The sequence below is a fragment of the Neptunomonas antarctica genome, assembly GCF_001305295.1.
Lineage (GTDB): Bacteria > Pseudomonadota > Gammaproteobacteria > Pseudomonadales > Balneatricaceae > Neptunomonas > Neptunomonas antarctica.
Window position 1 is genome coordinate 1 of the sequence record NZ_LJSI01000035.1, and the last position, 57,671, is coordinate 57,671.

The following is a 57,671-nucleotide window of genomic DNA, read 5'->3' on the forward strand; positions in this document are numbered from 1 at the left end:
AGCGGCTCAGGTTAGCCACGCTGACAATATAGTTGCCGTGGTTATGCATAGTTTTAGGAATAAACGCATTCGGCAGCTTAGTGGCTTTTTCACTGTTCTTTAACAGGTAAAGCTCATCGTCGGTGACCGGCGTATCCAGCGGCGCACCGCGCTCTTTCCAGTCAGGAAACAGCTCATCCAGGGCACGCGATTCCACCACGGCGCCGGAAAGAATATGCGCGCCCACTTCTGAGCCTTTCTCTACCACACACACGGTCAGTTCTTGTTCTTGCTCGTTTGCCATCTGCATCAGGCGACAGGCAGCGGATAATCCTGCTGGGCCTGCCCCTACGATAACAACATCAAATTCCATCGATTCGCGTTCTGACATTTTGTCATTCTCCTCAGAACTGTTCTTCATCAAGTGCCATAATCGCTGCACTTCCGGCTGTCATTGCATGCAAGTGCATCGCTACACGTGGCAAGAAGTGTTCGCAATAGAAGCGCGCACTGACTTGCTTGGCGGTTAAAAATGTCTGATCTGCATTTGGTTTCAAACTTAAGTCCAGTGCCTTGGCCGCGCTTTTAAGCATCAGCCAACCGCCGCATAAATATCCTAAAGACATCATCAGGTTAACACCCACGGCCGACGCTTCGTCAGCATGATTAAGTAACCAGTTTACGCCATCACGCACCTGCTGTTCAGCGTCCTGCGCACTTTTTAACGCAACTTGCAGTTCATTACTAACACGTAGCCTATTCAAGTCAACAGCCATCTCATCAAGCAAGCTAATCAGTGCGGCACCTTTATCCGTCAGAATTTTACGTCCAACCAGATCAAGCCCCTGAATACCGGTGGTTCCTTCATAAATAGGCAGAATACGCGCATCACAATAATGCTGCGCAGCACCGGTCTCTTCTATAAACCCCATTCCGCCATGCACTTGCACGCCTAACGAAGTTAACTCTTGCGCCAGCTCGGTCATCCAGCCTTTTACGATAGGTGTGTATAAATTAAGTCGCGCCTGATGATGAGCTATTTGGTCTCCTTCAGCGGCTTTCAACCTGTCACTTTCTGCTGCAGCAACATAGGTTAAAACACGCATAGCTTCAGTACCTGATTTCATTAGCATCAGCATGCGGCGTACATCAGGATGCTTAATAATGGCAATGCGGCTGCCGTCACGCTGCGTACCCTGTATACGGTCTTTGGCATAAGATAACGCTTGTTGATAAGCCCGTTCAGAAATCGCCAATCCCTGTAAACCCACACCCTGACGCGCATCGTTCATCATCGTAAACATGCACGCCAAACCGGTATGTGGTTCACCGACCAGATACCCGATTGCACCACCATTATCGCCATAGCTCATGACGCAGGTAGGGCTGCCATGAATACCCATTTTATGCTCAAGTGAAACGGCGCTGACATCATTACGCTCGCCTAAGAGCCCCTCTGAATTAACTAAAAACTTAGGCACTATAAATAATGAAATACCTTTAACGCCGATGGGCGCATCCGGTAAGCGCGCCAAAACAAGATGAACGATATTATCAGTCATCTGATGATCGCCCCAGGTAATGAAAATCTTTTGCCCAAAAATTCGGTAATGGCTTTCTTCAGGTATAGCCCGCGATTTTATCGCCGCCAAATCAGTGCCTGCATCAGACTCAGTCAGGTTCATGGTGGCAGTCCATTCACCGCTGATCATTTTTTCCAGATAGGTCTTTTTCAATTGAGGAGAAGCATGCTCAGTCAGTGCTTCTACAGCGCCCTGCGTAAGTAATGGGCATAACGAAAATGCCATATTAGCAGACTGCCATATTTCCATGACGGCAGTGGATAAGGTGCGCGGCAAGCCTTGACCGCCAAGTTCAGGATCACCCGCCAGCGAAGGCCAACCACTGTCGACAAACTGCTGATAAGCCTCTTTAAAACCGGCGGTTTCCTGTACCCCTGCATCGGTGATGACTGCACCTGACTGATTACCAATTTGGTTTAATGGTGCAAGAATTTCACTTCCCAGCCTGGCGGCTTCATTCAAAATGGCATCGATCAGACCAGAATTTAACTCGTCTTGACCGAGATTTTCACATACCCGGGAGAATTCAACGACATGATCCAGTACAAATTGGGCATCCTGACGGGGAAAATGGTAGTCGCTCATAATAATCACTCCTGCGCCCTGTTTATTTTACCGAGCTTTTATTGTTCTTTTTGAATGCTGAAATGATTACTCAGATACTAATAATCAACAATGACAATTACGCCCTATTGTTTTAACAATATGGGTCAGCGGCATTATAAACCCAGTCAATACAGTCAAAAAATCAACCAAAAATAACGATATACACACCTTCTATTTTCTATCAAATTGATGACAATAAACGTCACTCTTACGGTATTCACCGGGTGTCATATGCGTCCATTTTTTGAATGAACGGAAAAATGCGGAGGGTTCATCAAAGCCCATCAAACCTGCGACATCATTGATGGATAACTGTGGTGAATTCATATAATTGATGGCACCTTCTTTACGACAATCATCCTTAATTTTCTGGTAAGACGTACCTTCTTCAAGTAAGCGGCGGCGTAATGTGGAAACCGACATATGCAACACATGAGCAACCTCATCTGCGCTGGGCAGATCCCGGCTAAAGTCTTTACCAATAATCGCCATCACTTGAGATTTCAGACTTTTATCGTCATCCACCATCACATGTAATTGAAACGGTGCCGTCTTCAGGAAGCCCTTCATGGTATCTTCAGTCTGTATTACAGGGTAATCCAGATAGCGCGCCGGAAAAACCAACGCATTATCATGCTGATTAAACCTTATCTCAGAGCGAAACAAGGTTCGATAATAATCGGCGTCTTCGGGTTCTGGAAACGTAAAGTAGGCGGCTTTAAGCTCCAACCGCGTTCCGATTAGCCAGCTGGTAAAGTGCTGCCACACCGACAATGAGGTACGAATACTATCTGCAGGCTCGTTTTCCAGTAACGCCTTAAACTGCTCATCATTGAGTTCTTGAGTCGGAGCAAAGGATATTTTGGCATAACGACCGCGACGTAACAGCACCGGCTTGATGCTTGATCCTCTGCAAATCTCATAAAAATCACTGCATCGCCACATCACGCGCTCCAGTGTTTTACAGTGCAAAATAGCGTGGCACATCATCCGAAAAGTACCATTAGGCACCTTGCCGCTGCTAATCATACCAAACGATTCATCCTGCGTTATCCAGATAATACGCTGATAAAGTTGCCAGAATTTATGTGCGGGCAATTCGATTTGACCTTCAATTTCATCGGCGCTAATACCCACATGCTCAAGCAGACTTTTAACCTGATAACCCTGTGATTCTGCATGCCTAAGTAGATGTTTTACATAGCCATTTGGCACGGTGATTTTACGCTCCATGATACCCCCCTACGGATTCTATCCGCTTATTATTATCATTTTTGTCACTGTTTCCAGACAAAAGATAAACTACTAAGTTTATCTGCGCCCTCTTTTGTCAGTCAATCTGGCGTGAATTGTTATTGTTGTAATGAGTGACAGTGTAGATGATTCATCTGCAAACAATACTGTTGTAATGATTTTTTAAGTTCAACAAGTTAGCTTGAAAAAAATTTTAATTACACAGTATTTAGTGCTCATATTTCAATAAATGACTTCTATACTAATATATAAGATTTAGCATAACTAAGCCGCCGCTAAAACAATAACAATGCAAGGTGAACGAAATGGTAATAGAAACCAACGGAGTACCTAAAAGTACTCAGCTACTCCCACAAAGACTTAAACGTCAACTTCTACCCGCATTATTAGCGGCCACCATCGCAGGACAGGCTTATGGTGTTGAATTCCAATTAGGAGAAGTTGAAGGACGCTTTGACTCACAACTTTCAGTAGGAGCCAGCTGGCGTCTTAAGGACGCTGATTCAAACTTGATCTCGGAACCCAACGGCGGGACAGGGGCAGGTTCAGGGAGTTTTGACGACGGCAACCAGAACTTTGAGCAGGGTGAAGCTTTTTCTAAAATTTTTAAAGGCACCCATGAACTCAGGCTCACTTATGAAAACTTTGGCGCTTTCGTCCGGGGTAAGTACTGGGCTGATTTCGAACTGAAAAATGGTAAGCGATCCCACGGCCATACCGAAAACAGCTATGCCGCCGATGCAACACTAAACGATGATAGTTTTAACGACTATGCCAAATTTTCCGGCGCAGAAATTCTTGATGCCTATGTCTATGGATACTTTGATTTAGGCAATATGCCTCTTGATGTCCGCTTAGGTCGTCAGGTGGTCAACTGGGGTGAAAGCACCTTTATACAAGGTGGCATCAACGTGATTAATCCGTTTGATGTCAGCGCGTTTCGTCGACCGGGTTCAGAAATAAAAGAAGGGTTATTACCGGTTAATATGGCATTTGCTTCTCTGGGCGTAACCGACAACCTCAGCCTGGAAGCTTTTTATCAGCTCAGTTGGGAGCCTACGGTTGAAGATGGCTGCGGTACTTACTTTTCGGCAAATGATTTTGCCGCCGAAGGCTGTAATGGTATTCGCGTAAACCAAGGAGCACTCAATGGCATCGCAGACAGTACTTATTATAATAGTACCCCCTATGTTGTGCAGCGAAATGCGAACGGTAAACGTGATGCGAAGGATGGAGGGCAGTTTGGTTTTGCCTTACGCTACTTAGCTGAAGACCTTAATAACACTGAATTTGGTCTTTTCTTTGCCAAATATCATAGCCGGCTGCCCATTATCAGTGGTGTAAAAACGCCCGATGGTAACCCTTTTAATTCTGAGTATTTCGTTGAATACCCGGAAGATATAAAAATGCTGGGCGTCAGCTGGAATACCAATATTGGCGAACTCGCCTGGTCGGGTGAAGTCAGCCATAAACGTGACGTTCCGATTCAGCTGAACGGACCTATGCTGGTTGCATCTATGCTAACGCTCGGTACTCAAACAGGAAATCCGGCTAACGACAGAGTTAGTTCTGCAGCGCTCGGTGAAGATATTCAAGGGTATAATTCTTTTGATGTTACCCAGGCGCAGACTACCCTGATTAAAACCGTTAATCATGTGATGGGCGCTAGCCGTCTGGCTCTGATAGGTGAACTGGGGTGGACACACATCCACGATTTCGATGAAGGCACTACTGCCTTAAAATATGGCCGTAGCGGCGTGTTTGGCTACACCACGGCAGATGATGACGGTTTCGTTACACAAAACTCTGTCGGCTACGTTGCCAGAGCTTTACTGAGTTACCCGAACGCATTTTCTGGTGTAAATTTAACACCTCAAGTCAGCTTTAAGCACGGCATTAGTGGTTATGGTCCACAACCCGGTGCCGCCTTTAACGAAGGCCAAAAGTCTATAAATCTCAGCTTACAAGCTGACTATCTCGAACGTTACTCAGCTCAGGTGTCTTATACCAACTTCTTCGGCGGTGACTATAACGAGCTTCAAGACCGTGATTTCATCTCGTTAAGTACCTCTATCGCTTTCTAATTAATCAGCGTGAACATGGAGCAATAACATGACAATAAATCCAAAAACACTGCTGATAACATCGGCACTGGCATTTTCAATCAGCAGTATCGTTCATGCCGGTGTTTCAGTTGAAGAAGCCGCTCGGTTAGGTCAGGATTTGACACCGATCGGCGCTGAAAAGGCGGGTAACTCCGCAGGTACTATTCCAGCCTGGAGCGGTGGTTTAAGCACATCGGCTGATCGTTATACTGACCCGTATGCCGGAGAACAACCGCTGTTCACCATCACGGCAAAAAACGCTGATCAATATAAAGATCAGCTAACACCAGGCCAGTTAGCGATGCTATCAAAGTATGCTGACACATTTAAAATGAATGTGTATCCAACGCATCGCTCAGCAGCCTTGCCACAAAAAATGTATAGCGCGATTGCGACAAACGCAACCAACGCAGAATTGAAAGACGAAGGAAATGGCATTTCCGGCTTTACCGAAGTGGTTCCTTTCCCCATTCCAAATGATGGACTGGAAGTGATTTGGAACCACATGACCCGCTATCGCGGTGGTTCTCTGGAACGCGATTTTGTACAAGTGCCGGTACAGTCCAACGGGGCTTTCACGGCAGTAAAGATTAATGAAAAAATGGCATGGCCTACTTATCTGTCAGAGGCTTACGATCCAAAATCGGATAACAACATTTTGTTTTATTTCGTACAAAAAGTTGAAGCGCCTGCACGTTTAACCGGTAACGTACTTCTGGTTCACGAAACCATGAACCAGATTACTCAACCGCGTCAGGCCTGGACTTACAATGCAGGGCAACGCCGTGTACGGCGCGCACCGCAAATTGCCTATGATGCACCGGGTACAGCGACAGATGGCCAACGCACCACCGATAACCTTGATATGTTTAATGGTGCACCAGATCGCTACAACTGGAATCTGGTCGGCAAACAGGAACTCTATATTCCTTATAACAGCTTTAAACTAGCGGACAGAGGCTTGAAGTATGAGGATATTTTACAAGCAGGTCATTTAAACCCGGAACTCACACGTTACGAACTACACCGCGTATGGAAAGTGGAAGCCTCTTTAAAAGAAGGCTCACGCCATATTTATGCTAAACGTACTTTTTATATTGATGAAGATACGTGGCAAGCAGCTGTTGTAGATCATTATGATGGCCGTGGCGAACTCTGGCGCGTAGGAGAACAGCATGAGCTGCAATATAGAGACGCTAATGTTCCATGGACCGCTGCTGAAATGCTGTATGACCTTCAATCAGGTCGTTATTTAGCGGGAAGCCTGACCAATGAAGAAGGTATCGGTTTTGACTTCACTAAGCGCTTTAAACATAACGATTTCACACCTCAGGCAATACGCCGCATGGGTAAATAAAAAGTAAGTTAAAAGCCCTGACAATGTCAGGGCTTTTCGTTTCGCTATCACTGTCTAGGAGTTAACTGCGTTACAACATCCTTGAAAAAAAGGGCCATACTCTCACCGCCCTCCGCTGGTAATACTTTATGTTTTACTGGCAGCCAAATTGAAATCATCAACTTGTGATAGCTCTAACGGTTTAGCGTAAAAGTAACCCTGAATTTCATCGCATCCTCTGGATTTCAAAAAAGTCACCTGCTCTACAGACTCCGCACCTTCGGCAATAACCTTAATATCCAAAGCATGAGACATAGTAATTACCGTTTGAACAATCGCCTGATCATCAGGGTCGTTAACAATATCCTGTACAAAACTACGATCAATTTTTACATAATCAATCGGCATTTTTTTCAAGTAACTTAATGAAGAATATCCGATACCAAAATCATCAATAGCAATCGTTGCACCCAGGTGGCGTAAAGCCGAAAGCTGAACCAGTGTGTTTTCAAAAGAGTCAATCAGTGCCGTTTCAGTAACTTCAACTGTTATTAAAGCTACATTCAACTGACCGTTACCATCCATGTCGCGCAGGGTATTAACCCAGCTATCACTTTTAAACTGTTTTGCAGAAATATTAATCGCAACATTGGCGTGCCTGAGCTTGACTGATTGCTGCTTATCCTTTGTTACACACTTAATAACCCAATCTGTGATGTTTTCTATCTCCGTTGACTCCTCTGCAATAGGAATAAACTCCGCAGGTGAAACCATACCCAATCCTTTACTATCCCAGCGCAACAGTGCTTCATAACCCGTAATGACACCTTTATGTGGATCTACTTTCGGTTGATAGACAAGCCGGTACTCTGCATTATCAATGGCTGAACGCAGCGCATTTTTTACGGCAATCAATCGCTGGTTTTTTTCGTTAATACTAAAATTAAAAAATGAAAAGCGCCCACGGCCCAGTTCTTTCGCATGATACATAGCGGCATCGGCATGCTTGAGTAATAAATCAATATCGCTGCCATCCCTCGGAAAAACAGCAATCCCTATACTGCAGCCAATTACAAGGTCGGCACCTTCAATGCAATAAGGCTCACTTAATTTTTTAACAATCTGACAAGCCGATGCAGCCAACCCAGCATCGCTCACGTTACCCGGCATCAAAATAGTAAATTCATCACCACCTAAGCGACTCACGACATCCATAGCACGCGTGCCTTGCACTAGCCTATCAGCAACCATTTTCAGCAGAAGATCACCAAAATCATGCCCTTGGGAGTCATTCACTTCCTTGAAAAAATCAAGATCAATAAATAACACACCAAAAGATTTACCATACCTTTCAGTATACTCGGCGGCATCTATCAGATGATTTTTAAAAGACTCGCGATTGTGCAACCCAGTTAATGAATCCCTGAATGCCAACCTTGCCAGGTTCTGACGAGCCTCTTTTTCCTGGGTGATATCTTGAGAAATGCCGATGTATCCGGTTATTTCACCATCTCGATTATTAATTGAGTTGATAGAAAGGCGCTCAAAATATTCTTCACCATTCTTCCTGTGATTGATAATCTCTCCTATCCAATGCCCCTTATCAAATAATGACAGCCACATCTCCTGATAAGTCTCTGTGTTCGTTTCACATAACGTAATGAAATCAGAACCTTTACCGACAACCTCTTTTTTACTGTACCCGGTAACATTCTCAAATGACTGATTGACATCAATAATACGACGCTCTTCGTCCATAATAACAATAGTGTCGACCGCGTTTTCAAAAATGCTTTTCGATATATTAAGAAGATTTTCAGTTTGCTCCTGTTCCGACAAATCAGTTGCCATCGTGCAGATCGCATAAGCAAGTTTATCAGTGTCATAAAGAGGAAATTTCACCATAAACAGGTGACGTATTTCATTATGATAAGTAAATGACACCCGCTTACTCAGTGCTTCGCCCGTTTCCAGCACCTCTGCATCATATCGGGTAAACTTTTCAGCTTCATCACAAGGCAATATATTAAAAACCGTTTGATTAGTAGCGAGTTCAACCGAGGGAAAAGCTGCTTTAAAGCGATCATTGACCATTAAATATTGGCCATTTACATCTTTAATATAAACCATCGACGGGATATTTCTGAGAATACTGTCTAATTCCTTATGGCGGCTCACAAGCTCTTTATGATCTTCTTCAATCTTCCCTGCCATGAAGTCCATCGCGCCAGCAATTTCAGATAATTCATCCTTACCGGTAAAAGAGAGCCGTGTATGAAACTCACCCTCTGCTATTCTTTGCGCGGCAGTAATAATAATGGCAAGGCGTCGGTTAACCGATTTTTGAAAACCCAACCAAAATAATCCTCCCATTAATGCTAGTAAAAATGTGGCTTGCCAAAAAAACCAATCCATTTCACTAAGTAGTTCCGACTGCCGCACACTAAGATCGACTTCAATAACCAACAAGCCCCAACGGGAATCTCTTATCCCTTCACTGCCAAGAATATGTATCGGGGCAATTCCATAAAGAGAGTTCTCAACACTCCGACTTTCATAAAGTTTTCGCGTCCTCTTTACTAATACATCCTCCATCATATTTTTTGCTGCATGTAACGTGAGTTCTGAATAATGTCGTCCTTGATCAGCCAGTTGCGACGAAGCCACTGCTCTCAATTGATCATCAAATACAATCAGGTGCATAACCTCTTCCTTTACGCTGTTAGCTGCTACCTCGCGCTTCATACCATCCACATCATCGTTTCTGAGCATATACTCGATACTTCCCTGCAATCGATTCATTGTTGAAATAATATCAAGACGGGAATGCTCCAGCATGATCGACTCAAACTGAGGGCGCAGTACAAAATAATTAAATGAGACCAAGACGCACGATAGAGTCATGATGAGCAATAAAATGCTGCGTTGTAATGAAATACGAGTAAATAAAATCATTTCTTATCAACAAACTGGCTGTTAATGTGTTCTATCCCGAAAACAGGCTGAGCCACTAATCCGTTTGAAATCATGGTTTGTTGAGTTTTATTCGCGGTACTTATAATCGTTGCCTGCTTTCCACTTAATAGCTGCTGATTATCTGCCCTATCCAGTAACTTTAAACCACCCAGCGCACTGTCCAGTTCAGACACAGAAATGCTTAACCGTGGGGCCATTTTCTGCAACGCATCCGCTCTTTTCTGAGTAATCAAATCAAGGCTTTCAAACCAACCATTGACTAACATCTTAAGCTGCGGATGTTTTTTATTAATCACATCCTCACGAGTAACCAATACATCAATAATTTCGCCAGGGATTTGCTGACTGGAAAAGATGATATTCCCCCCATGCTTTACTAACTGAGTTTTGACCGGATCAAAAGTCACTACCGCGTCCACCTCATGTTGAATAAAGGCATTCGTATGCTGGTTAACTTCCATAAAAACAATCTGGATATCATGGGTAGTTAAGTGGTTAAGCTCCAATACCCGAGAAAGTACGTAAGCACCTAACGCCGTGCTTTCCACACCCACTTTCTTCCCTTTCAATTGTTGAATACTTTTAATGTCAGTCTGTGCGACAACAACATCACCACCTGCTGAAAAATCAGTTCCCAAAATAATACGAGTATCCGGCCTATCCGCAATTAATGAGATTGTCTCGTCCAGAGTCAACGCAGCTACATCCACTGAATGATTACGAAAAGCACTAAGTACTTCACTGGCTGAATTAAACTCAACCATTTTAATTCTACCCAAATCCAAGAATCCGGACGAACGAGCCAAGTAAAGAGGCTCATAACCCGGCCACACATTAGTACCTACTTTTAACGTACCTGTTTGTTCATGGGTACACGAAAACAATGGGAAAATAACTAAAAAGAGAAACAGAAGTGGTCTTGTTAATCTCAAAAACATAAATAGATCCATTCATCAATTACATTCTAGTGTAGCAGCAAATATACAAGCCACATTTTGGAATGTCTTAGAAATAAGGAGTATCGATTCAACTTAGGTTCATTTAATTTATCTTTTAATGTTAAAGCGGAAGGATATCGCAAACATATAATAAATTTGGAGAAATACCATGACTAAATTAGTCTCGCACCGCTTTATGCGTACCCTGATCATCACTTTTACGCTTTTGGGTTCGTCACAATCGATGGCTGCTTCAGTTTGTAAAGGACAACCGGATGCTGCCTGCGGTCAAAATGATTCATGCTATTGGGTTACAGGATATCAGCGCTCTGATGGCGCAAATGTAAAAAGTCACTGTCGGACGAAGCCACAAGCTTCATTGAAAGACTCAGCAAAAGAAACATCAGAAGTAACGGACACTAAAAAAATGGCCACTAAAGTGGATAAAAAATTATCTGAAACGCAGTAACCCCTATTCAGGAGGAGGGGCGGCACCCTAAAGGCTTATGTTTAGCATCCAGGGGCTTATTCAACCTCTCCTCTTTTTCTCTGCTCCCTCTCTATCTCTGCATCCTCAGGAAAGATCACTTAATGCATTACCTCTGTATAACTTATCGACAAATTCCCTGAATAAAGGCAGTGTAAAGCTGTGGATAACCTCTTAACGATTCATCCCAGCCGTCACAGGAAACACGTTCCATACAACTGTTGTTTTTTTGATCAATTGTCACTGTAATAACAAATTACTGGGTCTTACCGCTTTCCAGTATTTTGCAGACCAATACGAGTTGTCCAATCGGGACTGAGTCACGCCTTTGCTACTAGATACATGTATAAACTGCTCACTCCCCACATAGATACCTACGTGACGATTAAACATACTGGTTTTAAAAAGGACAAGATCACCTGGACGCACTGATTGGCGCGGTATTTCCGGGCCTGAGCGGGCTTGTGCTTTAGTTGTTCTGGGCAAATTTACATTAAATAGATCACGATAAGTCATCAAGACAAAAGCGGAGCAATCTACACCTTGACGAGACGCCCCGCCAAACTTATAAGGCGTGCCATTCCATTTAGAATAATGTGCCTGTAGCTGATTTTTCACTGGCACATAAGCTCTATCAACCAGTGGGTTATGATAGGGCTGGTTACTTACACACCCTGACAACAATCCACTCACAATGACGATAGAAAGCGAGCGATAGAAAAACAGGTTAGCGTTTTCGCATATATTTTGTATTTTCATAATTTATTACTAACGACAGTAAGATTAATTCAACTATTCTTCGTGTCATTCTCCCCTCATTACGGAAGTTCGCTGTTTTGTGTACTACACCTTTGCAGTATAGACCTACATTAACAGAAGAAACGCTGGACTTAGTCGCTAAAGAATTATCACAACACGGCTTTATTGTATTAAAAAGTGCATTATCTGCCGAATTAGTCCGCCATCTATTAACGATTGCCGCGGCGCACGTCACACAATTCCAGCCGGCAGGTATAGGCCGGGAAAAAAAACATCACTTAAACAACACAATAAGAACAGATAAAATACGTTGGATGGATCCATCCAACATTACGGAATCAGCCTATTTAGGGGAGATGGAAACATTACGTAAAGCCATGAACAAACGACTCTTTATGGGACTCTTTGATTATGAGGCTAATTTTGCTCACTACCCTCCCGGCGCATTTTATAAAAAGCATCTGGATGCTTTTAAAGGACAAACAAACCGCGTACTGACAACCGTCTTTTATCTGAATGAGAACTGGGATGAAACAGATGGTGGCGATCTTGTTGTATATAATTTAGACAATCAGATTATCCGTCATATTAAGCCCGATGCAGGAACGCTGGTTATTTTTCTAAGTGATGAGTTCCCCCACGAAGTCAGCAAAGTATTTAAAGATCGATACAGTATTGCCGGCTGGTTTCGAATCAACAACTCCTCCGCATATCGAGTGGATCCTGCGTCTTAGCTTATCGAAAGCGGTAAGCACACTGTATGCTGGTTTACTTGAATGCGCGGGCGGCGATACGGTTCTTAACCACTATCGCTGAAATAGCAAACTTATTGGTGTACCGTTTTTACTTTTCCTCTCTCCTACATAGCGCATTTCTGGTAGGATGCACTCTGACTAAGAATTTTCAGAGAGTAGCACACGGTGTTCACAGACTTCTCCCTTGATACGCGTTTGCTAAAAGCACTCGACGCACTATCCTTCACGACCCCAACTGACGTCCAGAAAGCGGCGATACCTCTCGCGATGGCAGGCAAAGACGTATTGGTTACAGCAGAAACAGGGAGCGGTAAAACCGCCGCCTTTGCTTTGCCCGTATTGCATGCCATGTTGGACTCACCCGCACCACAAAGTGGAGCACGCGTCCTGATTCTCACGCCTACAAGAGAATTAGCACAGCAACTGGCCAAACATATCGATGCTCTGGCGCAATTTACTTTTCTTAAAACCGATACTGTATGTGGTGGAGAAACCTTCAAACCACAAGCCGCGCGACTCAGAAAAAATCCTGAAATACTGATCGCCACGCCAGGACGCATGATCGACCATTTAGATAAGCGCACACTGTGCCTCGATGAAATTGAGTTTCTGATTCTGGATGAAGCAGACCGCATGCTGGATATGGGATTCCATGAAGATGTTGAACGCATCATCAACACCTGTCCTGAAAACCGTCAAACCATGCTATTTTCGGCGACGCTAGCGCATGCAAATATGCGTTCGGTCATCACTGCATCGATGAAAGATCCTATATCGGTAAAGCTAAATAGCCACCGGGAAGTACATTCAAACATACGTCAACAAATCGTTCTCGCCAATGATGTTGCACTGAAAGATAAGCAGCTGGTCTCGTTATTGAAAAATGACACCTTTGAAAAAGCGATTGTTTTTACAAACACAAAAATTAACGCCAACCGCTTAAACGGCTATTTGAGATATAATGATATCCGCGCGGGTGTCATCCATGGTGATTTGACGCAAGAACAACGCACCCATGCGATGGGGCTTCTTGCCAGCGGAAAAATCAATGTACTGGTAGCAACCGATGTCGTTGCCAGGGGTATTGATGTTAAAGGGATTGACCTGGTCATTAATGTTGAAATGTCCCGCAGTGGCGACGATCATACCCATCGCGTAGGCAGAACAGGTCGTGCAGGCGAACAAGGGGTAGCAATTTCATTGGTCGGTCCGACAGAATGGAATTTAATGTCCAGTATCGAACGCTACCTTAAAACACAGTTTGAAATACGCGTCATTAAAGGTCTTGAAGGTAGTTATGCCGGCCCTAAAAAATTAAAAGCCTCAGGCAAAGCCGCCGGAACTAAAAAGAAAAAGATTGATAAAAAAGCGACCGACAACAAACTCAAGACCAAGAAAAAGCAAGGAGCGCGCCCAAGCGAGCCTAAAAACCGAGTGATTGTAGATGGGTTTGCGCCGGTAAAAAGAAAGTAGAACGCAAAAAAAGGCAGGACGAAAGCGGTATTAAATAACGTAATCGTCCTGTTGGTTGATAGGCTCCAGGCACCTATCAATGATCTGCATAATAGGCTGAGGTCTGGACAACCAATACCCCTGAATATAATCACAATCAAATTGCTGCAACAAATCAAGCTGCCCCAACTCTTCCACACCTTCAGCAATTACCACAATATCCAATACCTGTCCCATTTTTATAATAACCTCAACCAACATTCGGTCCTGTTTACTAGTGAGCAGATCCTGAACAAAACTTTTATCTATCTTTAAATAATCTACAGGATAATTACGCAGATAATTGATCGCAGAATAACCCGTTCCAAAATCATCAATAGCGAACTGTACACCAATTTCATGCAAAGCAGATATCACATCAATATGCGCTGCATGCCGCCCCATAAATAAGGACTCTGTAATTTCAAAGATAAACCGATGGCTATCCACCTCGTTGTCTTTGAAAATATTTTTCCATGTTTCATAGGCTTTTATAGAATAAAACTCACTAGCTGAACGATTAACTGATATTTTTATATCTAAACCTGCCTCCAAAAAAACACGCATATCCTTGCATGCCTGCTGCAGCACCCAATTTCCAAGACCCACAATGGAGCCAGTGCGCTCAGCTACGGGAATAAAAAAATCTGGCATTACCAAGCCTTTTTCAGGATGATTCCAGCGGATTAACGCCTCACACTTATCAACCTGGCGCGTTTTAATATTAAGTATCGGTTGATAATAAAGCTCAAACTCATCGGCCGCTAATCCACGCAGGAGATCAGCGTTCACTAATAAATGGTGCTGAGCTTCTACCTGCATACTTTCATTAAAGAAAAAATGCGTGTTACGCCCAGCATGTTTTGCAGCGTACATCGCCTGATCCGAATGCAGAAGCAAACTTTCGATATCCTGTCCATCAAAAGGATACATAGCAATGCCTATACTGGCAGTTATCAAATAAGGGTGACTGTCTAATATAAAAGGCTGTTCAATCTTGGTCTGAAGTTTTTCAGCTAATAAATCGGCCTGAATAACGTCACTCACATTGCGAAAAACAATAACGAATTCATCGCCAGCCAAACGAGCGACTATATCGGTATCGCGTGCAGATTGCTGTAAACGTTGTGCAAAATCAGTCAGTAAATTATCGCCGACACTATGTCCAAGACTGTCGTTTACCTGTTTGAAATGATCGATATCAATAAAGAAAATAGCAAAACTCTGTTCCTCCCGCACCATCACTCTAATAAGACTGGCTAATCGCTGACCAAAATAATAGCGGTTAGGCAAGCCGGTTAATGCGTCATAATTTGCCCGATAATTCGCCGTATTAACAGCCAACGTTTTTTGTTGGTACACGAGTGCAAACAAAAAACCTGCCACTGACATTATCAGCATCAGAATACATGCCACGCCCCACAACATGTAGACTCTGAATGGCTGAACTGACCAACCATCTACAGGCCTCACTGCCAGCTGCCATTCACCATGCGGCAAATTAATATTACGCATGACAGCGCCTGCATCAAAAGCCTTCTCTGATCCAAAAAACAGTTCGCCCTTTGCCCCGGTTCCATCCCGTCCGCGCATACCTAACAACAATCCAGAATAATTTTCTGTTATTCCAGCCTCCGCCAACAGCGCGTCATAATCCAAAACTGCAGAAATAATACCCCACAATTGCTTGCCGTTATTATGCTCAATATAAACGGGAAGCCTGGCGATAAGCGCTATTCCACCCTGGACAAGTTCCAATGGTCCAGATAAAACAATGGTATTGAATTGAATAGCCTCTAACACGGAATCAACCTGCTGTTGATTTTCCGTGTAATTTAACCCTATTGCTTTTTCATTCCCCTCTAAAGGATAGATATAATTGACAATAAGATCGGGAGCGAAGGCCACATGGCTAATGTGTAATCCATCTGAGAGTAACTCTTTTAATAACCGCCCGAATCTGTTTTGGTCCATAGACGGGTTAATAGCTACCTCTGCCCGAAGCGCTTTCAACACGGCAAGATCGGCATTGATTTCGCCTTCCAATCTTGCGCGTAAAGTACCTATCTGGCTAACAGCACGGAACAACGCTTCGCCTTGCAGACGCTTGACTTCGCTATGAATTAACAATGAAGAAATAGAAAGTGTGAAAAGACCAGCAAGAATAGCCGACCAGATAGGCTTATGTATCAAGAGCTTCGCTAACAAAGAAGGAAGTTTCATTTTCCCTGAACTTTTAAATAATAATTAAAAAAGTGCATACTATAAAATAACCACTCACTGAATTAGCCCAATCCATTGGTAGCTATTAATGCTCAATAATATAATTCAGTATAGACACTTTTTTTAAGTTACCGCCATAAAATAACTAAAATATATTATTCAATATCAATAACCTTTCCGGGATTCATGAGGTTATCCGGATCCAGCGAGCCTTTTATTATTTTCATGATATCAACACCTGCAGGCAACTCCTCCTGCAAATACGATTTTTTCCCCTGACCGATTCCATGCTCACCCGTACAAGTGCCCCCCACACTTAACGCGCGACGAATTAACCGATCATGAAACGCATCAATTACTTTTAGCTCTTCGGCATTGCTTGGATCAACTGCCGCTACCACATGAAAATTACCATCCCCTACATGCCCGACAATGGGCATTGAAAACCCTGTTCCGGTAATATCCACAACCGTTTCAAGAATGCAGTCCGCTAAGCGAGAGAGAGGCACACACACATCTGTTGAATAAATACGGGCATTCGGGCGCCTTGCGCGCGCGGCATATGCCAAATCGTGGCGGGCTTGCCAGAGCGCATTCCGTTCTTCCGTATTAAAAGCCCATTGGAAATCACCTCCCTGATGTTCGCTCGATAACTCTTTCACTATTTCAGCCTGCTCAGCTACCCACTGTTGTGTCCCATGAAACTCTAAAAAAAGATGAGGCAATAACGGATAATCAGTGTGGCTGAATTGGTTAACCGCCTCTATAGCAACTGCATCTAACAGCTCTATCCGGGCAACGGGCACTCCCATCTGGATGGTCTCGATAACAGTATCTATAGCGTCTTTTAATGATGAAAATGAACACACAGCCGCGGAGATAGCTTCAGGAACAGCATGCAAACGCAATGTAATCTCACAAATAATGCACAACGTCCCCTCCGAACCTACAAAGAGCCGTGTCAAATCATAACCTGCCGCCGATTTTCGTGCCCGACTACTCGTCTTGACAATTTTCCCATCAGCCAGCACTACCGTTAACGATAGTACCGCTTCGCGCATCGTTCCATACCTGACCGCATTGGTACCTGAAGCACGCGTTGCAGCCATGCCTCCAATCGATGCATCAGCACCGGGATCAATAGGGAAAAATACGCCTCTGTCCCGAATATATTCATTCAGCTGTTTACGGGTTACGCCGGCTTGCACGACACAGTCCATATCCTCAGCGGAAACACTCAATATTTTATTCATCAGTGACATATCAATACTCAAACCACCGTGTATCGCATTGACCCCACCTTCCATGGCGGTTCCTGTGCCAAAAGGCAGCATTGGCATATGATGCCGCATACAGATATGAGCGATTTCTGATACTTCCGAGGTGCTCTTAGGAAACGCAACTGCCTCTGGCATGGCAGGCTGATGAAACGATTCATCATGCGCATGGTGCTGCCTGACACTAGGAGAGGTTTCCAGCCGATCGCCCAACAAATCCTTTAATTCCTTTAACGCTACGGTAAAATTTGCCATCATCAATGCTCTTTTCATCTATTAAATACTGCTTCATGCGACTGATGCCTTAAACTGACGACCACCATAGCCGATGTTTTTATCAAGCATACTTCATCGATTTTTTAAAACGACTCTGATATTCATCAGATTAAAAGGCTGTTTATATTTAACAGTAACACCTATTACCGGCATTAGCCCCTAAGCTAAATACCGGTAATATGAATGTTTAAACAGTCATTACTGAGCAAGGAAAGGGTAAAGGCAGTATTCCATTATTTGGCAAAGGCCAGGTCTCTGAGAAACAAGGCTATTTGCGGAAACTGAATCAGTAACACGGCCACCAGCGCCAGCATCAGAACAAAGGGTAGCAACCCTCTGACGACCTCAATGTAAGGCCGTTTAAAGATCGCCACCGCGGTAAAGATATTACAACCGAAAGGCGGTGTAACGGCCCCAACGGCAACCTGCAACGTAATGATGACGCCGACTAATACCTTATCCAGCCCGAGACGATCTATCTCTGGCATAAATATCGGTACCAGTATCAAAATAACGACGATGGAGTCAACGAACATACAGCCAACAAAAAACGCTATGGAAATAGCGATTAACAATTGCAGTTCATTGGCCTCATTCAGCCCAAAATTTTCCATGATCGCTTGGGGAATCATGGCAAAAGAGATCACCCATGAGAACGCCGCTCCCGCCGCCACCAGAATAAAGACAATGGCGGTGATCAGCCCCGTCGATTTGGCGATACCTATGACGGCTTTCATGTCCAACGACTTAAAAACGATTATTTCCAAAATCAGCGCATATAACACACAGGTCGATGCCGCTTCTGTGGGGCTGAATATGCCGCCATAGATACCAAACACGATAATACACGGAAAACCCAGAGGCCAAAGCGCCTCCTTAGTGACATCGAAACGCTCACGAAAAGGGGCTTTTTTGAGCGTAGGAACTTCATTTTTAATGGCAAAAAAAACTGAATACAAAGAGAATAAGATCAGCATCAGGATCCCTGGACCGATCCCCGCAATAAATAATTCTGAAATAGACGTCTGCGAGATGCCGCCGTATATAATCATACCAATGCTTGGCGGTATCAGCAGTGCTATGCCACTTGAAGAGATAATCAGCGACAGATTGAAAGAGTCGTTATAGCCATTCTCGAGTAGTTTGGGACGTAAGGTTGAACCAACGGCAACGACAGTCGCCTGAGTTGAACCCGACACCGCGCCAAAGAGTGCACAAGCGGTCGCCGTACTCACCGCCAACCCCCCTTTATAGTGGCCGATATACACCATAACCATATCAATCAGCTTGTTAGCTGAACGCCCCTTAGTCATGATATCAGCGGCCAGAATAAACATCGGGATGGCTATCAGTGAGGCTGGTGTAATACCTGCCAGCATCTGCTGGATCATAAACTGCGAGTTATCAAAACCCATAAATTGGTAATAAAAACCAATCAGCGTGGCGGCTAACAAAGGGATCATCATAGGAAACCCAAGCAGCAGCAGCGCTATCATGGTGGTCATCATAATAGAGGTCATATCCACAACACTACTCCTCTAAAGTTCATTAATATTATCATAGCCATCACCTGTGATCTGGCTGGACAGGTGCATATCTTTGCTAAAAAGATTTTTCATACCTGTCGCAAAATATTCCAGCCCGGTTAAAAATAAACTGACGGGCACCCAGATATAAGTTAAATACACGGGGATCTGCATAGCCGGTAAGACCTTGCCTTTCGGTGCAATCCAGCTGATGTACTCCACTGAGAAATAGCATATTGCGAAAATACAAATTGAAGTAATGAAAGCAATCAGGGTTATCAAGACCTTCTGATACAGCGAAGGTAAAACGTCAAAAATAGCGGTCATACGAATATGGCTTCCCAGCCTTGCCGCATAGCTTGTTCCCGCAAAGGTAATAAAAATAATCAGAATACTATTCAGCTCATCCGTAAAATAAAGGCTTTGGTTAAACACCACACGGCCAATAACATTCGAAACATTATTACACCCCATAATCAGCACACTGATGATAAGAATAGCGCCTTCAAGCTTATTAACTAACACGATAGATTTTTCATAACCTGATCTCATCAGGCGGGACGTTGAGCGCATAATCTGAAGCTCCTTAAGAGCCCGTAATACAGGCGTACTGCTGTATCACGGGCTTAGCCTTAGTTAGTTCGGGCGGATTCCAGGTCTGCTTCCAATTGATCAAGAATGGTTTGACCGGATTCGCCAGTCATCTCTATAAACTTTGCTCTGACATCTTTAGCAGCTAAGCGGAAGGGTGCTCGCTCAGCTTCAGTCAGGGTTACAAACTCGATACTCGGCTTGGCAGCCTTGATCTTCGCTTTAGATTCTTCAGCTAACCCTTCCTGATATTTGAGGATGTAATCCAGCGCTACTTCAGATCCCTGCTGAACTAATTGCTGATCCGTCTCAGACAAACCTTCATAGAAGTTTTTGTTTGCCATCACAGCCGTCGTGAAAATATTGTGTCCCGCTTCGGTGATCACTTCACTCACCTCGTACAATTTACCACTTTCAATATAGAACCACGGGTTCTCCTGACCCTGAATCAGATTGGTTTGCAACGCACCAAACACTTCCCCCCAAGGCAGAGGTGTCGGCACGGCACCGAACGCTTTATAGGTTTCTACTAAGAGTGGTGACGTCATCACCCGAATCTTCATCCCATCCAGGTCGGCAGGGCTGTGAAAGCTTTCCTGTGTAGTGATAGCCACGCTTCCCTCAGGGAACATTTGCAGCAGTTCCAAATCCTGCTCTGCATAAAGTACCTTGAAGTTTTCACTGATCACTTTCGCGTTTTTAAAAAAATAATTCACTTCACTGACACTTTCTGGCAGCACGTAAGGCATCAGGAAAACTTGTGCTTCCGGAATCAAACTACCCGTAAAACCAGGCGACTGATCGACAAACTGGAGGATACCCGCCTGAGCCTGTTCCATGATGTCATCCGATTCACCTAAGGTACCGAAAGGATAAATTTGCACACTATGTGCTGAGTTGGCTTCGATATATTCTTTAAACTGCGTCGCATAGACCCCCTGCACTTCATTCAGGTTCTCTTCAATCGCATACTTCCAGTTAGCTGCTCCCGCCTGCACCGAACTCAGCGTCACGGCCACCAGAGAAATAGTCTTAGTTGCATTCAATATTTTTCTAATCATTTGTGTAACCTCACTCATTATTTATCATTTCTAAATTTATTCAGCGTTATTAATTGCTTATAGCTATAATTTTCCGGGTTCTCTTTAAAAACTGCGAACAAGACCCAAATTTGTCAGCCATAAATCGAATAAATTTTCTATACACATACTCTAAAATTCAGAGTTTTTTTGTGTCTAATCCCTCAGGTGATAAATGATGCTGTATTTCACTTCACAACAGAAAATGCGTAGGGGGTGGAACCGAGTTAAGCATATCGGCCAGCAGCTTCAGACCATACTTGAAGCGATAGCGACTACTTTCCACGCCAAGACTAATCCTGACCCGATTCAACCTCAGCCCCTGATCCACAATAAAGGGTTGGTAACCGGTAATTAACACATTCGCTTTTTGCGCGGTTGCTACTAATTCATCGGCCCCCCAGCCTTCCGGCAGAGACAACCACAGATGCATGCCATTAGGATGGCAATCATACTCAAACCCGGCTAACAGCTCTTTCGCCAACCGCTGCCTGATGGCAAACTCCTTCTGTTCAAATTCAATCAGTCTTTTTAACGTGCCATCTTTAATCCAGAGAGCAGCGACCTCAAACAGTATGGGCGTTGCCATCCAACTGTAAGCCGCCATCCGACTGATGGTGTGTTGCAATAAATGTTTGGGCACCACCATAAAACCGACACGCAAGCCCGGCGCCACGGTTTTGGTAAGAGAGGTAACATAAAACGCCTGATCCGGAAGAAAGCTGGATAAAGGTGGCACTCGATCTGGTTCCAGTGCGCCATACACATCATCCTCAATTATCAAGACGTTATACCGGCGCGCGACATCAGCAATGGACTGGCGGCGTTCAAGACTCATATGAGAGCTGGTTGGGTTACTCATGCTGGGCGTACAGCAGAGGGCCTTTATGGTATTTTGCTGGCAGGCCATTTCAAAGGCCTCTGGAATGATCCCTTCTCTATCCGTAGGCAAACCACAGAGTTTAAAATTGAGAATTCTGGAGCGGGCAATGAGTCCATGATCAACAAGGTCTTCGCAGGCAACCAGATCACCCTGCCTTGTCACCGTTGCCAGTGCCAGCATTAAGCCCTGGGAGGCACCGTTGCACAGTACGATCCGATCCCTTTCTACCGGGATTTTTTGTATTCCCAGCCATTCTGCCGCCGCTTCAATATGATGTTTCTGGCCCTGTATAGACCTTGCTTCCCGAATTAAAACATTAGTATCACTCTGAGCAATTTTCATCAGTGCATTATTGAACAACTGCTTATGCTGAGTAGTGCAAACCGGATGGGCGATAGACAGATCGATAGGCCGTGCCTCCGTATCCCTATCCTCTATCAGCATAAACTCAGCTTCTTTTTCAATTTGATAGTTGCTGACGAAGGTTCCGCTACCCACCCAGGCATTCACAAGACCTTTCTTCTCAGCATGAGCGTAGGCATTACTCACCGTCTGCACACTGACATTGAGCTGATCGGCCAGCTCGCGATGCGTTGGGAGTCGGGCACCCGCCAGTAGATCACCGCAGTAAATTGCAGTTTCTATCGCATCTGAAATCGCCAGATACTTGGGAATGCCACTTTTAATCAGGTGCTTTAGATTAATTGTCATAGTTCAAAAAAAATATTGACCTTGGTAATTGTATTGAGGTGTACTGCAAATACTGGAAAATATACTAGGACAATATGTTCATTATATCCAGTGTTTCTTAAAGTCAGCACTCTGACAACAAGACTGAACAGGCAAGCAGAACGTAAATAATCCGGTAGCCGATCAGCGTTAAAACTCGACTCAAACGGCATACGATCCTAATGACAGCGCAGCCGTGTAATCCACATCATCAAGGGGTGTAACTAAAATGAATGACGTAACAGTGAATTTTTCCCGCGATGAGTACGCGATTAGGCTCGAAAAGGTTCGAGATGCCATGAATCGGCACGAGATCGATACGTTAATCGTGCACGACCCTTCCAATATGTTCTGGCTCACCGGCTATGATGGCTGGTCGTTTTATACGCCTCAGGTGGTGGTGGTGGGCCCTACAGGTGACCCTGTGTGGTGTGGTCGTCTGATGGATGCCAATGGCGCCAAGCGCACCGTTTATCTGGCCCCGGAAGATATTATCGGCTATCCGGAATACTACGTAATGAACCCGCCCGCTCACGCCATGGAATACGTGGCGAACCAGGTAATCAAGGAACGCGGTTGGGATAAGGGCAGCATAGGCGTTGAAATGGACAACTATTACTTCAGCCACACCGCCTTCATGGTGCTGCAGGAAAATCTGTTCAGTAATCCGCTAAAAGACGCCACCGGTCTGGTGAACTGGTGCCGCTCTATCAAGTCAGAGCAGGAAATCAGTTATATGCGTGTGGCGGCTCACATTGTTGAGAACATGCACCGTGCGGCCTTCGATATGATCGAACCCGGCCTGCCCAAAAACAGACTGGTCGGCGAAATTTATCGCGTAGCGATGGAAGGCTATGACGGCCATGCGGGCGATTACCCGTCCATTGCCCCTATGCTTCCCTCTGGAAAAGATGCCTCTGCCCCGCACCTGACCTGGGATGAAAGACCCTTCAAGAAAAACGAAGGCACCTTCTTCGAGATAGCCGGTTGTCACAAGCGCTATCACTGCCCGCTATCACGTACCATCTATCTGGGCAAACCCAGTGCAGAGTTCCGGCGCGGGGAGGAAGCCCTGAACGAAGCACTCGAAGCGGGCCTGGCGGTTGCCAAACCCGGTAATCGCTGCGCCGATATTGCCGATGCCCTCACCAGCACGCTGGCCAAGTTCGGCTTCGATCGCCATGGCGCTCGCTGCGGCTACCCTATTGGCTTGAGCTACCCTCCCGACTGGGGCGAGCGCACCATGAGCCTGCGCGGCACCGATGACACTATTCTGCAACCCGGTATGACATTCCACTTTATGCCAGGATTATGGTTGGATGACTGGGGTATGGAAACTACTGAAAGTATCCTGATCACAAATAGCGGCGTCGTCACACTCTGCCACTACCCTCGCGAACTATTTGTAAAAGGCGCATAACTAATGCTAAGCACGACGATGACACCCTCCGTTGACTTCGACCTGGACGGCAAACAGCACGGTTTTCTAAAGCTGCCTTACTCCCACGATGATTCAGCATGGGGCTGCATCATGATCCCGGTCACGGTGATCAAAAATGGCAACGGGCCAACAGCACTATTAACCGGCGGTAACCATGGCGATGAATACGAGGGCATTACCGGATTACTGAAGCTGGCCAATACGCTGCAGCCTGAGCAGGTCAAAGGTCGCGTCATTATCGTGCCGGCGATGAACTATCCGGCCGTACTGAACGGCAGCCGTACCTCGCCGATTGATCAGGGAAATATGAACCGCTCCTTTCCCGGCAATCCTGCCGGCAGTATTACCGAGCGCATCGCCGATTACTTCCAACGTTATCTGATACCGATGTGTGATTTCGCGCTGGATATCCACTCCGGCGGCAAGACCCTGGATATTATCCCTTTTGCGGCGGCTCATCGGTTGGATGACCCTGTTCAGGAAGCCGCTTGCATCGAAGGCGCCAGGCTATTTGGCGCACCGGACACTCTCATTATGTTTGAAATGGATGCCGCTGCCCTATACGACACAGCCGTGGAAGCGCAGGGTAAAGTATTTGTCACCACAGAACTCTGTGGCGGCGGAACCAGCACGCCGCAAACCATCGCTATGGCGGAACGCGGCATCCATAATTTCTTGATATTTGCCGGTATCACCGAGGGAAAATACGACCTGCCAGATAAACCCAGCCGAATGCTTGATATGCCAGATAGCAGCTGCTATCTGCAAAGCGAGCACAAGGGGCTGCTTGAAATGTGCAAATCGCTCGGCGACACTATTCACAAAGGCGATCTTATCGCACGCGTGTACAGCCTTGAACGTACCGGGCAGTTACCAGAGGAATATTTTTCACAACGTGATGGCATACTGGCAGCCCGTCGCCATCCGGCCTTGATCAGTATTGGCGATACCTTCGCCGTACTGGCGATAGAGGTTCAGGAGTAACAGATGCGTTTAGATCGGTATGACATACAAATTCTACAGATTCTGCATGAGCAGGGCCGTATCACCAAGTCGGCTCTGGCCGACACCATCAACCTATCGGTCAGCCCCTGCTGGGAAAGGGTTAAACGGCTGGAAGAAGCCGGCATCATTGAAGGCTACGGCGCACGTATCAACTCAGACCGGCTTTTTAAGCGCTCTCCGGTATTGCTCGAAGTCAGTCTTAAACAACACAGCGCAGAAGCGTTTAAGCGTTTTGAAATAGCGGCTCAGGAGTGTAAAGAAGTGGTCGAATGCTACGCAACAGGAGGGGGTGTTGATTACATACTCAAGGTAATGTGTGAGGACATCGACCAATATCAACGCCTGATTGACCGCTGGCTCGCTTCTGATCTGGGCATCGAAAAATATTACACCTATATAGTCACCAAAACTATCAAGCAACAGCAACAAGCACTGGCTATAACTTCTAACGCGGTGGAAGACACAGCTTGATCTTCACCACGGCGATAGCTGCATTGCATCAAGCAAAAACCACACATTTTTGCCTGATAAAAAGAAAAATATCGAAAAAACACACGATCAAACCAAAAATATCCTGACCCGTTATTAGGTAAAGTTGAAAGATGACGACATCAATAGCGAATTTAATCATGGGCGGGGAACTGATGAACTCTATAACTCAGCAGGTTAGTGACGGCAAAGTAACCGAAGCGATTATGCTTCACCTCAACGATCCGCGACTGGTACGCGAATTAGCCTATGTTAATGGCAAGTGGATTCACGGCAGCAGTGACGAAGCAGTGACCAATCCTGCTTCCAATGAGGTCATCGGCTACTGTACCCAGCTGGATTCACAGCAAGTTAGCGCCGCCATTGATGCAGCACAAAGCGCCTTCCCCGCCTGGCGCGCACTGCTGCCCGACGAACGCGCTGCCATCCTGTTGCGTTGGAACGATTTGATCCTGGAAAACAAGGAAGATCTGGCCCGTCTGATGGTACTCGAACAGGGTAAAACCCTGAATGACGCACGTGGCGAGATCGAATATGGTGCCTCTTTTGTGCGCTGGTTTGCCGAAGAGGCCCGCCGCGACTACGGTGAAACCATTCCAAGCCATATTCCGAATGCGCAATTGGCGACCCTGCGCGAACCGATAGGTGTGGCCGCACTGATCACGCCGTGGAATTTCCCCAGTGCAATGATCACCCGTAAAGCCGCCGCCGCTCTGGGTATCGGCTGTACCGTGATCGTCAAGCCTGCTGGCGAAACACCGTTCTCGGCACTGGCGCTGGCGGAGCTGGCGGAGCGCGCAGGATTTCCGGCCGGCGTATTCAATGTAATCACCGCCGATGCGCCGATGGCGAGCGAGGTACTCTGCGCGTCTGATAAGGTCAGGGCACTCTCCTTTACGGGTTCGACCCGGGTGGGCCGCATATTATTAGAAAAATCAGCGGCGACCGTAAAAAAATGTTCAATGGAACTCGGCGGCAATGCTCCCTTTATTGTCCTTCCTGATATGGATATCAAAGCCGCTGCCGAAGCCGCCTGTGACGCCAAATTTCAAACCTCAGGACAAGACTGCCTGGCAGCCAACCGTATCTTTGTGCCACGTGACAAATATGATGCTTTCCTGCAAGCCTTCCAACATTGCATGAGCAAGCTCAAGGTAGGTAACGGCCTCGAAGAAGGCGTAGACCTCGGCCCCCTGATCTTCGCCAAGGCGGTAGAAAAAGCCCGCGATATCGTCGAGGATGCAGTCGCCAAAGGCGCCCGACTACTCGTCGGAGACCAAGCGTTGGCACCAGGCTCAAATTTCTTTATGCCGACTTTACTGGCCGATGTCACTCCGGACATGAAGGTCTACCGCGAAGAGAATTTCTGTCCGGTCGCAGGCGTCCTGCCTTATGACAGCATAGATCAGGTCATTAGCATGGCGAACGATACCGAATACGGCCTGGCCGCCTATGTCTACGGGCACGATATCCGCAACATTTGGAAACTCATAAACGCGCTTGAATTTGGCATGGTAAGCGTCAATTCAATCAAGATGACGGGCCACCCGATCCCGTTCGGGGGCATGAAACAATCTGGACTGGGCCGTGAAGGCAGCCTCCACGGATTCGATGAATACAGCGAGATCAAATACTATTGCCTGGGTGCACTAATGCCCTAAGTGATCATTTAATAACCCTGACTCTACAAGCGCTACCTTTACCCAGGAGACATATCACATGACTATCGATACTAAAAAGCTACTTGAGATCGACCGCAAAAACGTATTTCATGCATCCACCCATCTGAAACAGTATGCGTCGGGTGAAATCCCAGGTCGTATCATTACCGGTGGTAAAGGCATGCGTATTACCGACTCTGAAGGCGTGGAGCTATTAGATGCGTTCGCCGGTCTGTACTGCGTTAACATCGGTTACGGCCGTACCGAAATGGCGGAAGCTATCTACGAACAGGCGAAAAAACTGGCCTACTACCACACCTATGCAGGCCACACTAACGAAGCACTGGTTGAATTGTCTGAGCGTATTATCACTATGGCCCCGGCAGGCATGAGTAAAGTGTATTACGGCATGTCCGGTAGCGATGCTAACGAAACCCAGTTAAAACTGGTGTGGTACTACAACAATGCCCGCGGCCTGCCCGCGAAGAAAAAAATCATCTCGCGTGACCGCGGCTATCACGGCTCCAGTATCGCGTCCGGTTCTATGACCGGCCTGCCGCTGTTTCACAGCCATTTCGACCTGCCTCTGGAACGCATCAAGCATACGATTGCGCCGTATTACTATCGCCGTGAAGATGACAACATGAGCGAGCTGGAATTTTCAAAATTCTGCGCGGGCAAACTGGAAGAGATGATCCTTGAAGAAGGGCCCGATACCGTCGCGGCCATGATCGGAGAGCCTGTTTTGGGCACGGGCGGCATCGTACCGCCACCCGAAGGCTACTGGGCAGAGATCCGCAAGGTGCTGGATAAATATGATGTACTGCTGATTGCCGATGAAGTCGTCACCGGTTTCGGTCGCCTGGGTTCCGACTTCGGTTCGCTCCACTATAATATGAAGCCCGATCTGATCACTATTGCTAAAGGGCTGACGTCCGCTTATCAACCACTTTCCGGCGTAATAGTCGGCGAAAAAGTATGGAGCGTTTTGGAAGATGGCACCGACCAATGGGGCGCTATCGGCCATGGCTACACATACTCAGGCCACCCTATCGGTGCCGCTGCAGCACTCTGTAACCTGGATATAATCGCGCGCGAAAAATTAGTGAGAAATGCCCGTGATACCGGTGCATACCTGCAGCAGCGCATGCGAGAAACCTTTGCTGATCACCCCATCATTGGTGACAGCCGTGGTGTTGGCCTGATGCACGCACTGGAGTTTTCCAGCAACAAGTCTAAGCGTGAACACTTCAACCCTAATCTGAAAGTCGGGCCGCAGATCGCCGCAGCCTGCCTCGAAGAAGGCCTGATCGCCCGTGCCATGCCACATGGTGACATTCTCGGTTTCGCTCCACCGCTGATCGCGACACCAGCCGACATCGACAGTATTGTCGAACGCACCGAACGGGCCGTTAACCGTGTCACCGACAAGCTCATCAGCAGCGGAGACTGGGTCGCCCCATAAACGCGGCTAACCATAGACATAACTCCGCCAGCCTTTAACTACGGTTAGGCGGAGTTTGTATTTAAAGGATTAAAGCAATGCTACACAGTAAGACCACTGTAACTTTGCACGATATCTACCGAGCCCGGCAGGCCATCCAGGGCCATGTTACCCGTACCCCGCTAATTCGCTCTGAATCACTGTCAAAACGTTTCGCTTGTGACGCCTGGTTAAAACTGGAAACGCTTCAGCCAACCGGCGCCTTTAAACTACGTGGTGCAACCTATGCTATGAGCAAGCTTACCGCTGAGCAACGCGCAGCGGGTGTCGTAACCTGCTCTACCGGCAACCACGGCCGGGCCATCGCCTTCGCTGGCAACAAACTCAACGTGCATACCATCATCTGTATGTCACGGCTGGTACCTGATAACAAGGTTAATGCGATACGTGAGCTGGGCGCTGAAGTCCGTATTATTGGAGAGTCTCAGGATGAAGCTGAAGTGGAAGTGCGACGCCTGGTGAACGAAGCAGGCATGATCTACCTGCCTCCCTTCGATCACCCGGATATTATGGCTGGCCAAGGCACCATAGGTATCGAAATTTTTGAAGATCTACCCGACGTAGGTATGATCTTTGCCGGGCTATCCGGCGGTGGCTTGCTGGGCGGTATTGGCATCGCAGCAAAAACTATCAACCCCAATGTCAAAATCATTGGCGCCAGCATGGAACGCGGAGCCGCCATGATTGCCAGTCTCGAAGCAGGCAAACCGGTGCAGGTTACGGAGTATGAATCCTTCGCCGACAGCCTCGGCGGTGGCATAGGGCTCGACAACCACGTCAGCATGGCCGCAGTTAAAACCGTGATGGATCAGGCCTATCTGGTCACAGAGGCCGCGATTGCCAGGGCTATGGTCCACTTTCTTGAAGAGGAAAAAATGTTGGTAGAAGGTGCTGCCGTCATCGGCGTTGCCGCGATTGAGCAGCACAACCTCGATGTCAGCGGAAAAAAAGTGGTATTTATCATCAGCGGCAAGAACGTTGCTATAGATACCTTTGATCGCGCCCGCACCCTACCCCAAAGCCAGATCTGAAAAAAAGAGAGGCCATATGAATATCTACGACAAGAATCAGATTAGCGCTGTTACATGCCTCGATCAGGATGCATTGGCCGCCGTTGAAGACGGATTCGCCGCGCTGGGCCGGGATGAAGTCACTATGCCGCCAATATTAAGCATGAATATTGTCGAAAGTAATGGAGAGGTTGATGTTAAGACCGCGCATATTCGTGGCAAAGAACGCTTTGCTATTAAAATCAGCCCCGGATTTTTTGATAACCCTAAATTAGGGCTGCCTAGCCTCAACGGCCTGATGGTATTGTTTTCAGCAAAAACGGGGATAGTGGATTCAATCCTTTTCGATGAAGGTTACCTGACTAATATTCGCACAGCACTGGCCGGCGCTATTGCAGCAAAACACCTGGCCCGCAAAGAAGCCACATCGGTCGCTGTCATAGGTTCCGGTATGCAAGCAGAACTGCAAGTAGCAGCACTTACGCTGGTCCGCGATATTCGTCAGGTGCATATCTTTGCCCGTAGCAACGACAAGATGCAAACCTATAAAGCAAGAATGGCAAAGATGTACGACCTGCCGGTGCAGATTCACAATAGTGCCCATAGCGCTTGCTCTGAGGCTGATATCGTCATCACAACCACACCCTCTACTACACCGGTACTGCACTGGAACGACCTGAAAGCAGGCACCCATGTTACCGCTATGGGTTCAGACAATAATCACAAACAGGAGCTGGAGTCTTCAATACTGAGCAATGCCGACTTGATGATTGTCGACCGACGCAGCCAGTCAGAAACCATAGGTGAACTTAACCACTATCCCGGAACGTTTCCTAACCCTATTTATGAACTTGGCAGCCTGATTGCTGAAGAAACTCAACTACGCAGCAATCCCTCGCAAATCACGATTTGTGACCTGACCGGAACCGGCGTTCAGGATACGGCGATCGCCAATTATACGGCGTCATTATTAGATCACTAGAGCGCTCTACTACAAGTGAGCGACTGCAGGCAGGAAAGCTCCTTCATTCTTTTCCTGCACCAAGCACTATTCATTGTCTAATTGACCAATACCCAGCAACGGCGCCGCATCAATATGCTGGGCATCCAGCATATAAGCAATCCGCTCTAAACTGGCCAGTACCGTAGATTGCTCCCAGCTTTGCATATCGTCAAAACGCCGCACAAACAGGTCCTGCTGGGTAGTAGGCGCCGCCTTCATCAACTCCAAGCCAGCATCTGTCAGATAAACCCACATTTTACGTTTGTCTTCTTTACCTCGCTCTCGGCCAATCATCTCTTTTTTCTCAAGCCTATCCAGAATGCTGGTCACCGTGGCTTGCGCAAGCCCCATCTCTTTTGCCAGTTCACCCGTTGTCAGGGATGAATGAATACGCAAGGTTTGCATCACCATCAACTGCGGCAAAGTTAAACCCGTACTGCGGCTGATGTGTTTTTCCTGAATATCCGTTGCTCGAATGATTTGTCTTAATAACACCAATACATCATGGATTTTATTCATAGCATCACTAAATATTTAAGATAATAAAAGGACATATTATACCTCAATAGACCGGACTTTTTAGAGAGATTTAGCGAGCACTTCCCTTATAGAGCACATGATAACTATCGATATACGAAATATAATACAGTGTAAATACTCATAAAATTATCTAAAAAACGCATAAAAGCCCCTAATAAAACTAATTTAAGCAGAGCCTAACGATTTATGTTAAGATAATTCCCATCGTATCACTAAATATTTGAAGAGCTATGTATTTAAATAATGTAAACCTTCGTACCTCGTCAGCCAAATACACCATGGCTATGAATTTAACTGATTTGAACTTCCGTTCTCCGTTAGCCGAAGACGGCATGGCTGTTAATGAACTGATCGGCCGTTGTCCGCCGCTCGACACTAACTCCGGCTATTGCAACTTATTACAATGTTCTGATTTTTCGGATACATCTATCGTAGCCGTGACGCCCGATAATGAAATTGTTGGCTTTATTTCCGGCTACTTACCGCCGCAGCGACCAGAAACACTGTTTGTTTGGCAGGTTGCACTCGATGAAAAGTGGCGTGGAAAAGGCCTGGCTCGACAAATGCTGTCAGACCTGTTTGAACGCCAGACAAACGTCAGCCATCTGGAAACCACTATTTCCCCTGGAAATACCGCTTCAGAACATTTGTTCAAGCGCTTTTTCGAATCACAAAACATGATGGTTGAAAAAACAGTTCGATTTAGTCGGAAAACACACTTTGCCAACAAACATCCGGATGAAGTGCTTTATCGTGGCGGCCCTGACTAGTCGCCAGCACTGACCCCCATCAACGGCAACGTTTTATTACTGAATCTGTATAGGAGATTATTTTGAATACTTTCGAACAACATGAATCTGGCGTAAGAAGTTACTGTCGCTCATTCCCTGCCGTGTTTAAACAGGCTAAAGGCGCAACGTTGACAGCCGAAAACGGCACTGAATATTTAGACTTTCTGGCAGGTGCAGGCTCACTTAATTACGGCCATAACAACCCTGTTTTAAAGCAGGCATTACTTGAATATATTGAGGCAGATGGCCTGACTCAGGGTCTGGACATGTATTCCAGTGCCAAAGAGTATTTTATAGATCGTTTTCATAAGACGATTCTTAAACCACGCGGTTTTAATGACTACGTTATACAATTTACCGGACCTACAGGCTCGAATACTGTAGAAGCCGCTTTAAAACTTGCACGTAAAGTTAAAGGGCGAAAAAATATTATCGCCTTTACGAATGGTTTTCATGGCTGCACAGCAGGCGCACTCAGCTGTACAGCAAACCAACATCACCGTGGCGGCGCTGGAGTATCGCTTAACGACGTATCACGCATGCCTTTTGATGGCTATTTTGGTGAAAAAACTAACACCATTGCGATGGTCGACAAACTTCTTAGCGATCCTAGCAGTGGCATCGACAAACCTGCGGCAGTGATTCTTGAAACGATTCAGGGTGAAGGCGGATTGAATGTCGCGTCTGCTCAATGGCTAAAAGATTTACGTGAACTGTGTAATCGTCACGATATGCTGATGATTGTGGATGATATCCAGGCAGGTTGCGGACGTTCAGGCGACTTTTTCAGCTTTGAAGAGGCCGGTATTAAACCTGATATCATCACACTGTCTAAATCAATAAGCGGTTATGGTCTTCCTATGGCGCTTACTGTTTTCCATAAAGATCTGGATGTCTGGACACCCGGTGAACATAACGGCACGTTCCGTGGTAACAACCATGCCTTCGTGACAGCCGCCTCAGCCATTGACGCTTACTGGACCGATAACCTTTTTTCTAATGACATTAAAGCAAAAGGTAAACTTCTCAGAAAACGTCTAAGCCGTATTATCGACCGCTTTGGCCCTGAGTCGCTAAAACTGAAAGGTCGTTGCATGATGAGCGGAATTGAGTGTCCTTCTGAGCAAATAGCTGCTGACATTGTGAAGGCGTCTTATGAAAAAGGGCTGATCATTGAAACTTGCGGCAACCGTGACCAGATTGTTAAATGCTTTACGCCACTGACGATTTCCAATGAAGAACTGGAACGCGGACTTAGCCTGCTTGAGCAAGCCTTTACTGACGTTATCGGCCGCTTAGAAGCTGCTGCAGCATCTTGAAATTTTAATATCGGAGAACAACATGATTGTAAGAAACCTGAACGATATTGAAAATACAGACCGAACTATCAAGGCCGATAACTGGGAAAGCACACGTATGTTATTGAAAAATGACAACATGGGTTTCTCTTTTCATATCACCACCATTTATGCCAACACAGAAACGCATATTTGGTACCAAAACCATCTCGAATCTGTGTATTGCATGAGCGGTGACGGCGAAATAGAAACGCTGGCGGATGGCAAAATCTATCCGATCGAAGCAGGTACACTTTATATTCTCGACAAGCACGATGAACATCTGCTTCGCGCCAATAAAGAGATGAAAATGGCCTGTGTATTTAATCCGCCCCTCAATGGTAAAGAAACTCATAATGCAGAAGGCGTATACCCGCTGGAAGCTGAGATCGTCGAATAAACCGATATCTTTGAATATACAAGGGAGTGTTAACTATGCTTAATGATGCCTACCCGTCAAGGCAAGATCAGCAAGCAACGATAACCCCAAGACAAGACCCGGTGCTTTATTCCGAGATAACGGAGAATGCACCGGTGACAAGCGAACTACTTGAACAATTTGAAAGGCAGGGCTATATGCTCCTGCCTGATCTTTTTAGCCCGAACGAAGTAGCCGCCTTTTTACACGCTATAAAAACACTGGAACAAGATGAAGCACTGCTCAAGACACCACAAGCAGTAACGGAAGCCAATAGCGGTGCATTACGTTCCGTTTTTCAGATCCATGAAAATCACTCTCTGTTTGCCAGCGTTGCCAAAGATGCCCGCATTACCGATATCGCGCGTTTTATTTTAGGAGGTGATGTCTACATTCACCAGTCCAGGCTCAATTTCAAGCCAGGCTTAAAAGGCAAAGAGTTTTATTGGCACTCCGACTTTGAAACATGGCACGTTGAAGATGGTATGCCACATATGCGCGCGCTTAGCTGCTCCATATTATTGACCGACAATAATGCCAAGAATGGCGCACTGATGCTCATGCCCGGCTCGCATAAAGAGTACTTAAGTTGTATCGGCGACACACCAAAAGATAACTACTTACAATCGCTCAAACAACAAGAATTTGGCATACCCGACGATGCCAGCCTGAATCATTTGGCACAGAAGTACGGCATTGATTGCGCAGAAGCCAAAGCAGGCTCCGTTCTATTTTTCGATTGCAATACTCTACACGGATCAAACAGTAACATCACACCCGATCCTCGTAGCAATTTGTTCTTTGTTTTCAATCATATGAATAACAAAGTAACGACCCCCTTCTGCGCTCAACCACCCAGACCCGAATTTATAGCGACACGGAACAATATCAAGGCTATTTAAGTTTACATAGCCCATCATATATCCGCACTACAGGACTACATATGCATACTGTCGAAAAGATAGGCGGCTCTTCCATGAGTCGCGTTCAGGATGTTTTAAATAACATTTGGCTACATAAATGTAATAACAGTTTCTATAATCGAATTTTTGTTGTCTCTGCTTATGCGGGTGTCACTGATTTACTGCTTGAGCATAAAAAATCGGGGGACGCCGGGGTTTATAGCTGTTTTGCAGAAGCCAGCCAGGCTGATGCCTGGCGCGATCGCCTTACCGATGTTCAACAGCACTTATTAAAAATCAACCAATCCATATTTCAGGGTGAAAGCCTGCAAGAAGCCAATGACTTTATTGAAGAGCGAATAAAGGGCGCGGATCAGTGCATGCAAAGTTTGCATGACCTCTGCCTGTATGGTCACTTTCAACTAGACAGCCAGTTAGCGACTGTCCGCGAAATGCTGGCGTCTATTGGTGAAGTGCACAGTGCCTTTAACTCAGTTCTTCTGCTCAAAGAAAACGGCATTAACGCTCGCCTGGTAGATTTAACCGGCTGGCATCTGGATGCTCCCCTTTCCTTTGAAGAGATGATCAAAACACAATTTAGCGAAGTTAATCCGGCTAAAGAAATTGTTATTACCACCGGCTATACGCATTGCAAAGAAGGACTGATGAAAACCTTCGATCGCGGCTACAGTGAAATGACCTTTTCAAAAATCGCCACAGTCACCGGTGCAGCCGAAGCCATTATTCATAAAGAGTTTCATTTAAGCAGTGCAGACCCGCGTATCGTTGGCGTAGATAAGGTTATTACGCTCGGCATGACTAACTTCGATGTTGCGGATCAGCTCTCCAATCTTGGTATGGAAGCCATACATCCCAAAGCTGCGCGCGGGTTACGCCATGCAGGTATTCAGCTGCGTATTAAAAATACTTTCGAACCGGATCACAATGGCACATTGATCAGCAATGACTATCAAAACCCACGTCCGTGCGTGGAAATTATTGCTGGACGAAGAGATGTTTTTGGCATTGAAGTGTTCGATCAGGACATGTTGGGCACGTCTGAGCATGATATAAATATAACGCGCCTGCTACACCATTTGAAATTGGATTTGGTCAACAAGGAAGCCGACGCCAACAGCATCACCTACTTTACCGTGGGCAATCGCAAGAAGATCAATCGAGCCGTGCGTCTGATTGAAGAAGCATACCCTGCGGCCGAAGTGGCTGTTCGCAATATTGCAATGGTATCGGCCATCGGATCTGATATCAAAGTCAAAGGTATGCTCGCCAAGACCGTATCTGCACTCACCAATGCTGACATTAGCATCCTGTCGTTACACCAGACCCAACGACAGGTCGAAATGCAATGTATTGTTGCCGATAAAGACTACGAGAATGCCATCAAGGTACTACATAAAGCCCTGATTGAGGCCGAAGACCATGGCGAAGTTATCCGCCGCAGTGCCGCCTAATCAGACATAAAAAATGCCCTCTTAAAGAGGGCATTAATTTATCGCGTCAAATAAGCTTCAGATCAGCCCTAAAGATAGATTTTCTTACGCGTTAGCAGCCAGCCACGCTTCCAAATCATCGGCACTACCCACATGCTGCCCATCAATAAAGACCTGCGGCGTTGTACCCTGCCCCGAAAGTGCATTCAGACTAGAAAAACTGACACCACCCTTGCCCAGCTCAATCTCTTCGTACTTATACCCTTTAGCCTGCAAGGCTTTTTTCGCACGGGTACAATGTGAACATCCGGGTTTAGTCAGCAACGTCACACGCTTAGGCTGTTCTGCTGTAGGGTTAATATAGTTCAGCATAGTGTCACCGTCAGATACCTCAAACGGGTCACCTGGCAGGTCAGGTTCAATGAACATTTTTTCAATAATACCATCACGAACCAGCATCGAATAGCGCCAGCTACGCTTACCGAAACCTATATCACTTTTATCTACCAGCATCCCCATACCTGCACTAAATTCACCGTTACCATCAGGGATGAAAGTGATGTTTTCAGCTTTTTGGTCTTCAGCCCAACTGTTCATAACAAACGTATCGTTTACCGACAGGCAGATAATGTCATCAATACCGTTAGCCTTAAAAATAGGACCTAATTCATTGTAACGCGGCAAATGCGTACTGGAACATGTCGGGGTAAACGCGCCTGGCAGTGCAAAAACGACCACACTCTTACCCTTAAACAATTCATCAGTTGTAACCTTAACCCAGTCGTTACCCACACGAGCAGGGAAAGTAACATTCGGCACGGCCTGACCTTCGCGATTATCTAACATGCTGTAATCTCCTGATTTGTTAATTATCTGTTTCGTTGAGATGAACTATAACCAAGCACTATTCATTAGCAAAATTAAAATTTTATCTGGGAGTGATAGCGATAATCTATCGAATTAAAATTCATATCTGTAACATTTAACGTGGTCATTTTTTATCCGACGTGAAAGTCTTATGTCGCCGGGTTTCACGTACCGCTGACCTCACTAAAATAGCGCGTTTCTCAGCAGCGGAAGCAGCGGCCCATTCACGTATTTCTTGTAACGATCGGTTACAACCGATACAAATATCATACTGATCAAGACAGCAATTTCTGATACAGGGTGAACTTATTTTTTCAAGATCATTCATAATCATATTATATCGCATCAACAAAAAAGTACGCCGTAGCGCACTTTTACCAATAAATCATCAATGATGTTTATTGCGCTTATTACCTCAAGCTCTTTACTGTCTACTCGTTTAAGAAATAGATTACGTAGTCTATCTCTTAAACCCGCCCATCATGCCACGGATGGCAGCCGGTATATCCGCAGGTAAGATAATAGTTTTCGCGTTGGGTGATTTAGCCATCGACTCCATGGCATCGACATACTTCTCGCCGAGGATATACATAACAGGAAGTTCATTATCCTGAATAGCTTCAGTCACTTTCTGAATCGCCATCTGACTGGCTTTCGCTAATACGACCTGTGCTTCGGCATCACGCTTAGAGGCTTCCAAACGCCCCTCCGCTTCAAGAATAGCTGCAGATTTTTCACCATCTGCACGCGTCACCGTTGCACGTCGCTGGCGTTCAGCAGCGGCCTGCTCTTCCATCGCGCTTTGCATGGTTGCTGAGGGCGTAATATCTTGAATTTCTACGGTTTTCAGCGTGATACCCCAATCTGAAATATCATCTGAAATAGCCGCTTTCAGTTTCGCTTTGATCTGATCACGCGATGAAAGCGCATCATCCAACCCCATCTCACCGATAATCGCACGCAGCGATGTCTGGACCAGATTCTGGATAGCGAGGTTATAATCTTCAACACCGTATACCGCTTTTTCAGGTGCGACGATATTGATATAAGCCACCGCATTCGCAATAATGACGGCATTATCTTTAGTAATCACTTCCTGAGAAGGTATATCCATCACGATATCCTTCGTCGTTACTTTATAAGCGACCTGATCAATGTAAGGGATAATAATATTCAACCCCGGACCTAAAGTAGAATGGTACTTACCCAAGCGCTGAACAACCTGCTTGCTGCCCTGTGGTACCGTTTTCACCCCCATGGCCAACGTAAGCACTACAAGAAAAACTAAAACGCCGGCGATTATTAATCCATCCATAAAAAATTCCTGTCTTTATCTATCGTTATATATAGCTATTAATCATGTGAAATAGCCGTTTATCGTTTGCACTATCCATCTATCGAGACGCTATGTAATTAACGCTTATCAACTAACAAGGTGTTACCAGAAAGCTCTTTGATAAAAACCCGGTCACCTAATACTACATCCGTGCTACAAATAAATTCCCACTCATCATCACCCAATACCGGTGTCGTAAAACGGACTATTCCCCGCGAATGCTCAGTCGGCGCTTTGATTACCTGTCCTGTTTCGCCCGCTATCGCCTCACGAGCAATACCCGCTTTAGTGCGATCAGTCATTTTTGGGAGTAACAACCGGAACCATAGCAAGGCAAAGACAGACGACGCCACCGCCCACACGGTCAACTGCCAACTCAACGCGATATCAGCATTAAGGGATAGCATTCCGGCAACGATTATGCCGCCCAAGCCAAACCAGAAGATAGTAAAACTAGGGATAAAAATTTCGGCGGCCATTAACAGCATACCGAATACCAGCCAATGCCAGTAAAGCAGAGTCACCTCCATTGATCAAAAACTCCTGTTATTTCTGTATGTTAATGAAGCTAATATTGAAGCGCGTAGCGAAGGGCATATAAAATAACAACCATTCACTACACTATTAATACTAGAGTATAACGGTTGTTAATAAGTTCCTAGCGAAGCCCGTTTTTTATCTTCGCCAGGACGCGCGAACCCATGTTCCTCATAAGTCCGTACTGAATAGGGCCACCAGCAATGCCTTTTGCTGCGGCCAGATCTACCCCCCGCTATCTTGCAGTAAACAGCATTGTTCAGCGTGCGCCGGGCATCCTGAATACACGGCAACGGTCTTTTCTGCACACGACGACGGCAACAGAGCACTTTCTTCTGTCAGTAAGGCTACAATCCGGTTTCCCTGACGACACATTCCTACATCTATCATCAAGCGTTCATCCAGGTGCTCCATAGACTGATAGGTATATTGCTGGTCCAAACGTTTTTGCAGGGCTTTATATCCTACTGCCAGCAAACTTAATAAAGTCATGATCTATCTCCTCAGTTAAAAACTGCCAGAGATATCTTCGAGGGAGGTATAAAGAGGGGAACACCATCGGCCGCGAAGATATCCGCGGCCAAAAAAATCAGAACAGGGCCAACGGACAAGCGAAAATACACTTCCAATGAATATTGGAGGTGGTAATTCGGACTGTCGGGCATCTGTCGATGTAGTTCATAATTTCTATTCTTGAGTAAATTAGCGCGTATTTTGCGTCTAACTTACAGTCTGATTAAAAGTTAATCACCTTTCGGTGATTGCCTATTCAAAACATTATGCTTTCCCATGTCAACCACTATCCTCGCCTATCGCTCAATTTCGGTAATTCCTGTAAACTTAGTGTCCTTACTTAGCCCTCTATCCGGACAACCCATGCCCTCTTTCTCTGAATTAAATCTCTGCCCTGAACTACTGTTCACATTGAAAGAGTTAGGTCATCTAACGCCCACCCCTATTCAGGCACAGGCTATTCCTGTGATTTTGCAGGGACATGACCTGATGGCTGAAGCGCAAACCGGCACCGGCAAAACCGCCAGCTTTGCGCTGCCCATGATCGAAAAATTCGGTAGCGCGCCACAAGGTACGGAATATCATCACATCCGAGGGCTAATACTCGTACCTACCCGTGAGCTTGCGATGCAAGTAGGTGATCACACCATGCAATACGGCCGGGCACTGGGGGTACGCGTTATCTCCATCTATGGCGGTGTTCGTTTTGATAACCAGATTCGCAAGATGAAACGCGGCACAGATATTTTAGTGGCCACAACCGGCCGATTACTAGATATGCTGGAGCAAAAAAAGTTTTCACTAGAACAACTCGAAGTGCTTGTTCTGGACGAAGCAGACCGCATGCTGGACTTAGGATTTATCCATGATATTCAGAAAATTCTGAGGTTTATTCCCAAAAACAAACAAACACTACTGTTTTCGGCCACATTGAACAACAACGTCGAAACATTAGCCGAATCTTTATTATTGGAGCCTAAGCGCATCAGCATTTCAACACGAAACTCAACCACCAGCCAAGTCAAACAAGTGGCTTACGCAGTAGATAACCAAGATAAATCCGAGATCCTGAGCTACCTGATTAGCGGAGGAAACTGGACACAAACCCTGGTTTTTACGCGTACCAAAATACGTGCAGACCAGGTCACTGAATTTTTACAAGCAGAAAATATCAGCTCCTTAGCCATTCATGGCGATAAACTGCAACGCGAGCGTACACATGCACTCAAGGCATTTGCTGCAGGTGAGATAAAAGTACTGGTCGCTACCGATGTGGCGGCACGAGGTATTGATATTGAGTCACTTCCCCGTGTTGTAAATTATGATTTGCCTAATCAACCAGAAGCTTATGTGCATCGAATTGGCAGGACCGGACGTGCAGGTTCATCAGGGCAGGCAATCTCTTTAGTTGCACCGGATGAACGATGCTACCTCGCTGAAATAGAGACGTTAATTAATAAAAGAATACCGCTACAACCGGTACCTTTTATAGAGAATGGTAAGATAATTGACGGCAAACCTATCAAACCAAGATCCTCAAAAAGCAAAGTACCTCAAAAGAAAAACACCAAGCCTAAGCATCAATACCAGGCACCTGAAGCGGAACAGCCAACAATGCCTGCATTACGCCCCTCTCTTTTCAAAAAATAACTGCTCACCTGGCACTCACTCAGGGTCAGGGAAGGATTGCTAATGGGATTGTGGATTCCTTTTACCATTTTCGCTGCATTCATGCAGTCGTGGCGTAATGCGTTTCAAAATAAGTTAAGCAAAGAAGTCAGCACGGCCGGCGTAACCCTCGCACGCTTTTTATATGCCAGCCCACTCGCTGCGATGTATCTATGGGGACTGTATCAAGTCGAACCTATTGCACTGCCAACAGTAACCTCAAAATATATTATCACTATCGCGCTAGCCTCCGTTTCCCAAATCATTGCCACGGCATTGATGGTAATGCTGTTTAGACTACGAAATTATGCCATCGGCGTCGGCTTAGCCAAAAGCGAAGCAGTAATAGCCGCAACCTTAGGTGCTTTTTTCTTTAGTGCACCTTTATCCGGACTCGCCTGGACGGGTGTTATTATTGGCGCGATTGCGGTTTGGCTGATGAGCAATACCGGCTCAATAACAAGCCTGTCCCCCAAAACCATCACGTTGGGACTGGGTAGCGGTCTGGCATTCGCCCTCACCACTTTGTGGGTCAGGGAAGCCAGTTTAATGCTTAATCTACCGTTTCCCTACAGCGCAGCCTGGGTATTGCTCAGCGTTATTAGTACGCAAACTATCTTATTACTGGCATGGCTGCTCATAAAAGAACCCTCTACCCTCAAGGCATTATGGCAACGCCCTAAACTAACTATGGCTATCAGCCTTTGTAGCTGCCTGGGTTCTCTCGGCTGGTTTACCGCCATGAGTTTAGAAACTGTTGCGATGGTCAAAACACTCGGTCAGATTGAAGTCCTGTTTACACTTTTTATCTCTGCCCGCTGGTTCAAAGAGAAGCTCAGTCGCAGAGATCTATCGGGCTTAGCATTAATTATGCTGGGCGCCGCTTGTGTGATGCTGGCCTGATAAAACCTGGCGAGCACCGCATTTATTATTTCCCGTGAGCCGCCACTGTTCATTTCAGAACTGCTGTAGCGGAAGGTCGTTGACGCATTCTGGTAATATAAGATGTCAATAATGAGTCGGGTGGCAATAATCTATCGGCGTGTGGTAAAGCCGCCAGATAATCCAACATCGGTGTTAACAGCGCATCCGCCATACTGTAATCCGTACCACAAATAAATATCTGCTCACCTAACTGCTTTTCCAATAAAGTCAGCATACTTATTACTTCCGGCTCTGCTTCAGCCACTTTATCCAAGCGAACCTCGCCCTTGTCACCTTTAGGAAAAGCAAACTCAAGCAAGTATTGGCGTACAAGTGTGTGATCAACATAGCATGAAATAGCCTGAGACCACTGATCAACTAAGGCTCGCTGATACAGATCAGAAGGCTGAAGTGCCGGCCCCTCGAAACATGCGTCGATATAGCGACAAATAGGTCCTGTTTCAAATAAGCGGTGCGCGCCATGCGCTAATACAGGCATTTTACCGAAAGGGTGCAATGCCAGATGATCAACACCTTTACGCTTAATTTCCTGACCATCAATTTCCATACCTATATGATAGGTAACACCTTTTTCCTCACAACAAAGCATAACCGAGCGTACCAACGTACTAAACGACGCTCCGAAAATCTGTACTTGCATGTCCATGCAATAATCTCCTGATGAATTTCATACATATTAATGTAAAGATAATCACAATATGTTCAAGAACATATTGTGATTATCAGCCATACTTTAAAAGGAAGATAAACATGGCTTGGAGCCAAGAGCATAAAATTAAAACCCGGCAAAAGATTCTCAACAGCGCTGCTCAATTATTTACCCAAAACGGCTTTGATCATGTTGGTATTAATGATGTTATGCGCCATGCAGGGCTCACTCGCGGGGCTTTTTATACGCATTTCAGTTCGAAAGCAGAACTCTATGCTGAATCAATTGTGGCGGCGGCCATGGAAATAGGCCACAGAACTGATCCCGACCACCCTGACGTACCACCACTGGAGAGTATAATTAAGACCTACCTGAGCATGGAGCACCGTAAAGGAGAGACTCTACGCTGCCCTTTAGCCTTTTTAACAACGGATATGACTCAGCGAGACGAGCAAGTGCGCAATGCCTATACCCGCGTATTTAAAGGCTTCGTAAACAATCTGGGAAAACATCTGGAACAACAAAATGGTTATGCCGACACACAGAAAAGCATGCAACAGGCCGTTATGATGATTGGTGGACTGGCAATTTCCAGAGCACTTAATGACGACACATTAGCAAGCGAGTTACTCGACTCATGCCACGCTGCACTCACCACTCAATCGAACTGAGTTAGCTAGAAGGTAAACCAAAAACGCCAATTATGCTGCATCGCAACATTAGCATTAACAGACAATAGTCTTGCTAAATAAGCATAACTATCTATATACTGACAAAAAATGCTGCAGTGCAAAACTTTCTCCTGCAGACAAATAAACAATCAATATAGATTGATTGATGAGGATTTATTCTATGCTGTATCAAATGCACCACACATTCAATCAGTCTGTGCAACCCTTACATTTGTGGGCTAAGGCCTGCACTGAACAACTCAAGCTGTCTTGGATGCAACCCTTTCAATCCAAGTCCCTGACACGCACTATGCTGGCTCATTTAGAGCTAATCGTACGCTGTACTGATAATTACGAAAAGCCTGAATTTGGTTTAAAACATACCTTGATTAACGGAGAAAAGGTTCGCGTCAGGGAGGAAGTATCCTATGCACTGCCTTTTTGTGATCTGCTGCATTTTCGTCGCATCGGTAAGCACAACCACCCTAAAGTATTGTTAGTTGCGCCGATGTCGGGCCACTACTCAACATTGCTTCGCGGCACCGTTGAAAATTTTCTTCCTGACCACGAAGTCTATATTACCGATTGGCAGAATGCGCGTGACGTACCTTTCAGCGAAGGCGGCTTTACATTTGATGATTATGTTCGCTACCTGATCGAATTTCTGGAACACCTGGGCCCTGATACCCACCTGATCGCTGTCTGCCAACCTAGCGTAGCTGCTATTGTTGCAGCAACCGTTATGGCTGAACGCAAGAACCCTAACGCTCCTCGATCGCTGATACTGATGGGCGGTCCTATCGACACCCGCGTAAGCCCGACAGAAGTGAATGATTACGCTTCTGGTAAAGATCTGGAATGGTTCGAGAATAACGTCATTAACACCATACCGGCAGACTTCGAAGGCGCAGGTCAAAAAGTCTACCCTGGCTTTATACAGTTATCTGGCTTTTTGAGCATGAATATGAACAGCCATGTTAAGAAACACTTTAAGTTTTTTGATGATCTGGTCAAAGGTGATGGTGATAGCGCAGAATCACATCGGGACTTCTATAACGAATATCTCGCCGTAATGGATCTGCCCGCTGATTTCTATTTAGAAACCATCCGTAAAGTATTCCTCGAACACTGCTTACCTAAAGGTGAAATGCATTTCGAAGGACAACTCATTGATACCTCCGTCGTTACAGACACTGCTCTGATGACCGTAGAAGGCGAAAATGACGATATTACAGGCAAGGGCCAGACCAAAGCCGCGCATGCTATTCTCTGTAATATTCCAGACGCCAACAAAGAACACTACGAACAGCCAGAAGTAGGCCACTACGGTATCTTTAACGGACGTCGCTTCCGTGAAGAGATTGGACCAAAAATTAAAGCGTTTATTCAGACACAGTCAGATCTAGCACCTAAGGCACTGACGTCTGCAGTAACGTCGAAGTAGCAAAGGCTAACCCATAAAAGCCATTCGTACCTATCAAAAAACCGGTCAACATGACCGGTTTTTTTTCAGCATAATGAAACTCCAGATAATAAATATGACATTCATATCATATAAAAAATGCCTGATACTGTTTGGGTGTTATCGCTATACGCCGTTTAAAATGACGCTGAAAGTGGCTTTGATCAGCAAACCCTAAAACACCTGAAATCTCGACCAAACTATGCCCTTGTTGTAGCAACAGCTTAGCTTTTTTTATACGGGCATCTAATTGAAAAGCATGCGGTGCCTGACCATGTACTTGTTTAAAGCTACGAATTAAGTGAAAGCGGCTGATGCCTGCTTGTTTAGAAAACTCGTCTAACGTCAGGTTTTCACCCAATTGATCTTGAATCAACTCCTGCACGCGTCTCACAGAAACACTATCTGACTTAATACTATTAGATTGCTTCACTGCCAAGCTAGATCCAAGATATTCCAATAACAAAGACTCCGCCTGTAGCGGACTTTCACCAGACAACAAGCAATTAAAAAGCAGATCAAAATCTGAAAATGATTGTTGCTTGCTACTATAGGACATTCTAAAAGGAATATAATCAGACGCTTGATCACACGCTAAGTCGTGCTGTAAGCGCTTAACCCATTGCGGATCAACAAACAACATACGATAAGACCAGTCTTCTTCTTGCGCATTACAAGAATGCGCATCAGCAGGGTTAATCATTACTGTGTCACCTGCACCAATACAGTATTTACTCTTTTGGTTATAGTATGTTGCGACACCTTGGTCGATCACACCAAAAGAATATTCATCGTGGGAATGCGTGCCATAACACGCTGTTGAAGACTGTGCGCAACGTAATTCAATACCGGGAAGCAACCTGCTTTTTTCAAAAAACAAAGTACTATCCAAGCGTTTGCCCTGGCTCCTGTATTGAGCAGTTTTTTGATCCACTAAAGCCACCTTATCAACTCTGTAAAAACATCGTCACCACAGTACTGCTCAACAGTACTCCCATTACCCGATTAAACATAACCTGATGCCTATCATCAGATAAATATTTCCCAATAAAGTGCCCCAATACCGCCCACGTTCCGACACCTAGCAAACACATAGAAAATGAAACTAAACAGAAAACCAGCAAATAGAAAAAAGCAGGATGTTGTGCTGATACAAATAAACTGACGCCCGACATCGACACCAACCACGCTTTCGGGTTTAGCCCCTGCGCTAGTACTCCTTCAATGAAGCGTGGCGGGATTGTTTGGCCAGCCACGTCAATATCAACAGGCTTAGCCGTTGCAATTTTAAACGACATATATAAAAGAAACACCCCTCCTATGTACTGGAGAACATCAGTTATTTGCGGGAATCGCAGCAATACTTCATTCAGCCCAATACCCACAAGAAACACAATCAATGCATAAGCTACTGTCGCCCCGAGCACATGCGGTAACGCCTTAACAAGGCCGAAATTAGCACCCGCACCAATTGCTATAATATTCACAGGGCCTGGAGATATAGCACCTACCAAAGCAAAAACGATCATCGACAATACAACGGCTGCCATTCATTAACTCTCTTTCGTCAATACAAACGCAAAGACTAGCCATTATCACAACATACTTATTGAACGTTCTTGCTGTGTTAACAAATAACACTGCTCTAGCTAGCTACGCTGTAATCACCCTTAAGCTGGGGGCGGCCTGCAAACGCTGGCACCAAAAAATAACGGCTTATTTCAAACGGCATCATAGTAGCTACAAGCTTGTAGGGTTTTAACTCGGCTAATGAGTAATACAATTGATCTAATGTCGCCTGTTTTTGGAAGCGCTGATACACCTCATCAACTTCTTGATTTAGCCGTGTAATGCTCTGCGTACTCAACAGCCGACTGGTGGAATAAAATACACCCTCACCTTCTTTGGCGCTTATCGCTTGCTGAATAAAACGTTGATTAACCTTCACTAGCGTTTGGTGTAATGGGCCACCCAAACGCCACTTAATAGGACGGCTTACCCGTAAGTGAACTTGGTCACTCTTTCCTAAGCGCACCAGTTCTAATTTTTCCAACTCACGCAGGTACAGATAAGCATCACTAGAAGATAACTGGTTCTTTTGTGCGATAGTTTCTACATCAAACTGGCTTACCAGTAACATAAAAAATGACGTCAATCCGGGGTCATCGGCCAAGAATTGTTCCGTCTCAATCGATAACTGGGTGGGGGCTGTTGTTTTGTTTGCATCCAGCTCTACTAACTCATTAATGCTTAGGCCGATCAAATCACAAATCTCAATAAGCCGACTGACCTTACAATCTTGTTCTTGAAACATCCGCTTAACGGTTGGCTCAGACAAATTCATCATCTCGGCCAATTCACGATAATGAATCCCCTGCGCTTTCAGTACCCGCTTCAGCACTGCGAATAAACCCGAACGTTGCTTTTGCCCTTCCATCACACTGTCCTAAACCGAAAAAAAAGAATCATATTTTAATACCTGGTAAGTAATAAATTGATAATAAAGATCAAATTGTTATTCTCACCCCAACATAACACGAGGATAAATAAATGCACGCTTTGCTTAAATCAACACTCATTGCTTCCCTTTTGATTAGCAGCCAATTATGGGCACATGACACACTCACACAACGCTGGAGCATTGATAACCTAAATCAACCAGAGTCGGTGGTTGCTGATACACGCAGTGATTTTCTTTACATCTCTAACATTAATGGAGCTCCCACTGAGCTTAACGGCCAAGGCTATATCAGCAAGGTGACAGCACAAGGAGAGTTACTTGAGCAACACTGGGTAACAGGACTCAACGCCCCAAAGGGGATGGCTATCGTGGGCAAGCACTTGTTCGTTGCTGATATGCAAACAGTACACATGATCGATATTGACCAAGGCAAAGTGATAAAACAGTTCACCGCACCCAAGGCAAAAATGTTGAATGACATTACGGCATCTCCGGATGGAGTTTTGTATATCTCTGACTTTTTAGGTGGCGAAATTTATCAGCTTCATGATAATCAGTTAACCGCCTGGTTCAGTAACGAGCAGATCCCCTACCCTAACGGCTTACTATGGCATCAAAACCAGCTTTTAATTGGTAACTGGGGCAAAGCTATTAATCCGGACTTCACGACTCAAACACCAGGTTCCCTATACCAGCTTGACCCAAACACATTGAAATTATTTAGCGTTTCTTCGGGTACTGAGCTGGGTAACTTAGACGGTATTGTGGCAATTGGCAGTAGTTTGTATATCAGCGACTGGATTTCAGGAGAGTTATTCGAGCTAAACGGCAAAGAACGAAAACTAGCCCTCATACTCCCTAAAGGTTTAGCTGACATAGGCGCAACAGCAACATCACTCTATACACCGCTGATGATGGACAATCAGGTCATTGCGTGGGAGGTAAAGGATCAACCATAAAATCCTAATGGTGGTTTAAAAAACTGTACTCTCTTGTTTACAACCCTGCTGCTGTAAGATTAACCTTCGATTTCATTCATGTTTTTCGTACACAACAGGGAATCAAACCATGAGTCAAATCCACTTACACAGTATTCACCAGCACCCCGTAAAGTCCTGCGCTCCCATTGAGCTCAGCCGTGGCTGGATCGATGACCTCGGTTTAAGTGGAGATCGCCGTTACATGGTTACGGATGAAAGCGGGTTGTTTATGACAGCTCGCAAGTACCCTAAACTCACTCAACTCATGGCAACACCTTTTGATGGCGGTTTAATTTTAGCCGCTAACGGCACACCCACGCTAACATTACATGAAGCCCATTATCTGGATGATTACCGAGAAACGGAGGTATGGAAGCAGCTCATGCAAGCACAGTACTGTGGTGCAGATGCTCAACAATGGATCAGCGCATTTTTAGAGACCCCCTGCCAGCTGTTATTTTTTGGTGAAACAACAGAACGCCCGATTAAAGATTTCACAGAGCAACAAGTCAGCTTCGCCGATGGCTATCCATTGTTATTAACCAGCACTGCGTCATTAGAGTGGTTACAAGAACGCTGCCCGGCTCCCATTGCCATGCAGCAATTCCGACCGAATCTGGTCGTCACAGGAAACGCCCCCTTTGCCGAAGATAACTGGCAAGAGATCCACATTGGTGAGGTACGTTTTACGGTTCATTCACCTTGTGAACGCTGCAAGCTCACGACGCTGCCACCCGGATCAACCGAGTTTAATCCGCAGCAAGAACCACTGCGCACGATGCTAAAATACCGCCGCGCTCATAAGGGTGGAGCACTGTTTGGACAGAATCTTATCGCGCAAAATACAGGCATTATCGAATCTGGAATGGAAGTAAAAATCATTAGGCAGGCGCCTGCTGATATTATTCGTGATGTTGAATGAAACACGCAAACCTGACATTAGATCTGCGCAGCTATAGTCATGAAGCTAAATCCCACCAGCATGACTACCATCAACTGGTGTTGCCTATCGCTGGGCATCTTGCCATGAATATCGGTAACCAAACAGGCCAAGCATCCCTCCAGCAAGCGGCTATTATCTGCGCAGGAAAAAATCATGAATTTTCAGCTTCTGATCTAAACAGCTTTGTTGTTGCAGATGTTCCGGCAGCGCTTGCGCCGGAGCTTGAAAAACTTCCCGCTTTCATACCGCTTGACGGCGCACTGGCGCACTACGTCGCTTTCCTGCACCAAAACCTTTTACTCAAACAATCTAAAAATACCAACAGCGAACGCCAGATGCTTTTGCTACTCATCCAGCTATTACAAGAACGTTTCGGAAAGCCCTTACAAGTAGATCGCCGTATTGAAGCAGCTAGAAGCTATCTTGATCATCATTTTAGCGAGACCATATCAACCACGACACTAACAACTGTGGCCAACCTCAGCCAACGCCAGCTCAATGAACTGTTCCGCCGCCAACTCGGCATGACACCACAGCAATATTTAATTGAGAAGCGCATGCAGCAAGCCTGGCAGCTACTGGAAACCACCACCATGAGCATTCAGCAGGTCGCTAATCATGTTGGGTATAGCAGCCTTTCAGCATTCAGCGACCGATTCAAAAAACACTTTGGGCATTCGCCCCGCCACTTTCGCCAGATCGACAAGCAGCTCAGTTAGGACAATAGCTATTTCAGCCAGATCAGCAAAAAGTTCAGCGGTATCGGCAAAGACGCCGCCTATTCTCAGGCCATACACTAGTCACCCTCATAAGTTTGGTTATTGGTGAAAGCATGTCCCTCGCATTCTCTCAAGTACAACGTGCAACCTACATAGGCTCCATCTCTATTATTCTCTGGGGTGCACTCGCATTATTTACCCGCCTTACAGATGGCAAGATCCCCCCTTTTCAAATGATGGCGATGACCTTCAGTATCGCTTTTGTCTTGATGAGTCTACGTTGGTGGTGCCAAGGGCATTTAGGCTTACGCCATCTTCGTCAACCGAAACTGGCGTGGATACTGGGTGTAGGAGGCTACTTTGGTTACCACTTCTGTTACTTCGTCGCGATGACAAAAGCCCCGGCAGTAGAGGTCAGCCTACTCGCTTACCTCTGGCCACTGCTGATTGTGTTATTCGCAGCACTGCTCCCCGGAGAGCACTTCAGGCTGAAATACTTACTCGGTGCCCTAATAGCACTGTTCGGATGCGCAATACTGATCGGTAAAGGAAGCGTTGGATTTCGTAGCGAATACCTCGCAGGCTACTTATTAGCACTCGCCTGCGCTTTTATCTGGTCGGGTTACTCTGTTGCCAGCAGACTAGTAAGCGCAGTACCCACCGACGCCGCCGGCTGGTTTTGTGCCGTCACCGCTATACTGGCACTGATATGCCATCTGGCCTGGGAGACAACCGTCTGGCCAAACACTGGCATGCAATGGATGGGAATACTAGGCCTTGGCCTTGGCCCGGTAGGCATCGCCTTTTTCACATGGGACTATGGCGTAAAACACGGCAACTTACCGTTACTCGGCATACTCGCTTATGCAGCACCGTTAATATCCGTGTTGTTATTAATAGCCGCCGGAGAAGCGCAATTAAGCTGGACACTACTCTTAGCCTGCACTGCCATTGTGAGCGGCTCTGCACTGGCAGGGGTCAACTGGAAAGTCCTCTTTTTGTCACCCAAATCCACCTGACAATAAGGTTTTATCCTTTAACTTTACCGACGCGACATGCTCACTTACAGAATCTTTTAACGGATATAAACCCAGACTTTCTACGTGATAAAACACTATTTATATTTACTTTTCACCTATTGTGTTTATTATTACGTAACTTGTTACGTAATAATAAACACAATAGGGCATAGATCCATGCCAACAGCCTCTACCGACTTAATGAAAACCTTTGGCAGCTTATCCTTGGGGAGCCGTTTAAAAAGACTATCGGACCGGCTGATTCAGGATGTTGTCGAGATTTATCAAGCCCAGGGCATTCAGCTGAATCCCACCTTCTTCCCATTGTTTAATTTGCTCCATCAACATGGCGCGCAAGCAGTCACAGAAGCGGCAGAGCAACTCGGCGTTAGCCATCCGGCTATCAGCAAAATAGCACGTAATATGCTTAACGAGGGCTGGATAAGCAAAACACCAGACCCTAAAGATGAAAGACGCCAGCTATTAACATTAACGCCACAAAGTGATGCGCTGGTTACAGAGATCGCCCCTATTTGGCATGAGATAAAACACTACTTAGATCAAGTAATAGCCGAGCAGCAACATCCCTTATTGGCAGCATTGGATGATTTCGAGCAACGTATACAGCAGCAAGGGTTTGTTCAACCGGTACTCGCTAACTTACAACATCGCATCAGTGAATCTGACATAGAGATCATCGGTTGGGACGCATCGTTAAGAGAACATTTTTGCCAACTTAACCTCCAATGGCTCCGGGAGTTTTTCAATGGAGAGCTCACTGATCATGATGAGCGCGCCTTATTTACTCCCGAAAGCTACTATCTGGCAAAAGGCGGTTACATCTGGTTTGCGCGTTGTAACCAAGAGATTGTCGGTTGTGTCGCTTTAGCACACCAAGGTAACAGGCTATTTGAAATATCTAAAATGGGCGTTGATCCAACCCTACAAGGGTTCGGCATAGGTCGTAAACTACTGCTCACCGCTTTAAACAAAGCGCGTGATGTTAGCGCCAGAGAAGTGTACCTAGAGAGCTCAACAAAGCTTAACCGCGCGATTCACCTCTATCGTAATCTTGGTTTTCGTGAAGTACCTCATCCTGACGGACAATCGATATACCCGCGGTCCGATATCTATATGACGTTAACCCTGTGATAAATGGTGCAGAAAAATGACGGATAGCACATCAATTTCTTTGCCGGCTGATCAGCGTCGCCGTGAATTTATCGGTGGCGCAAAAGCGACCTTTCCCTTAATAGTCGGGGCGATACCGTTTGGGATTATTTTTGGCACACTGGCAGAGCCCAGCGGTTTATCGGCAGTGGGAGCACTGGCTATGTCAATTATCGTATTTGCCGGTTCCAGTCAATTTATCGTCTTAGGTTTGCTCGCCGCAGGCGCCGCATTACCGGTCATTATTGCTACCACCTTCGTCGTTAACCTCAGGCACATCCTGTATGCCGCTAACCTGGTGCCAAAAGTACGCCATCTGCCGCAACGTTGGCGAATACTGATGGCCTTCGGGCTGACAGACGAGACCTTTGCGGCGGTTAGCAGCCGCTATCTGCAGCAGGAAGATATTCGTGAAGCTCACTGGTTTTATCTGGGATCGTTCTGCGCTATGTACGGTAACTGGGTGTTATGTACGGCTATCGGTGTTGCGCTGGGTGAGATATTCCCGGATATGACTCAGTGGGGGCTCGATTTTGCGATGTCGGTGACGTTTATCGGCATGGTGATGCCCTACCTTAAAAACAAGCCAATGTGGGCTGCCGTCATTGTCGCGGGGGCCATGGCTATTGCGACTGCCGCACTGCCGCATAAACTAGGTTTAATCATAGCGGCACTTTCAGGGGTTGCTGTGGGGTTATCGCTGCAGATGCTATTAACACAGACTAACACTCACAGCCCTGCGCCTGATAAGGAACCGCAATGAATGAAGCACTTTTAATCTTCGGCATGTTTATTGTCACGTTCGGCGTGCGTTATGTGCTATTTGCCATGGCAGGACGGGTACATTTTCCCGCCTGGCTAAGCACCGGGTTAGGCTTTGTTCCACCCGCCGTATTAACCGCCATCATCGTACCGGCTGTACTAATGCCACAAGGGTCGTTATGGATAAGCCCGGCAAATCCGTGGCTGCTCGCCGCATTGGTGGCTGTTATTGTGGCGTTAGTCCGCAAAGATTTGCTGACGACTATTGTGATCGGAATGCTCGCTTTTATTATTTTCCGCTTTGGTTTTGAGCTCTGAGACTGACGCAAAATACGCCCATAATTTGTGCAGCGCCACAGTCATTATTTTCACTAAAATATTCAAAATCAGCATATAGCTCTAAATATTTATCGATTACATCGTAATATCCTGCCAATCCGGTGCTAGTCTATTTGTATACACAATGATCACTAATAATAAAATGGCTGTGTCAGGCGACTTTTTAGCAACAGTATTAAAGCGACTGTGTCAGGCTTCTTTTTACGACAAGTGGAGATACGACATGATTATCGGCGTCCCTAAAGAGATCAAAAATCACGAATATCGTATCGGAATGACGCCAGCAGGCGTTCGCGAACTGGTAGCTGCTGGCCATCAGGTGATCATCCAGAGTGATGGCGGCACGGCTATTGGTTTAACTAATGAGCAATATGAAGCGGCTGGCGCAACACTCATCGAGACAGCGCAGGAAATCTTCGCTCAGGCAGATATGATCGTCAAAGTTAAAGAGCCGCAGCCCAACGAATGTAAAATGCTACGTTCGGGCCAAATTTTATTTACCTACTTACACCTTGCACCTGACCCAGAGCAAACAAAATTACTAGTAGCGTCCGACGCTATTGCCATTGCGTATGAAACGGTAACCGATAACCATGGAGGCTTGCCTTTACTGGCTCCCATGAGTGAAGTAGCAGGACGAATGGCGATCCAGGCAGGTGCGCACTCACTGGAAATAGCACAAGGTGGGTTAGGCACCTTACTGGGTGGTGTTCCCGGTGTAGCACCGGCAAAAGTAGTCGTGATTGGCGGGGGCGTGGTCGGCATTAACGCCGCACGTATGGCGATGGGTTTAGGTGCAGACGTTACTATTCTGGATCGATCGCTGCCGCGCCTGAAGCAACTCGATGAGATTTACGGGCCGCAGCTTAAAACCCTCTACTCCAATACAGAAACGATAGAAGCCGAGGTTATCGCGGCTGATCTAGTGGTGGGTGCGGTATTGATTCCCGGTGCCGCCGCGCCGAAACTCGTTACCCGTGAGCATCTTAAACAGATGAAATCCGGCGCCGTACTGGTTGATGTGGCCATTGATCAGGGCGGCTGTTTCGAAACATCGCATGCCACTACACATCAGGATCCGATCTATATTGAGGAAGGGATCGTTCACTACTGCGTTGCCAATATGCCAGGGGGCGTGGCCAGAACTTCAACATTCGCACTCACCAATGCCACATTACCCTTTATTCTTGCACTCGCTAATAAGGGCTTTAAACAAGCGCTACAAGACGATATTCATCTGCTTAATGGACTAAATATTCATCGAGGAAAAGTGACCTATAAGGCCGTAGCAGAGGTTCTTAACTATCCCTATCAACCCGCTGCCGAAGCCACTCAATAACCCAAAAAGGGAAAAGCAGCCTTGCTACTTTTCCCCTATATTCAGAGCAAGTATCTTGTTATTTGAAGGTAATCACTCCGCTAAAACTAACTCAACACGACGATTAGCGGCCTTTCCTTTCTCTATTGCATTACTCCGTACCGGGCTGACAGGGCCAACACCCGCTGAAGTTAAGCGCTTAGCATCAATACCTTCTTCACTAATCAGCGTATGCACTACGGTGTTTGCTCTATCTTTGCTCAATTTCATATTGAAAGCGAAATCACCTTGGTTATCGGTATGCCCAACCACATAGAATGATTGCTCAGTATTCTGCTTTAGGTAGTCAGCAATTGTCTTCACTACAGCGCTAGACTCTGTTTTTAGCGTAGCCTTTGCCGTATCAAACAACACTCCTTCCAATTCAACTTTACCTGTTTCAGAAATCGCCTTGCTCATGCCATCAACGTTAATCGAGATTCGATCTGTATCCAGCACCTCAATCTCGCCGATATCTAAAACCACTTTTGAAGCAAATGCGCTACCGTTGTATTGCCCTACCAGCAAAGCAGCATACAGCTCTTTATCCTGGATACGTGCTTTGCCAGACCAGTAATAATATTGATAGCGCTTACTGCTCATATTCGGGGCACCTAACCCCTTATCTCGCCCTTGTCGCGCCTGGTGACCATACCAGTACATTTGGGTTACAAATTTTTGACCGCATTCGGCATCACCTTTACAACTAAAGATCGGTTCAAAGCCCACTTTCGCCAGGGCCTTTTCGTAGTTTCTATAAATCTGTAATGCAGAATACTTTTTATCATTCGCTGCATAACCAATAGAGGTGACTTGACCTTCCAGTTTCATAACAGGAGGAAGCGCCTCTTTCGTATCCAAAGTTTTCAGTGGCCCGGTAGCAACCATAAACTCCTCATATTCCGATTGATGGTAACTCTGAATATAGGTATCGGGAAAACGAGATATGAGCGGATAGTCTTTACTCCCTCTGACATCATCTTTTGCAACAGATGGCGCAGAGAGTAAGACAAGCCCTAAAGAGACAACAATGTTAAATGCTTTCATTAAAAATCCTTTTTAAGGAAAAATAGATTATAAATACAATACGATAGGCAATTTTACTAAAAATCTATACGAATAAACATACCAGCTACACCTCTGACGGATGAGCCACTCAGTGATGAACTCAGCACTCGCCGACTGAAGTAATATAAATAGATCCCACCAAAGTTATGGCACCGCCCACTAACTGCAATCCAGATGACAGGCTTTATCTGACGCAAAAAAAAGCCTCCCAAAGGAGGCTCAAAAAAATAAAATATACTGCGTTTAAATCAATTCAAACGTTCAAATACCGTCGCGACGCCTTGACCCATACCGATACACATGGTTGCCAAACCGAACGTTCCGTTCTTCTGCTCCAGTACATTTAATAGTGTGGTGGAGATACGTGTGCCCGAGCAGCCTAGCGGGTGACCCAAGGCAATCGCACCACCATTGAGGTTAACGTTTTCTTCCATGCGATCCAGCAACTTCAAGCCTTTCAATACAGCAAGGCCCTGCGCGGCAAAGGCTTCATTCAGTTCAATGTAGTCAATATCGTCCATCTTCAGACCTGCACGTTTCAATGCTTTCTGCGTTGCTGGCACCGGACCATAACCCATAATAGAAGGGTCACAGCCTGCGACAGCCATCGAACGGATCACCGCACGAGGCTTCAAACCAAGTGACTGAGCTTTAGCGGCCGACATCACCAGCATTCCAGAGGCTCCATCGGAAAATGCAGATGAAGTGCCCGCCGTGACAGTACCGACTTTCGGTACAAAGGCCGGTTTTAAACTCTGCAACACTTCAAAAGTAGTTTCCGGACGAATCACTTCATCCTGCTCAAGCAAACTTTTGAAGCCATTAGCATCATGGCCTTCGATAGCAATAATCTCGTTATCGAAACGCCCTGTTTCACGCGCTTCATGCGCTAAACGATGCGAACGGGCGCCAAATTCATCCTGCATTTCACGGCTAATGCCATTCATTTTACCCAGCATTTCAGCGGTAATGCCCATCATCATGGCCGCTTTGGCAACATACTTGGACATCTCTGAATTGAGATCAATACCATGCAGAATATTGAGATGCCCCATGTGCTCCACACCACCCACGATAAAGGTATCACCATTACCGGTCATGATAGATTGTGCCGCATTGTGTAACGCCGACATTGACGAGCCACACAGTCGGTTAATCGTTTGCCCGCCGACGGTGTGTGGCAAACCAGCTAATACCAACGCATTACGCGCAATATTAAAGCCCTGTTCTTTAGTTTGGTTAACACAGCCCCAGACCACATCTTCTATGTCTGCCGGATTAACATTAGGGTTACGTGCTAACAGGCCTTTCATGATGGAAGCCGATAACGACTCAGCACGCACATTACGAAAAGAGCCGCCCTTAGATTTACCCATCGGTGTACGAATACCGTCAACGATCACTACGTCATTTGGTTTAAGACTCATAATTATATCTCCCCGCCAAAATAGGTTTCGCCCGCTGCGGCCATTTTCTTCATACGCTCAGTGGGTTGATACAAACCACCAAGGTTTTCATATTTCGCAGCCAGCTCACAGAACGCAGCCAACCCCATCTGATCTAAGTAATACAAAGCGCCTCCACGAAAAGGAGGGAAACCGATACCGTAGATCAGACCCATATCCGCTTCTGCTGCTGAAGCAACAATGCCATCTTCTAAACAACGCACAGTTTCAATACACAACGGGATCATCATACGGGCAATAATCTCTTCATCAGAGAATTCACGAGACTCTCCCAGCACGCCGGAAAGCAAACTGAAGACCTCGTTATCTGCCATTTTCTTCGGCTTACCCTTAC

The 57,671-nt window shown here is 45.9% G+C and carries 54 protein-coding genes (1 of these 54 running past the window's edge); 29 read left to right on the forward strand and 25 right to left on the reverse strand.

Translation table 11 applies throughout. The annotated features are described in order from the left end of the window. The 3 genes from Nant_RS07805 to Nant_RS07815 all read right to left on the reverse strand — a co-directional run. A partial coding sequence (locus Nant_RS07805) for an NAD(P)/FAD-dependent oxidoreductase (protein ID WP_156298823.1) occupies positions 1-370 on the reverse strand: 370 nt, incomplete at its 3' end. Positions 371-383: 13 nt separating this feature from the next. Continuing rightward, positions 384-2,147, reverse strand: a complete 1,764-nt coding sequence (locus Nant_RS07810; RefSeq protein WP_054341088.1) for an acyl-CoA dehydrogenase family protein — start codon at positions 2,145-2,147, stop codon at positions 384-386. A 192-nt stretch (positions 2,148-2,339) separates the two neighbouring features. After that, positions 2,340-3,401 carry an AraC family transcriptional regulator gene (locus Nant_RS07815; RefSeq protein WP_054341089.1) on the reverse strand — a complete coding sequence of 354 codons (1,062 nt, stop codon included), beginning with the start codon at positions 3,399-3,401 and terminating at the stop codon, positions 2,340-2,342. 326 nt (positions 3,402-3,727) lie between these two features. Here Nant_RS07815 and Nant_RS07820 point away from each other — a divergent pair, with 326 nt between their 5' ends. Together Nant_RS07820 and Nant_RS07825 are read left to right on the forward strand one after the other, a co-directional pair. Further along, entirely contained in the window at positions 3,728-5,506 is a 1,779-nt protein-coding gene (locus Nant_RS07820; RefSeq protein WP_054341090.1) for a DUF1302 domain-containing protein, read from the forward strand. Positions 5,507-5,534: 28 nt separating this feature from the next. Beyond that, the gene (locus Nant_RS07825) at positions 5,535-6,884 is read left to right on the forward strand and encodes a DUF1329 domain-containing protein (protein ID WP_054341091.1); all 1,350 of its coding nucleotides are present in this window, start codon (positions 5,535-5,537) and stop codon (positions 6,882-6,884) included. Between the two features lie 126 nt (positions 6,885-7,010). On the opposite strand, the gene Nant_RS07830 is transcribed toward Nant_RS07825, so the two are convergent. Next, the gene (locus Nant_RS07830; protein WP_054341092.1) at positions 7,011-9,818 is read right to left on the reverse strand and encodes an EAL domain-containing protein; all 2,808 of its coding nucleotides are present in this window, start codon (positions 9,816-9,818) and stop codon (positions 7,011-7,013) included. Next, the gene (locus tag Nant_RS07835) at positions 9,815-10,777 is read right to left on the reverse strand and encodes an ABC transporter substrate-binding protein (RefSeq protein ID WP_054341093.1); all 963 of its coding nucleotides are present in this window, start codon (positions 10,775-10,777) and stop codon (positions 9,815-9,817) included. Before Nant_RS07835 ends, Nant_RS07830 begins: the two co-directional genes overlap by 4 nt. Positions 10,778-10,946: 169 nt before the next feature. On the opposite strand from Nant_RS07835, the gene Nant_RS07840 reads away from it, so the two are divergent. Beyond that, positions 10,947-11,246: a hypothetical protein gene (locus Nant_RS07840; RefSeq protein ID WP_054341094.1), complete on the forward strand. Its 300-nt coding sequence runs from the start codon at positions 10,947-10,949 to the stop codon at positions 11,244-11,246. 258 nt (positions 11,247-11,504) lie between these two features. Here Nant_RS07840 and Nant_RS07845 read toward each other — a convergent pair whose 3' ends face one another. Further along, complete coding sequence (locus Nant_RS07845) at positions 11,505-12,023, reverse strand: NlpC/P60 family protein (protein ID WP_054341095.1); 519 nt, start codon at positions 12,021-12,023, stop codon at positions 11,505-11,507. 77 nt (positions 12,024-12,100) lie between these two features. Between Nant_RS07845 and Nant_RS07850 the strand changes: the two genes are divergently transcribed. Then, positions 12,101-12,757: a 2OG-Fe(II) oxygenase gene (locus tag Nant_RS07850; protein ID WP_238377092.1), complete on the forward strand. Its 657-nt coding sequence runs from the start codon at positions 12,101-12,103 to the stop codon at positions 12,755-12,757. 186 nt (positions 12,758-12,943) lie between these two features. Beyond that, complete coding sequence (locus Nant_RS07855) at positions 12,944-14,251, forward strand: DEAD/DEAH box helicase (RefSeq protein WP_054341096.1); 1,308 nt, start codon at positions 12,944-12,946, stop codon at positions 14,249-14,251. Between the two features lie 30 nt (positions 14,252-14,281). Here the strand turns inward: Nant_RS07855 and Nant_RS07860 are convergent, their stop codons facing one another. From Nant_RS07860 to ehuR, 6 genes are all read right to left on the reverse strand, one after another. Next, positions 14,282-16,492: a putative bifunctional diguanylate cyclase/phosphodiesterase gene (locus tag Nant_RS07860; RefSeq protein WP_054341097.1), complete on the reverse strand. Its 2,211-nt coding sequence runs from the start codon at positions 16,490-16,492 to the stop codon at positions 14,282-14,284. 155 nt (positions 16,493-16,647) lie between these two features. Then, entirely contained in the window at positions 16,648-18,027 is a 1,380-nt protein-coding gene (locus Nant_RS07865; protein ID WP_238377093.1) for an FAD-binding oxidoreductase, read from the reverse strand. Positions 18,028-18,278: 251 nt separating this feature from the next. Then, entirely contained in the window at positions 18,279-19,565 is a 1,287-nt protein-coding gene (locus Nant_RS07870) for a TRAP transporter large permease (RefSeq protein WP_054341235.1), read from the reverse strand. A gap of 18 nt (positions 19,566-19,583) precedes the next feature. Beyond that, the gene (locus Nant_RS07875) at positions 19,584-20,144 is read right to left on the reverse strand and encodes a TRAP transporter small permease (protein WP_054341099.1); all 561 of its coding nucleotides are present in this window, start codon (positions 20,142-20,144) and stop codon (positions 19,584-19,586) included. 59 nt (positions 20,145-20,203) lie between these two features. Further along, complete coding sequence (gene dctP, locus Nant_RS07880) at positions 20,204-21,223, reverse strand: TRAP transporter substrate-binding protein DctP (RefSeq protein ID WP_143773578.1); 1,020 nt, start codon at positions 21,221-21,223, stop codon at positions 20,204-20,206. Positions 21,224-21,434: 211 nt separating this feature from the next. Then, positions 21,435-22,835, reverse strand: coding sequence for a MocR-like ectoine utilization transcription factor EhuR (ehuR, locus tag Nant_RS07885; protein WP_179078944.1), 1,401 nt, complete (start codon positions 22,833-22,835; stop codon positions 21,435-21,437). Between the two features lie 247 nt (positions 22,836-23,082). Between ehuR and Nant_RS07890 the strand changes: the two genes are divergently transcribed. The 7 genes from Nant_RS07890 to Nant_RS07920 all read left to right on the forward strand — a co-directional run bounded on the left by Nant_RS07890 (position 23,083) and on the right by Nant_RS07920 (position 30,945). Beyond that, entirely contained in the window at positions 23,083-24,273 is a 1,191-nt protein-coding gene (locus Nant_RS07890; protein WP_054341101.1) for a M24 family metallopeptidase, read from the forward strand. A 3-nt stretch (positions 24,274-24,276) separates the two neighbouring features. Further along, positions 24,277-25,278 carry a N(2)-acetyl-L-2,4-diaminobutanoate deacetylase DoeB gene (doeB, locus tag Nant_RS07895; protein WP_054341102.1) on the forward strand — a complete coding sequence of 334 codons (1,002 nt, stop codon included), beginning with the start codon at positions 24,277-24,279 and terminating at the stop codon, positions 25,276-25,278. A gap of 3 nt (positions 25,279-25,281) precedes the next feature. Continuing rightward, positions 25,282-25,770: an Lrp/AsnC family transcriptional regulator gene (locus Nant_RS07900; protein ID WP_054341103.1), complete on the forward strand. Its 489-nt coding sequence runs from the start codon at positions 25,282-25,284 to the stop codon at positions 25,768-25,770. Between the two features lie 224 nt (positions 25,771-25,994). Then, positions 25,995-27,449, forward strand: coding sequence for an NAD-dependent succinate-semialdehyde dehydrogenase (locus Nant_RS07905; protein ID WP_202904969.1), 1,455 nt, complete (start codon positions 25,995-25,997; stop codon positions 27,447-27,449). A 58-nt stretch (positions 27,450-27,507) separates the two neighbouring features. Next, positions 27,508-28,914, forward strand: coding sequence for an aspartate aminotransferase family protein (locus Nant_RS07910; RefSeq protein WP_054341104.1), 1,407 nt, complete (start codon positions 27,508-27,510; stop codon positions 28,912-28,914). Positions 28,915-28,991: 77 nt separating this feature from the next. After that, positions 28,992-29,984, forward strand: a complete 993-nt coding sequence (eutB, locus tag Nant_RS07915; protein WP_054341105.1) for a hydroxyectoine utilization dehydratase EutB — start codon at positions 28,992-28,994, stop codon at positions 29,982-29,984. A gap of 16 nt (positions 29,985-30,000) precedes the next feature. Next, positions 30,001-30,945 (forward strand): cyclodeaminase, encoded by a 945-nt coding sequence (locus tag Nant_RS07920; RefSeq protein ID WP_054341106.1) that lies wholly within the window; start codon positions 30,001-30,003, stop codon positions 30,943-30,945. 66 nt (positions 30,946-31,011) lie between these two features. Here Nant_RS07920 and Nant_RS07925 read toward each other — a convergent pair whose 3' ends face one another. Beyond that, positions 31,012-31,485 (reverse strand): MarR family winged helix-turn-helix transcriptional regulator, encoded by a 474-nt coding sequence (locus Nant_RS07925; RefSeq protein WP_054341107.1) that lies wholly within the window; start codon positions 31,483-31,485, stop codon positions 31,012-31,014. A gap of 299 nt (positions 31,486-31,784) precedes the next feature. Here Nant_RS07925 and ectA point away from each other — a divergent pair, with 299 nt between their 5' ends. The 5 genes from ectA to Nant_RS07950 all read left to right on the forward strand — a co-directional run bounded on the left by ectA (position 31,785) and on the right by Nant_RS07950 (position 36,426). Further along, a complete protein-coding gene (gene ectA, locus Nant_RS07930) occupies positions 31,785-32,276 on the forward strand; it encodes a diaminobutyrate acetyltransferase (protein ID WP_338011159.1) in 492 nt (163 codons plus the stop codon). A 62-nt stretch (positions 32,277-32,338) separates the two neighbouring features. Continuing rightward, a complete protein-coding gene (gene ectB, locus Nant_RS07935) occupies positions 32,339-33,616 on the forward strand; it encodes a diaminobutyrate--2-oxoglutarate transaminase (protein WP_054341108.1) in 1,278 nt (425 codons plus the stop codon). Positions 33,617-33,638: 22 nt separating this feature from the next. Next, complete coding sequence (locus Nant_RS07940) at positions 33,639-34,034, forward strand: ectoine synthase (RefSeq protein ID WP_054341109.1); 396 nt, start codon at positions 33,639-33,641, stop codon at positions 34,032-34,034. 35 nt (positions 34,035-34,069) lie between these two features. After that, positions 34,070-34,954, forward strand: coding sequence for an ectoine hydroxylase (gene thpD, locus Nant_RS07945; RefSeq protein WP_054341110.1), 885 nt, complete (start codon positions 34,070-34,072; stop codon positions 34,952-34,954). Positions 34,955-34,995: 41 nt separating this feature from the next. After that, complete coding sequence (locus Nant_RS07950) at positions 34,996-36,426, forward strand: aspartate kinase (RefSeq protein ID WP_054341111.1); 1,431 nt, start codon at positions 34,996-34,998, stop codon at positions 36,424-36,426. 84 nt (positions 36,427-36,510) lie between these two features. Here the strand turns inward: Nant_RS07950 and Nant_RS07955 are convergent, their stop codons facing one another. The 5 genes from Nant_RS07955 to Nant_RS07975 all read right to left on the reverse strand — a co-directional run bounded on the left by Nant_RS07955 (position 36,511) and on the right by Nant_RS07975 (position 39,637). Beyond that, on the reverse strand, positions 36,511-37,251 hold the full coding sequence (locus tag Nant_RS07955) for a glutathione peroxidase (RefSeq protein ID WP_054341112.1): 741 nt from the start codon (positions 37,249-37,251) through the stop codon (positions 36,511-36,513). A 145-nt stretch (positions 37,252-37,396) separates the two neighbouring features. Continuing rightward, positions 37,397-37,618 carry a DUF1289 domain-containing protein gene (locus Nant_RS07960; protein ID WP_054341113.1) on the reverse strand — a complete coding sequence of 74 codons (222 nt, stop codon included), beginning with the start codon at positions 37,616-37,618 and terminating at the stop codon, positions 37,397-37,399. A 114-nt stretch (positions 37,619-37,732) separates the two neighbouring features. Then, positions 37,733-38,587 (reverse strand): SPFH domain-containing protein, encoded by an 855-nt coding sequence (locus Nant_RS07965; protein ID WP_054341114.1) that lies wholly within the window; start codon positions 38,585-38,587, stop codon positions 37,733-37,735. A gap of 98 nt (positions 38,588-38,685) precedes the next feature. Further along, positions 38,686-39,138: an NfeD family protein gene (locus tag Nant_RS07970; protein ID WP_054341115.1), complete on the reverse strand. Its 453-nt coding sequence runs from the start codon at positions 39,136-39,138 to the stop codon at positions 38,686-38,688. 232 nt (positions 39,139-39,370) lie between these two features. Continuing rightward, the gene (locus Nant_RS07975) at positions 39,371-39,637 is read right to left on the reverse strand and encodes a hypothetical protein (protein WP_054341116.1); all 267 of its coding nucleotides are present in this window, start codon (positions 39,635-39,637) and stop codon (positions 39,371-39,373) included. A 297-nt stretch (positions 39,638-39,934) separates the two neighbouring features. Here Nant_RS07975 and Nant_RS07980 point away from each other — a divergent pair, with 297 nt between their 5' ends. Together Nant_RS07980 and Nant_RS07985 are read left to right on the forward strand one after the other, a co-directional pair. Next, entirely contained in the window at positions 39,935-41,308 is a 1,374-nt protein-coding gene (locus Nant_RS07980) for a DEAD/DEAH box helicase (protein ID WP_238377094.1), read from the forward strand. Positions 41,309-41,350: 42 nt separating this feature from the next. Further along, positions 41,351-42,229 carry a DMT family transporter gene (locus tag Nant_RS07985; protein WP_054341118.1) on the forward strand — a complete coding sequence of 293 codons (879 nt, stop codon included), beginning with the start codon at positions 41,351-41,353 and terminating at the stop codon, positions 42,227-42,229. Positions 42,230-42,278: 49 nt separating this feature from the next. On the opposite strand, the gene Nant_RS07990 is transcribed toward Nant_RS07985, so the two are convergent. Next, a complete protein-coding gene (locus Nant_RS07990) occupies positions 42,279-42,917 on the reverse strand; it encodes a glutathione S-transferase family protein (protein ID WP_054341119.1) in 639 nt (212 codons plus the stop codon). Positions 42,918-43,021: 104 nt separating this feature from the next. Here Nant_RS07990 and Nant_RS07995 point away from each other — a divergent pair, with 104 nt between their 5' ends. After that, a complete protein-coding gene (locus Nant_RS07995) occupies positions 43,022-43,591 on the forward strand; it encodes a TetR/AcrR family transcriptional regulator (RefSeq protein WP_054341120.1) in 570 nt (189 codons plus the stop codon). A 181-nt stretch (positions 43,592-43,772) separates the two neighbouring features. Next, positions 43,773-45,035, forward strand: coding sequence for a polyhydroxyalkanoate depolymerase (locus Nant_RS08000; RefSeq protein ID WP_054341121.1), 1,263 nt, complete (start codon positions 43,773-43,775; stop codon positions 45,033-45,035). A gap of 106 nt (positions 45,036-45,141) precedes the next feature. Here the strand turns inward: Nant_RS08000 and Nant_RS08005 are convergent, their stop codons facing one another. From Nant_RS08005 to Nant_RS08015, 3 genes are all read right to left on the reverse strand, one after another. After that, positions 45,142-45,987: a helix-turn-helix domain-containing protein gene (locus Nant_RS08005; protein ID WP_054341122.1), complete on the reverse strand. Its 846-nt coding sequence runs from the start codon at positions 45,985-45,987 to the stop codon at positions 45,142-45,144. A 13-nt stretch (positions 45,988-46,000) separates the two neighbouring features. Then, entirely contained in the window at positions 46,001-46,603 is a 603-nt protein-coding gene (locus Nant_RS08010) for a LysE family translocator (RefSeq protein WP_054341123.1), read from the reverse strand. A 95-nt stretch (positions 46,604-46,698) separates the two neighbouring features. Continuing rightward, positions 46,699-47,490, reverse strand: coding sequence for a helix-turn-helix domain-containing protein (locus Nant_RS08015; protein ID WP_054341124.1), 792 nt, complete (start codon positions 47,488-47,490; stop codon positions 46,699-46,701). Positions 47,491-47,603: 113 nt separating this feature from the next. On the opposite strand from Nant_RS08015, the gene Nant_RS08020 reads away from it, so the two are divergent. The 8 genes from Nant_RS08020 (at position 47,604) to ald (ending at position 54,785) form a co-directional block, all read left to right on the forward strand. Next, on the forward strand, positions 47,604-48,473 hold the full coding sequence (locus Nant_RS08020) for an NHL repeat-containing protein (protein ID WP_054341125.1): 870 nt from the start codon (positions 47,604-47,606) through the stop codon (positions 48,471-48,473). A 109-nt stretch (positions 48,474-48,582) separates the two neighbouring features. Beyond that, on the forward strand, positions 48,583-49,416 hold the full coding sequence (locus Nant_RS08025; protein ID WP_054341126.1) for an MOSC domain-containing protein: 834 nt from the start codon (positions 48,583-48,585) through the stop codon (positions 49,414-49,416). After that, positions 49,413-50,156 (forward strand): helix-turn-helix domain-containing protein, encoded by a 744-nt coding sequence (locus Nant_RS08030; protein ID WP_054341127.1) that lies wholly within the window; start codon positions 49,413-49,415, stop codon positions 50,154-50,156. The genes Nant_RS08025 and Nant_RS08030 overlap by 4 nt, the downstream gene beginning before the upstream one ends. Before the next feature lie 113 nt (positions 50,157-50,269). Continuing rightward, entirely contained in the window at positions 50,270-51,175 is a 906-nt protein-coding gene (gene yddG, locus Nant_RS08035; protein ID WP_054341128.1) for an aromatic amino acid exporter YddG, read from the forward strand. A 177-nt stretch (positions 51,176-51,352) separates the two neighbouring features. Then, positions 51,353-52,327, forward strand: coding sequence for a bifunctional helix-turn-helix transcriptional regulator/GNAT family N-acetyltransferase (locus tag Nant_RS08040; protein WP_238377095.1), 975 nt, complete (start codon positions 51,353-51,355; stop codon positions 52,325-52,327). A 16-nt stretch (positions 52,328-52,343) separates the two neighbouring features. Further along, positions 52,344-53,108, forward strand: a complete 765-nt coding sequence (locus Nant_RS08045; protein WP_054341129.1) for an AzlC family ABC transporter permease — start codon at positions 52,344-52,346, stop codon at positions 53,106-53,108. Next, positions 53,105-53,425 carry an AzlD domain-containing protein gene (locus Nant_RS08050; RefSeq protein ID WP_054341130.1) on the forward strand — a complete coding sequence of 107 codons (321 nt, stop codon included), beginning with the start codon at positions 53,105-53,107 and terminating at the stop codon, positions 53,423-53,425. Before Nant_RS08045 ends, Nant_RS08050 begins: the two co-directional genes overlap by 4 nt. Positions 53,426-53,669: 244 nt before the next feature. Further along, on the forward strand, positions 53,670-54,785 hold the full coding sequence (ald, locus tag Nant_RS08055) for an alanine dehydrogenase (RefSeq protein WP_054341131.1): 1,116 nt from the start codon (positions 53,670-53,672) through the stop codon (positions 54,783-54,785). Positions 54,786-54,857: 72 nt separating this feature from the next. On the opposite strand, the gene Nant_RS08060 is transcribed toward ald, so the two are convergent. The 3 genes from Nant_RS08060 to fadB form a co-directional block, all read right to left on the reverse strand. After that, positions 54,858-55,850: an OmpA family protein gene (locus Nant_RS08060; RefSeq protein WP_054341132.1), complete on the reverse strand. Its 993-nt coding sequence runs from the start codon at positions 55,848-55,850 to the stop codon at positions 54,858-54,860. Between the two features lie 269 nt (positions 55,851-56,119). Continuing rightward, a complete protein-coding gene (gene fadA / locus Nant_RS08065) occupies positions 56,120-57,298 on the reverse strand; it encodes an acetyl-CoA C-acyltransferase FadA (protein ID WP_054341133.1) in 1,179 nt (392 codons plus the stop codon). Positions 57,299-57,300: 2 nt separating this feature from the next. After that, a protein-coding gene (fadB, locus tag Nant_RS08070; protein WP_054341134.1) for a fatty acid oxidation complex subunit alpha FadB crosses the window boundary here: on the reverse strand, positions 57,301-57,671 show its end. Its footprint extends 1,786 nt past the window's final position; only the last 371 of its 2,157 coding nucleotides appear in the window; its start codon lies off the right edge, out of view; the stop codon is at positions 57,301-57,303.

What these genes read in the sequence shown, in the direction of transcription:
- Nant_RS07815 (WP_054341089.1), bottom strand. Translation starts at nt 3,401, where the DNA reads ATGGAGCGTAAAATCACCGTGCCAAATGGCTATGTAAAACATCTACTT.
- Nant_RS07990 (WP_054341119.1), bottom strand. Translation starts at nt 42,917, where the DNA reads ATGGACATGCAAGTACAGATTTTCGGAGCGTCGTTTAGTACGTTGGTA.
- Nant_RS07860 (WP_054341097.1), bottom strand. Translation starts at nt 16,492, where the DNA reads ATGAAACTTCCTTCTTTGTTAGCGAAGCTCTTGATACATAAGCCTATC.
- fadA (WP_054341133.1), bottom strand. Translation starts at nt 57,298, where the DNA reads ATGAGTCTTAAACCAAATGACGTAGTGATCGTTGACGGTATTCGTACA.
- Nant_RS07840 (WP_054341094.1), top strand. Translation starts at nt 10,947, where the DNA reads ATGACTAAATTAGTCTCGCACCGCTTTATGCGTACCCTGATCATCACT.
- Nant_RS07865 (WP_238377093.1), bottom strand. Translation starts at nt 18,027, where the DNA reads ATGATGGCAAATTTTACCGTAGCGTTAAAGGAATTAAAGGATTTGTTG.
- Nant_RS07905 (WP_202904969.1), top strand. Translation starts at nt 25,995, where the DNA reads ATGCTTCACCTCAACGATCCGCGACTGGTACGCGAATTAGCCTATGTT.
- Nant_RS08020 (WP_054341125.1), top strand. Translation starts at nt 47,604, where the DNA reads ATGCACGCTTTGCTTAAATCAACACTCATTGCTTCCCTTTTGATTAGC.
- Nant_RS08010 (WP_054341123.1), bottom strand. Translation starts at nt 46,603, where the DNA reads ATGGCAGCCGTTGTATTGTCGATGATCGTTTTTGCTTTGGTAGGTGCT.
- yddG (WP_054341128.1), top strand. Translation starts at nt 50,270, where the DNA reads ATGTCCCTCGCATTCTCTCAAGTACAACGTGCAACCTACATAGGCTCC.
- Nant_RS07970 (WP_054341115.1), bottom strand. Translation starts at nt 39,138, where the DNA reads ATGGAGGTGACTCTGCTTTACTGGCATTGGCTGGTATTCGGTATGCTG.
- Nant_RS07965 (WP_054341114.1), bottom strand. Translation starts at nt 38,587, where the DNA reads ATGGATGGATTAATAATCGCCGGCGTTTTAGTTTTTCTTGTAGTGCTT.
- Nant_RS08030 (WP_054341127.1), top strand. Translation starts at nt 49,413, where the DNA reads ATGAAACACGCAAACCTGACATTAGATCTGCGCAGCTATAGTCATGAA.
- Nant_RS07825 (WP_054341091.1), top strand. Translation starts at nt 5,535, where the DNA reads ATGACAATAAATCCAAAAACACTGCTGATAACATCGGCACTGGCATTT.
- doeB (WP_054341102.1), top strand. Translation starts at nt 24,277, where the DNA reads ATGCTAAGCACGACGATGACACCCTCCGTTGACTTCGACCTGGACGGC.
- Nant_RS07920 (WP_054341106.1), top strand. Translation starts at nt 30,001, where the DNA reads ATGAATATCTACGACAAGAATCAGATTAGCGCTGTTACATGCCTCGAT.
- Nant_RS07870 (WP_054341235.1), bottom strand. Translation starts at nt 19,565, where the DNA reads ATGACCTCTATTATGATGACCACCATGATAGCGCTGCTGCTGCTTGGG.
- Nant_RS07890 (WP_054341101.1), top strand. Translation starts at nt 23,083, where the DNA reads ATGAATGACGTAACAGTGAATTTTTCCCGCGATGAGTACGCGATTAGG.
- Nant_RS07820 (WP_054341090.1), top strand. Translation starts at nt 3,728, where the DNA reads ATGGTAATAGAAACCAACGGAGTACCTAAAAGTACTCAGCTACTCCCA.
- Nant_RS07955 (WP_054341112.1), bottom strand. Translation starts at nt 37,251, where the DNA reads ATGTTAGATAATCGCGAAGGTCAGGCCGTGCCGAATGTTACTTTCCCT.
- Nant_RS07810 (WP_054341088.1), bottom strand. Translation starts at nt 2,147, where the DNA reads ATGAGCGACTACCATTTTCCCCGTCAGGATGCCCAATTTGTACTGGAT.
- Nant_RS07900 (WP_054341103.1), top strand. Translation starts at nt 25,282, where the DNA reads ATGCGTTTAGATCGGTATGACATACAAATTCTACAGATTCTGCATGAG.
- Nant_RS08015 (WP_054341124.1), bottom strand. Translation starts at nt 47,490, where the DNA reads ATGGAAGGGCAAAAGCAACGTTCGGGTTTATTCGCAGTGCTGAAGCGG.
- Nant_RS08050 (WP_054341130.1), top strand. Translation starts at nt 53,105, where the DNA reads ATGAATGAAGCACTTTTAATCTTCGGCATGTTTATTGTCACGTTCGGC.
- Nant_RS07980 (WP_238377094.1), top strand. Translation starts at nt 39,935, where the DNA reads ATGTCAACCACTATCCTCGCCTATCGCTCAATTTCGGTAATTCCTGTA.
- Nant_RS07925 (WP_054341107.1), bottom strand. Translation starts at nt 31,485, where the DNA reads ATGAATAAAATCCATGATGTATTGGTGTTATTAAGACAAATCATTCGA.
- Nant_RS08040 (WP_238377095.1), top strand. Translation starts at nt 51,353, where the DNA reads ATGCCAACAGCCTCTACCGACTTAATGAAAACCTTTGGCAGCTTATCC.
- Nant_RS08000 (WP_054341121.1), top strand. Translation starts at nt 43,773, where the DNA reads ATGCTGTATCAAATGCACCACACATTCAATCAGTCTGTGCAACCCTTA.
- Nant_RS08060 (WP_054341132.1), bottom strand. Translation starts at nt 55,850, where the DNA reads ATGAAAGCATTTAACATTGTTGTCTCTTTAGGGCTTGTCTTACTCTCT.
- Nant_RS07835 (WP_054341093.1), bottom strand. Translation starts at nt 10,777, where the DNA reads ATGTTTTTGAGATTAACAAGACCACTTCTGTTTCTCTTTTTAGTTATT.
- Nant_RS07975 (WP_054341116.1), bottom strand. Translation starts at nt 39,637, where the DNA reads ATGACTTTATTAAGTTTGCTGGCAGTAGGATATAAAGCCCTGCAAAAA.
- Nant_RS07910 (WP_054341104.1), top strand. Translation starts at nt 27,508, where the DNA reads ATGACTATCGATACTAAAAAGCTACTTGAGATCGACCGCAAAAACGTA.
- Nant_RS07875 (WP_054341099.1), bottom strand. Translation starts at nt 20,144, where the DNA reads ATGCGCTCAACGTCCCGCCTGATGAGATCAGGTTATGAAAAATCTATC.
- Nant_RS08025 (WP_054341126.1), top strand. Translation starts at nt 48,583, where the DNA reads ATGAGTCAAATCCACTTACACAGTATTCACCAGCACCCCGTAAAGTCC.
- Nant_RS08045 (WP_054341129.1), top strand. Translation starts at nt 52,344, where the DNA reads ATGACGGATAGCACATCAATTTCTTTGCCGGCTGATCAGCGTCGCCGT.
- dctP (WP_143773578.1), bottom strand. Translation starts at nt 21,223, where the DNA reads ATGATTAGAAAAATATTGAATGCAACTAAGACTATTTCTCTGGTGGCC.
- Nant_RS07985 (WP_054341118.1), top strand. Translation starts at nt 41,351, where the DNA reads ATGGGATTGTGGATTCCTTTTACCATTTTCGCTGCATTCATGCAGTCG.
- Nant_RS07950 (WP_054341111.1), top strand. Translation starts at nt 34,996, where the DNA reads ATGCATACTGTCGAAAAGATAGGCGGCTCTTCCATGAGTCGCGTTCAG.
- Nant_RS07830 (WP_054341092.1), bottom strand. Translation starts at nt 9,818, where the DNA reads ATGATTTTATTTACTCGTATTTCATTACAACGCAGCATTTTATTGCTC.
- Nant_RS07995 (WP_054341120.1), top strand. Translation starts at nt 43,022, where the DNA reads ATGGCTTGGAGCCAAGAGCATAAAATTAAAACCCGGCAAAAGATTCTC.
- Nant_RS07845 (WP_054341095.1), bottom strand. Translation starts at nt 12,023, where the DNA reads ATGAAAATACAAAATATATGCGAAAACGCTAACCTGTTTTTCTATCGC.
- Nant_RS07940 (WP_054341109.1), top strand. Translation starts at nt 33,639, where the DNA reads ATGATTGTAAGAAACCTGAACGATATTGAAAATACAGACCGAACTATC.
- Nant_RS07960 (WP_054341113.1), bottom strand. Translation starts at nt 37,618, where the DNA reads ATGCGATATAATATGATTATGAATGATCTTGAAAAAATAAGTTCACCC.
- ectA (WP_338011159.1), top strand. Translation starts at nt 31,785, where the DNA reads ATGGCTATGAATTTAACTGATTTGAACTTCCGTTCTCCGTTAGCCGAA.
- thpD (WP_054341110.1), top strand. Translation starts at nt 34,070, where the DNA reads ATGCTTAATGATGCCTACCCGTCAAGGCAAGATCAGCAAGCAACGATA.
- ald (WP_054341131.1), top strand. Translation starts at nt 53,670, where the DNA reads ATGATTATCGGCGTCCCTAAAGAGATCAAAAATCACGAATATCGTATC.
- eutB (WP_054341105.1), top strand. Translation starts at nt 28,992, where the DNA reads ATGCTACACAGTAAGACCACTGTAACTTTGCACGATATCTACCGAGCC.
- ehuR (WP_179078944.1), bottom strand. Translation starts at nt 22,835, where the DNA reads ATGACAATTAATCTAAAGCACCTGATTAAAAGTGGCATTCCCAAGTAT.